We start from the raw sequence: 43,785 nt of genomic DNA on the forward strand, positions 1-43,785 counted from the left end.
GGTGACCGGGTCCGGCACTGGTCGACGCTGAACGAGCCGTGGTGCTCGGCGTTCGAGGGCCACCTCACCGGCCGGCACGCCCCGGGCGTGCGGGACGCCACCGCGGCCGTCCGCGCGACGCACCACCTGCTGCTGGCCCACGGGCTGGGCGCGGCGATGCTGCGCTCCCGCGGCGCGGGCGAGGTCGGCGTGACCCTCAACCTGATTCCCGCGGAGCCGCCCCCCGGCCTCGGCGGCCCAGCCGGCCTCGACGACTCAGCCGGCGGCGACGGCAGCGGCGCCGCCGAGGCGGTCCGGCTCGTCGACGGGCAGCAGATCCGGCTCTGGCTCGATCCGATCCTGCGCGGCGGCTACCCGTCCGACGTGGTCGCCGACTTCGCCCGGGCCGGCGCGGAGCTCCCCGTCCAGGACGGCGACCTCGAAGTCATCGCCACCCCGGTCGACTGGATCGGCGTGAACTACTACGCCCCGCACATCGTCGCCCCGGGCCCCGACCCGTCACCGAAACCGACTCCGTTCGCCGGTGCCGACAACGTCACCNGGGTGGTCACGACCCAGGACGTGACCGCGCTGGGCTGGCCGGTCCGCCCGGCGAGCTTCCTGGCCCTGCTCCGCCGGCTCGGGTCGGACTACCCCGGGGTTCCCTTCTACATCCACGAGAACGGTGCCGCCTACGACGACGTCGTCGCACCCGACGGAACCGTGCACGACCCCGAGCGGCTGCGCTATCTGGCCAGCCATCTCGACGTCGTCCGGCAGGCGGCTCAGGACGGTGTTGATGTTCGGGGATACTTCGTCTGGTCACTGCTCGACAACTTCGAATGGGCGGAGGGGTACCGGATGAGATTCGGCGTCGTGCACGTCGACTTCGAGACGCTGGCCCGGACGCCGAAATCCAGCGGACTGTGGTACTCACGGCTGATCCGCGAGCACCGTGAGGCAAGCGGGAACCCATGACCCAGGACCCCGAGGCCGCGGCGACGCGGCCGCGGCGGGCACCGACGCTGGAAGCCGTGGCCGAACTCGCCGGCGTCTCCCGGGCCACGGTCTCGCGGGTGGTGAACGGTTCCGAGCGGGTCTCCCCCGAGGCCCGCGACGCCGTCAACGCCGCGATCGCCGCCCTGGGCTACGTCCCGAACCGGGCCGCCCGCAGCCTGGTCACCNGGCGCACGGACACGATCGCGCTGATCATGCACGAGCGCGCCGACACCGTGTTCGCCGACCCGTTCTTCGCCAGCATGCTGCGGGGTGTGAACCGGGCGCTGAGCCTCACGGAGCTCCAGCTCGTGCTGCTGCAGGTCCAGGGCGACCGGCAGCGCGACCGCGCGCTGCGCTACGTCGCCAACGGGCACGTCGACGGTGTGCTGCTGATCTCGCTGCACGGCGACGACGTGCTGGCCACCTCGGTCTCGAAGGCGGGCGTCCCGCTGGTGATGGCCGGCCGGCTGCTCACCGGGGACCCGCTCGACTCGGTCGACGCCGACAACGTCGGCGGCGCGCGGCTGGCGGTGCAGCGCCTGCTGTCGACCGGGCGGCGCCGGCTGGCGACCATCGCCGGCCCGCTCGACATGAGCGTCGGTGTCGACCGGCTCCGTGGCTACACCGACGCCGTGCTGGCCGCCGGCCTGCCCGACTCGGCCGGCCGGATCGCCGCCGGCGACTTTACCGAGGCGGGTGGCCGGGCGGCGGCCGCCCGCCTGCTCGCCGAACATCCGACGCTGGACGCCCTGTTCGCCGCCTCCGACCTGATGGCCCTCGGCGCGCTGCACACGCTGCGCGCCGCCGGGCGGCGGGTCCCCGAGGACGTCGCCGTGATCGGTTTCGACGACGCGGCACCGGCCGCCTACGCGGACCCGCCGCTGACGACCGTCCGCCAGCCGGTGGAGCGGCTCGGCGAGGAGATGGTGCACCTGCTGCTGCGGCGCGTCGACGCCGGGCCCGGCGGGCCCACCGCCGTGGTACTGCCCACCGAGCTGGTGATCCGCGCCTCCGCCTGAGCCCGGCGTCAGCGCCGTCAGCCCGCCGTCAGCCCGCCGTCAGCCCGCCGTCAGCCCGGCGTCGTGACCTCGTCGCGGAACGCGCGGAGGAGGTTCGTGACGACGCTCGCCGGCAGCCCGACGACGTTGTCGAACGGGCCGTCGACGCGCTCGACCAGCGCCCCGCCGATGCCCTGGATCGCGTAGCTGCCGGCCTTGTCGAACGGCTCGCCGGAGGCGACATAGGCGGCGAGCTCGTCGTCGCTGAAGTCGCGCATGGTCACGGCGGTCGTCTCGGCATGACCGCGGGTGCGGCCGGTCGCGGCGTCGACCACGACGACGCCGGTGGTCACCCGATGCGTCCGGCCGCGCAGGTCACGCAGCATCCGGGCGGCGTCCGTCTCGTCCCGGGGCTTGCCCAGGATCCGCCCGTCGATCTCGACGATCGTGTCGCTGCCGATGACGAGCGCGTCCCGCTCGGAGCGCGCGACGGCCGCCGCCTTGCGGTGCGCGAGCTGGAGGCTGTAGTCGGCGGGGTCATCATAGGAGGTCACCGTCTCGTCGACGCCGCTGGTGACAACGGTGAAAGCGACACCTGCCCGCGAGAGGATCTCGTGCCGGCGGGGCGATGCCGAGGCGAGCACGATTCGGCGGCCGACCATGCGGCCACGCTACCGGGGGGCACCCGTCCGTCGGCGCGAAGCCGGGCGGAAACCGCGGGGAGTGGAGGGTGGTCGACATCAGGGTCAGTCCAGACGAGGCACGCGTCCTGCGAGCGGTGGCCGACGGGCAGGTGGAGTACCGGTGGCGGTGGGGACGCAGCTCGGACCTCTACACGATCGGCGGCGAGAACGTGACCATCACCGCCCGCCCGCTGGCCCGCCGGGGGCTGATCTGGCATCCGCCCGGCAGCAGCCATCCTGAGCTCTCGCCCGTCGCCGCCGCGTGGGTCGCCGCCCACCCGGTCACCGGCCCCTCAGGCCACGGGAACGACACCGGCCGGGGCCCCGCGGAACCGCGGGATGACCGGGACGGCCCGGACGGCCCGGAGTGCCAGGAGTGCCCGGACGCGGGGTGACACAGACCGAACGCTCTCCGCGATCGCGGACGGAAACTGACCGCGATCGCCCCTAAGGTTCGCTCATGACCACTTTGGGCGCGCGGGCGCTCAACCGCGCCACGCTCCAGCGGCAGCTGCTGGTGGAGCGTGCCGGCCTCAGTCCGATCGACGCGGTCGAGCACCTTGTCGGAATGCAGGCGCAGGCGCCGTTCCCGCCGTACACGGGCCTGTGGACCCGTCTGCACGGCTTCCGGCCGGAGGAGCTCGGGCAGCTGCTCGTCAACCGCGGTGTCGTACGGATCGCGCTGATGCGGGGCACCGTCCATCTCGTCTCGGCGGCCGACGCCCTGGCGCTGCGGCCGGTCCTGCAGCCGGNGCTGGAGCGGGCGACGCGCCACCAGTGGGGGGCGGGCCTCGCCGGGCTCGACCTGACGGTGCTCGCCGACCTCGCCCGCACGTGGCTGGAGGAGAAGCCGCGGAGCTGGGTCGACTGCTCGCCGAGCACGGCCGCGCGGCCGGCTGGGGTGACCGCGATCCGCTGCCGCTGGCGAACGCGGCGCGCGCCCTGCTGCCGCTCGTCCAGCTTCCGCCGCGGGCGGTCTGGGGGCGCTCCGGGCGGACTGTGCTCACGACGACGCAGGCCTGGCTCGGCCGCCCGCTCGCGACCGCGACCGCCCCGGACGAGATGGTCCTCCGTTACCTGCGCGCCTTCGGCCCGGCGACCGTCGCCGACGTCCAGAAGTGGTCCGGGCTGACCAGGCTGGGTGAGGTCGTGGACCGACTGCGGCCCCGCCTGCTGGTCCTGCGGGACGAGACCGGCGCCGAACTGTTCGACCTGCCGGACGCGCCGCGCCCCGGCCCGGACACTCCGGTGCCGGTCCGGTTCCTGCCGGAGTACGACAACGTGCTCCTCTCCTACGCGGCCGGCACCAGGGCGAGCTCCGAGGCTGATCGCCGCCGGCTGTTCCGTCCCAACGGGATCATTCCCGCGACGGTGCTCGTCGACGGGTTCGTCCGGGGTGTCTGGAAGGTCGCGCGGGTCCGAGGGGCCGCCGTCCTGGAGATCGAGCCCTTCGCCCCGCTCACGGAACCCACGGCCGCGGAGCTCCAGGCCGAGGGGGCTCGGCTGCTCGCGTTCATCGCCGCGGACGCACCGAGCCGCCAGGTGCGGCTGCTCCGCCCGGCACCCTGACCGCTCCGTCCGCCCGGACCGCCCAGCGCTCGACGAGGTGGCGGTGGCTGTGGATGAAATCGCGTCGTCCACAGCCGCGGCCCTCGCGGACCAGCGCCGCGGGAGCGCCTTCTACAGTGGCCAGGTGACCTTGCCCTCGGTTCGGCCCCAGCCAGCGGCCGCGGACGTGCTGCGCCGCGTCTTCGGCTACGAGTCCTTCCGCGACGGCCAGCGGCAGATCATCGAGCATGTCGTCGCCGGCGGAGACGCGCTGGTCCTGATGCCGACGGGTGGCGGCAAATCGCTGTGTTACCAGATTCCGGCGCTGTGTCGCCCCGGTACCGGCGTGGTCATCTCACCGCTCATCGCGCTGATGCAGGACCAGGTCGACGCGTTGCGCGCGCTCGGCGTCCGGGCCGGCTTCCTCAACTCCACCCAGAGCGACGTCGCGCGCCGCGAGATGGAGTCCGCGTTCGTCGCCGGTGAGCTCGACCTGCTCTACCTGGCCCCGGAGCGGCTTCGGCTGCGTGCCACCGCCGACCTGCTCGACCGCGGCGAGATCGCGCTGTTCGCGATCGACGAAGCGCACTGCGTGGCCCAGTGGGGCCACGACTTCCGGCCTGACTACCTGCTGCTGTCCGAGTTGCGCCAGCGCTGGCCGGAGGTGCCGCGCGTCGCGCTGACCGCGACCGCCACGCCGGCCACCCACGAGGAGATCACCACCCGGCTCGGCCTGGAGAACGCCCGCCACTTCGTCGCGGACTTCGACCGCCCGAACATCCAGTACCGCGTGGTGCCGAAGAAGGAGCCGAAGGCTCAGCTGCTGGAGTTCCTGCGCACCGAGCACGCCGGAGACGCGGGAATCGTGTACTGCCTGTCGCGGTCGTCCGTCGAGAAGATCGCGGAGTTCCTGGTCGCCAACGGGATCGCCGCCCTGCCCTACCACGCCGGTCTCGACGCGCGGGTCCGCGCCGAGAACCAGGCTCGGTTCCTGCGCGAGGACGGCCTCGTCATGGTCGCGACGATCGCCTTCGGCATGGGGATCGACAAGCCGGACGTCCGGTTCGTCGCGCATCTCGACCTGCCCAAGTCGGTGGAGGGCTACTACCAGGAGACCGGCCGGGCGGGCCGGGACGGCCTGCGTTCCACCGCCTGGCTTGCGTACGGCCTGCAGGATGTCGTCCAGCAGCGGCGGCTCATCGACACCTCGGACGGGGACGCGGCGCACCGCCGGCGGCTCGGCCAGCATCTCGACGCGATGCTCGGCCTGTGTGAGACGGTCGAGTGCCGGCGGGTCGGGTTGCTGTCGTATTTCGGGCAGCAGCGCGCTGCCCCGTGCGGGAACTGCGACACCTGCCTGCATCCGCAGCAGTCATGGGATGCGACCGTTCCCGCCCAGAAGATGCTTTCCGCGGTCCTGCGCCTGCACCGGGAACGCCGGCAGAAGTTCGGTGCCGGCCACCTCATCGACATTCTCCTGGGCCGGCGCACTCCCAAGGTCACCCAGCACGGCCATGACACCCTGACCGTCTTCGGGATCGGCGCCGAACTCAGCGAGGCCGAGTGGCGCGGCGCCGTCCGCCAACTGCTCGCGCAGGGGCTGCTGACGGTGGAGGGCGAGCACGGCACGCTGCTGCTCACCGACGCGAGCGGGGAGGTTCTGCGCGGGGATCGGACCGTGTCGATGCGCCGGGAGCCGGAGCGCGCGCCCCGGGCCGCCGCGGTGCCGAAGAACCGCCGCGCGGTGGCGGTGGAGCTGCCCGATCACGCCGTCCCGGTGTTCGAGCGACTCCGGGCCTGGCGCGGCGCCACCGCCAAGGAGCAGGGCATTCCCGCCTACATGATCTTCCACGACGCCACCCTGCGGGAGATCACCCTACGTAGGCCCTCGTCACTCAGCGAGCTCGCGACCGTCAGCGGTGTGGGCGAGAACAAGCTCGCCAAGTACGGCCAGGGCATCCTGGACACCCTCGCCGAGACGGAAGCCGCGCCCGAACCGGGCTCCGGCCAGTAGCCGGCGGCCGCCGCGCGGCCCGGCCGACAGAGGCCCGGATGCGCGGCGGTGGTTGGGCGGGCGCCGAAGCGGGCAGGTGGGTACTTGCGCGCCCCACCAACCCGAACACCACGAAACGCTCATTTACAGGATATTTGGCGAGTTGTACAGAGTTCGCCCTGGAATTTGTCGCAGTCTTGTTGGGTGATCACAATCGACACAGCAAGACCCGCCGCAGCACGATTGGATCCAAACCCGCGGTTGTTCATGGTCATCCCGACCAATCAAACGGGAAACGACCTAACGCCGCCAACACATCGGACAGATGATCGCGAAAGTCACAGTTGAACACAAACCAGTGCGTCTGGTTCCATAGCTCTCCAACGGGACTGCCGGCGTCGGAACTGGTCCCATACCCGACGAGAGCATGTGGGACGCGATGACCACGCGGGCACGAGATCTGCTCAACCGATCGCGCGCGCTCCTCGGAGCCTCCCGCGACAGCGCGCTCCACCCGCAGGACACGCGGAGCGAAGCCGCTCCGACCACGCCGCGTGAGGAACCGGCGGTCGGAGTCGAGGTCCAGCCGTCCCCGGCCAAAGCCCGGACGCGGCCCGGCATTCCCGCCGCGCCGCCGCGCCCGCCGACATCCGCCGCCGGGCCGGTAACCGCCAGCACGCCGCCGTCCGCGACCGCCGGCCCGCGGACCCGCGCCCCCCGCTCCTCCGGCCGCGGCACCGGTGCCTCAGCTGCCAAGGGATCCCCCGACCGGCACACCACCACCGCGGAAGCCCTCGCCGCGATCTGCGCCGATATCGCGCTGCGTGACCTGAACCTCGTCGACCTGCTGCTCTCCCAGCTTGAGGAGATGGAGGCGAAGGAGGAGGACGCCGACCGCCTCGCCGAGCTGTACCGCCTCGACCACCTGGCCGCGCGGCTCCGCCGCNACGCCGAGAACCTGCGGGTTCTCGCCGGCCACGACGCCAGTGAGGAAACCTCCGAGAGCACCGCCCTGGTCGACGTCGTGCGCGCGGCCATGTCCTCCATCGACCACTACTCCCGGGTCGTGATCGGCAAGGTCGTCTCACTCGGTGTGATCGGCTTCGCCGCCGAGGACCTCGGGCGGGTGCTGGCCGAACTGCTGGACAACGCGACCAGGTCGTCACCCCCGACCGCGCCGGTCCGCGTCGGCGTGCACCTCACCGAGACGGGCAACGCGCTGATGCGGGTTGAGGACGAGGGCATCGGCCTTCCGCCGGAGCGCCTCGCGCAGTTCAACGAGCGGCTGACCGCCACTCCCGTCCTGGACGATGACGCGGTGCGCCACATGGGCCTGGCGGTGGTCCACCGGCTCGCGATACGTCACGGGTTACGGGTCTGGCTGGACTCCCGGCAACCGCACGGGACAACCGCGTCGGTGTTGATTCCCTCCGGCCTCATCTGCGAGCTGCCCGAAGGCAACTGGTCGGGGGCCCAGACCGTGCGCTCCGCCACGGAGAGTGACGGCGCGGCGGGTGCGGCCGGGCCGCCCGTTCCAGCCCCGCCCGCCACGCACAACGGGGCGTTCCGGATATCCGCGTTGCGGCGGCCGGGCCCCGCCGACCACGCGCACAGCAGCGCTGGGCGCCCTGCGTCGGCGCTGTTCGCGGGCCTGGAGAAGCCCTCGGCCACAGCCGCGGGTACTTCGCCGGCCACATCGAACGGCCAGGCCGGCGGCGTCCCGGCCACCGGCGTCCAGGCCGGCGGTCCCGGTCCGGTGGCCGCGCCTGACCCGGAAGCCGCGCGCGGCGCCGCCCTGTTCACCGGGCCGCCACCGGCTGAGGCCCTGATCAGCGGGACCACCGCGACCGGCCTCCCCCGCCGGGTTTCCCGCAGTCTGCGAGGCCCGGTAGGTGATGTTCCCGGCACCACGCCGGATGCCGCCGCGCCCACCCCCGAGACCCCTGGCACGACCGGCGACAACCCGGCCGAGGCCAGCACCGAAGGCACCGCCAGCACCGCCGACACCACTGAGACAGCCGAGACAGCCGAGACAGCCGAGACAGCCGAGACCAGTGGATCGGCCGCCCCCGCAGCGGAGGAGTCGGACCACAGCGAGGCCCCGGCCCTGCCGACCCCGCTCGAACGCAGGGTCGCCGACCACGCTCGGCTGCTCGCGGATCTCGAAGCCTTCGCCCAAGGCGAGAAGACGGCCCACAAGGACCAGCGAGGAGACTAGGAAATCAGTGACGGATCAGATCCATCGGCAGGCGGAATTCGACTTCCGCTGGCTGATCAATGACTTCGTGGGCAAGGTCCATGGCGTCACCCACGCCCTGATCCTCTCCGCCGACGGGCTGTCACTCACGGCGTCCGACGGTGTCTCGTCGGCGGAACGCGACCAGCTCGCCGCGATCGCCAGTGCCATGATCAGCCTCGCGCGCAACAGCGCCCAGCTGTTCTCCAAGGGAACCTGCGAGCAGATCATCGTCCGCCTCACCGGCGGATATTTCCTGTTCATGGGCATTGACGACGGCGCTGGACTCGCGGTGCTCACCGGGCCCGACTGTGACATGCAGGTCGTCGCCTACGAGATGACCCAGTTCGTGTTGCACGCGGGTCACGCCCTCACTCCCGACCGGCGGGCGGACCTGCGCCGCGTACTGGTCGGGCGCCAACTCCCGAGCCTGTCCTAGAACAATCTGACGCGGCGGAACAATCTGACGCGGCGGCGGGACATGCGGGGCCCCTCGAACCACACCGGGTGACGAACCAGGAGGTGAGACGTGACGACCATGTCTGACGACGCCGCACAGAGCGGATCGGAGCGGCAGGGTTCCCGCAGCAGGCGGATTCGTCCGTACGCGCTTACCGGCGGCCGCACCCGAGCCCAACACCACCTGCAGGTGGAGACGATGGTCTCGGTTCCGCGCTATGACCCGGCGCTGAGCGAGAACCTCATGCCCGAGTCCCGGGCGCTCTACGAGCGTGCCCGCGGGCAGCTTTCCGTCGCGGAGCTGTCGGCGCTGCTGTCGATCCCGCTCGGTGTCGTCCGCATCCTGATCAGCGATCTCGCCGCTCAGGGCGCGGTTCTGGTCCATCCGACCGTTCACGGCGACAGCCAGGATCACGATCACTCGGTGCTGGAGAGGATTCTCAGTGGGCTGCGAGAGCTCCCGGCCTAGCCGCTCGACGGCTGCCGGCGCGGACACCCCCGCCGCGCCGGGCCCGGCCGCCGGCCGGGTGCCACCGATCCCGGCAGGTGACACGGCACCGGCCAGCCCGGTGAGCGGCGCGCTGCCGCCGGTCGCGGCGGACGACGAAGCGGTGCCGGCGATCTCGGCCAAGATCGTGATCGCCGGGGGGTTCGGGGTCGGGAAGACCACCCTGGTCCGATCCGTCTCCGAGGTCCCGCCGCTGAACACCGAGGCGTGGCTGACCGAGGCCGGCGAGCACATCGACCGGCTCTCGATGAGCGAGGCGAAGCACACCACCACCGTGGCCATGGACTTCGGCCGCATCACGCTGTATCCGGATCTGATCCTCTACTTGTTCGGCACCCCGGGGCAGCCGCGCTTCTGGTTCCTGTGGGACGACCTCTCCCGCGGCGCGCTGGGCGCCATCGTGCTCGTCGACAGCCGGCGCCTCGAGCAGTCGTTCACCGCGCTGAACTACTTCGAGCACGACTCCGCCGTGCCGTACATCGTCGCGATCAACCGGTTCGGCGGAAAGCTGTGGCACGACGTCGCGGACGTCCGCGAGGCCCTCGGGCTGCGGCCGGAGGTTCCCCTCGTGACCTGCGACGCGCGGGATTCGGCCTCGACCGCCCAGGTGCTGCGGGAGCTCGTGCTCCACACGATGTCCCGCGCCCGGCTGCAGGGCGCGGGCGCGGTGGCCGGGAGCCCCACGGCGGACGGCTGAGCCCGCACAACGGCTGAGCCCGCACAACGGCTGAGCCCGCCCCGCCGGGCGGGACGCGCGCCGCCCGGCTCGGGCGACGCCCGTCCGCGGCCGGCCGCCGATCAGAGGTTGATCATGTGGCCGGCGAGCCCGTGGATCGCCTCCTGCAGGGCCTCGCTCAGCGTCGGGTGGGTGTGGACGTTGCGCGCGAGCTCGAAGGCGGTGAGGTCCCATTTCTGGGCGAGCGTCAGCTCGGGCAGCAGCTCGGAGACATCCGGGCCGATCAGGTGCCCGCCGAGCAGTTCCCCGTACTTGGTGTCGGAGATGAGCTTGACGAATCCGCTGGCGTCACCGAGCCCGTGCGCCTTCCCGTTCGCGGTGAACGGGAACTTCGCGACCTTGATCTCGTGGCCCTCCGCCCGCGCCTGCGCCTCGGTCAGACCGAAGCTGGCGACCTGGGGCTGGCAGAAGGTGGCCCGGGGCATCATCCGGTAGTCGCCGAGCGTCTTCGTCTCGGCGCCCGCGATGGACTCCGCGGCGACCACGCCCTGGGCCTCGGCCACATGCGCCAGCATCAGCTTGGCCGTCACGTCGCCGATCGCGTAGATGTGCTCGACGTTGGTGCGCATGTGGTCGTCGATCGCGATCGCCCCGCGGTCGGTGAGCGCCACACCGGTGTTCTCCAGGCCGAAGCCCTCGACGTTCGGGGCGAAGCCGATGGACATGAGGACCTTGTCGACCTCGATCGAGCCGCGGGCGCCGTCCTTGCCGGTGTACTCGACCGTCACCGCCGAACCGTTGTCCGTCACCGCCTCGACCTTGGTGGACGTCAGGATCGGCACGCCGAGCTTCTTGTACTGGCGGAGGATCTCCTTGGAGACGTCCGCGTCCTCGTTGGGCAGCGGCCGGTCGAGGAACTCGATGATCGTGACGTCGACCCCGTAGTTGCGCAGGACGTAGGCGAACTCCATACCGATCGCCCCAGCCCCGACGATCGCCATCGAGCGCGGCAGATCCCGGGTGAGGATCTGCGTCTCGTAGGTGACGACGTTGTCGGACAGCNGGACTCCCGGCAGCAGGCGCACCCGGGAGCCGGTCGCGATGATCACGCTGTCGAAGGTCACCTGGTCGCTGCCGCCGGCCGCGAGCGCCACCTCGAGAGTGTTCGGGTCACGGAAAGTACCGCGACCGGTGTACTCGGTGATCTTGTTCTTCTTCATCAGGAAGTGCACGCCCTTGACCCGGCCGTCCGCCACCTGACGGCTGCGGTCGAAGGCCGCGCCGAAGTCGAAGCTCACCTCCCCCGAGATCCCGAAGGTCTTGGCCTCGTGCGCGAAGAGGTGGGCGAGCTCGGCGTTGCGCAGCAGCGCCTTCGAGGGGATGCAGCCGACGTTGAGACACACGCCGCCCCAGTACTTCTCCTCGACGACGGCGACCGACATCCCGAGCTGGGCCGCACGGATCGCTGCGACGTAGCCGCCAGGGCCGCCACCAAGGACAACGAGATCAAAGTGCGCTGCCATAGGTTCCACCCTACGATCGTTTCGGACGCCGGCCCGTGGCGCGGCGCGGAGACTTCAACCACGCATGGTGCCAGCGCCATTCCAGTCACCCACAGATGGGCCTGCCGGCCGCCGGGCATCATCACGCGCCCGATCACGATCACTTCGATCAGGCCGGACGGACCTTTCGCCGATCCGTGCCCGAAATCGCCCTGAGCGACCCGCGCCGCCCCTCCCGAAGGCCGTCCAGCGCGGTGGCTGTGGCCGCGTCCGCCGGCAGGTGCACGACGACGCGCAGATCGTCGTCGGCGGGGAGTTCGAGCGTCTCGAAGGCGAGGCGCAGCTCTCCCGCCGAGGGATGGGCCAGACGGGTGACGCCGTTCGCCGCGGGCAGGCCGGGCACCGAGGCGAGGCGGGCGGAAAACGCCGGGCCGGCCGTGAGGGTGAGTTCGTCGGCGAGCGCGGCCAGGTACCTGTCCGCCCGGAACGGGCCCTGCTTGAGCGTCGCCACGACGTCGTCCGCGACGCGGTTCCAGTCGGGCCAGGCAGATCGCGCCCGCCCGTCGGTGAAGACGAAGCGGGCCAGGTTCGGCACGGCGCCGGTCCGCGAGTCGTCCAGCAGGCCGATCGGACGGACCAGGCGCTCGAACGCGGGCGTCCAGGTCAGGAGGTCGCTCATCCGGTTCAGCATCACCGCGGCGGCGGGTTCCAGACTCTCCAACAGCGCCCGCAGGGCGGGGCGGACCACCGCGGCCGGCGCCGCGCCACCCTGGCAGGTGAATCCGGGCGTGGCGCCCTTGCTGAGCCGATACAGGTGGACGCGTTCCCGCGGGGTGAGGCGCAGGACGCCCGCGAGGGTCGACAGCACCGCCGGCGACGGGTGCCGGTCCCGGCCCTGTTCGAGCCGGGTCACGTACTCGACGCTGACCCCGGCGAGCGTGGCCACCTCCGAGCGGCGCAACCCGGGAGTGCGGCGACGCGCGCCGACCGGCAGCCCCACCTCGGTCGGGGACACCGCCTCCCGGCGGGTCCGCAGGAACGCGCCCAGTTCGTTGCCGTCCACGGCTCGACCGTAACCGGTCGACCGCGGGCTGATCGTGGCCCTGGCACTACCAGTCTCGGCTCGGTCTCCCTGGCCCCCGCACCCGCTGGCACCGTCGGTGGCCCCTGATCCACCCTCGTCCTGGAAGGAGCGGGTTGATGCCCGACGAGAACCTCAGCCTCACCGTGATCATCGGAAGCGTGCGGGAGGGCCGGTTCGGCCCCGTCGTCGCGCGATGGTTCGTCGAGCAGGCGGCACGACACGGCAGTTTCGACATCGACCTGATCGACCTCGCCGACACCCCGCTTCCGCTCGCGTTGCCGGCGACGCCGCCCGCGCTGGAACCGGATCTCGCCCGCCCCGACACCATGAACGATCTCAGCCGCCGCCTCGGCGCGGCGGATGCCTACGTCATCGTGACGCCGGACTACAACCGCAGCTACCCCGCGTCGATCAAGGCCGCGATCGACTGGCACTACCGGGAGTGGCAGGCCAAGGCCATCGGCTTCGTCGGATACAGCGGAGCGAGCGGCGGCCTGCTCGCGATCGAGCACCTGCGGCAGGTGCTCGGTGAGCTGGAGGCACACACCGTGCGCGACCACGTCTCGTTTCCCCGGTACTACGAGCTCTTCGACTCCACGGGCGCGCTGACCGAGCCGCGGGAGGCGGAGGCCGCGGCGAAGGCACTGCTGGACGAGCTCCTCTGGTGGGGATCAGTGCTTCGGGACGCTCGCCGGACCCGCCCGTACGGAAGCCCCGCCGCGTCCGAGCGGTAGCGCGGGCCGCGCCNGCCAGGGCCGTGGGACAGGTACCGGGCGGTCGTTCGATCCCCCGGCCCACCCATCCGGGCGATTCGCGGGAGCATTCCGGGCCGCTGTCCCGGCGATCGACCGGTCGCCGGGATGGGTGCTGGCTGTCCGCTGCCCGACACCGCCGTTCGACGCAGGTCGCGGCCCCGGGCGGACTTTGGGACCAGGCGGCGGGCGGCCGCCCGGTGACGGCGGCGCGGGCACCGGCGCGCCCGGAAGCGGAGCTACGCCACCCGCACGAACAGGCAGTCGGGCCGCTTCCCGCCCATAAGATGCGGATGACTGCCTTAAACCCATTTCTGATGGCAAGGTCATCGTTCGACGACAGGCCTGGTCGTTCTCGACGACAGGCCTGCGCGTTCTCGACGACGTGCCGTTTGATTTGGGCGCGGCCCCGGGAGNGGGACGATGAACAACACACCGCCAAGCGCGGTCGGGGTAGGTCCAGGCGAGCCGGCAGCGCCCGCCAGTCGGATCGAGCCCGTGCGCGATGCGGTGTTTACTCCGCTGACGCCGCATGATCCGCACAGTGTGAGCAGCTATCTGCTGCGGGCGCGGATAGGTGAGGGCGGCATGGGCGCCGTCTACCTGTCCTACACCCCCGGCGGACGTCCGATCGCGCTCAAAGTCGCCCGCCCGGAACTCGCGGCCGATCCCGACTTCCGCAGCCGGTTCGCGAAGGAGGTCGCGATCGCGCGCCGGGTGCAGGGGCCCTACACCGTCCCGGTCATCGACGCGGATGCCGAGGCCCTGCGCCCGTGGATCGCCACCGCCTACGTCGCCGCACCCTCGCTCGCGGTCGCCGTCGTGCGGCAGGGCGCACTGCCGTCGGCGACCGTGCTCATGTTGATCGCGGGGGTTGCCGAGGCGCTGCAGTCGATCCACCGCTCCGGTGTGATCCACCGCGATCTGAAACCCGGCAACGTCATCCTCGCCGACGACGGGCCCCGGGTCATTGATTTCGGTGTGGCCCGCGCCATCGAAACGTCAACCGCCGCGATGACCCAAACGGGTGTGCGCATAGGAACACCCGCATTCATGTCTCCGGAACAGGTTCGCGGAAAGCAGATCGACGCCGCGGGGGACGTGTTCGCACTCGGCTCGACCGCCTATTACGCGCTGACCGGGCGGCCGCCGTTCGGTTCCGACGCGGCGGTGTTCCACCGCATCGAGCACCAACAGCCCGACTGGGAACACTGCCCGGACAACGTGCGTGAAGTCCTCTCCCGGTGCCTGGCCAAGGACCCGGCGGAACGACCGACGTCCACTCAGGTCATCGAGCTGTGCCGGTCCGCGATCACCGACGACCTCTACCTCCAGACCGGCGGTGGGTGGCTGCCCCCGACGGTGGCCGCGGAGGTCACCCGCTACCGGATCTCCACCGTGCCGTCGCCGACGACCACCCTGCAGCCGGTTCCGCCGTCGACGTTCCAGTCCGCGCCGACCGGGGCACCGGACGCGATGGATGCCCTGGGCACGCCGTTCCCCAGCGAGCCGGCGCCGACCGACGCGATCCCGGGACCGCATCCGTCCTCGGCACCGGTCCCGCACGTCCCGCGCATCCCGTCCTCCTCACCGGTCCCGTTCGTGTCGGATGTCCGGCACTCGCCCCGGGCGCTCGCCGCGGCTGGCACGCCCCGGGCTCTCGGTGCCGCCCGCGTTCCCCGGGCGCTGTGCGCGCCCCGGGTGCCGCGTGCGCTGGAGGCCGCGCGGGCTGGAGGTGGTGTCGGGGCCGAGGAGACCGCGGAAGGCGCCGGGTTCCACGGAACCGCCCGCGCGCCCGGTTCATCCGGGAGCGGTGGAACCGGAAGTGGAACCGGAGGCGGCAGAAGCAGTGGGAGCCGCGGAACCGCGGGACCCGGCGGAACCGCCGGAATCCACGAGGTGACCGAACTCGATGGGGCCACCGGCGCCGCTGGGGCCCCGGGCAGCCCGGGCAGCCCGGAAGGCGGTGGACCCGCGAGCGCTGCCGCCCTCGGGCCGCCACCCGCCGCGTCACCGGGGCGCGCCCGCCCGACCGCTGACGGTTCCGACGGTCCCGGTCTCACCGGGCCCGTCGGCGCCGGCCCCAGCAGCTCCGAGGCCGACGCCAACTCCGCCGACGCCAACTCCGCCGACGCCAACTCCGCCGACGCCAACTCCGCCGACGGCGTCAACGGCGCCGCCGCCGGCGGCCTCGGTGGGGATGACGGCCTCGGCGGGGACGGCCCGCCGCGGCAGAGCAGGCGGCGGCGCCGGCGCCGGTTCATGACCGTCCTGCTGGCCGTGCTCGCCATCGCCGGCGCGGTGTGCTTCTGGCTGCTGTCGAAGCCGCTGGGCGGCGAGCCGGTGGCTCTGGTGGTCACGCCGTCGCGCGCCGGCGGAGCGGCGGCGGAAGCCGGCCCCGTGACGTCGCCGTCGGCGAGCCCGGCGACGTCCACCGGGCCGACGGGTGCCGCCGGTGCCAGGCCGGGTGCGGGAGTGACCACGAGCCCCACCGGCCTCGCCCGGGCCACCTCGCCGCCGGTACAGGGGCTGGGCTGCCCGGCCAGGCCGGTCACCCGGGCGAACAGCGACGGCGCCGGCGTTCTCACCGGGGTCGCCCAGCTCCGCGAAGGCCCGGCGGACAGCTGCGACAGCGTCGCGACCTTCGTCCGCGGCCGGAAGTTCTGGCTGTGGTGCAGCGTCGTGACGAAGTCGGACGACGTGTGGTGGTGGGCGCGGCTGGACGGAACCGAGACCTACGGCTGGATCCGCGAGAACGCGATGCGGATCGACTACGTCGATGACGACGGGGACGGCAAGGTCCACGTCTACAACTGCGACGGCAAGGCCCGCTCCTGGTAGCCCGGTGGCGCTGCCCGCTGCCGGGCGGCCAGCTCCACCGCGAGCAGGGCGACGTCGTCGGTGAGGCCGGAGCCCGTCCAGGTCCGCACCCGCCGCACCAGGTCGTCCAGGCAGGCGTCGAGCGAACGGCGCTGGCTGAGGACCTCCCCCACCACTGCCGGCAGGGGGAAGAACTCGCGGGTCGCCGCGTTCCGCGCCTCGGCGATCCCGTCCGTGTAGAGCAGCATCCGGTCGCCGGCTTCCAGGTCGAACGAGGTGACGGGGATGTCCCCGGCCAGTAGCCCGAGCGGCGCCCGCCGGCCGAGCGGGGCGAGCTCGATCACGGTCGTGCCCCGGACCAGGTAGGGGTCGGGGTGCCCGGCGTTCACCAGGTCCAGCCGCCCGTCCCGGATCTGCAGCACGACGGCGGTGACGAAGTCGTCCGTGCCGCTGACGTCGGCGACCTCCTCGTCCAGGTCGGTCAGCACGACGGCGAGATCGGCCCGGTGTTTGGCGACCAGCCGGAAGCAGCCCAGGACACGGCTCGCGATCCGCACCGCGTCCAGGCCCTTCCCCCGGACGTCGCCGACGATCAGGCGGGTGCCCCACGGGCTGTTGACGACCTCGTACAGATCGCCGCCCACCATCGCCTCGGCGCTGGCGCTCTCGTACCGGACACCCAGGCGCAGATCGCCCGCGACGGTCGGCGCCCGCGGCAGGACGGCCCGCTGCGCCGCCTCCGCCACCCTGGTCACGTTCTGCAGCTTTGTCTCGCGCCGGGTGTTGTAGCGGCTGACGAGCACGGCCATCNCCCCGCCGATCGTGATTCCGACCAGACGCACCGACTGCGCGGCCAGCCCACCCTCCTCGCTGGTGAACAGGTTGTCGTGGATGCCGATCACGACGCTGGTGGCGAGGGCCAGGACCACGTAGACGACCGTGACGACGGGGCCGGCGACCGTCGCCGCGAGCAGCGGCGCCAGCACGGTCAGCTCCAGGATGGTCCAGTGCTCGCTGACCATCTGCAACAGGATGACGACGGCCAGCAGGACCATCGGCGCCACCCGCGCCGCCCACCGGCTCGGATGCCGGCGGCTGACTCCCGACCGAGCAGCGGCCGGCGGCGCGTCGGCGCTCACCTCGGCCGGTCCACGCCATCCATCAGCGCTGCCCAGCCGGCCGGGCCTCGCTCTTCCGCTTCACATCACTGCTGTTCCCGGCCACTCCAGCCCGAACCAGCTCCCCTGCTCAGGGGCGGGCAAGCAGGAAGGCCGGGTGGAACTGGGCGAGCACCAGCGCCGCGAGCAGACCGGTGGCCGCGCGGAACTCACGGGTCGTCAGATCATGTTCACCGACGTGGTCACGGCGCCCGGTGTAGCCCGCGAAGTACCACTTCACGACGGTGGCGCCGGAACCGGCGACTGCCAGCGCGAGGGCGCCACCCAGCGGCAGGAACCAACTGCCCACCCCGTCGAGGAGCAGATCCTCCCAGACGAAGCCGACGGTCGCGGGATAGCCGACGGCCGTCAGCCCGAACAGCAGGAACGCGACCGCCAGCCGCGGGGTGCGGGCGAAGCAGCCGCCCTGGCCGGCGAGCTCCATCCGTCCACGGCGGGCTTCGGTCGCCGCGGCGATCATCGTCATGCCGGCGGTCGCGACCGCGCCGACCTGCCAGGCCAGCACCGCCCCCGCCGCCGCCAGCGCGGAGCCGGCGAGCAGGCCACAGCTCACGATCCCGCTCAGGGCCAGACCGACGCGGGCGAGCGCCGTGCGGACGTCGCGGGCGACGAGCCCCAGACCGGCTCCCAGCATCGCTGTCGCCGCGGCCGCGGCGACGAGCAGGTTCTCCCAACCGCGCCCGGGCAGCGTCCTGGTCATCTCCGGCAGCAGCAGCAGGCCCGCCGGGCCGGCGGCGAACGCGACGAGGATCCCGGGCGGAGCACCGCGGGCGAGCGGCTCATGCCACAGATGCAACGGCAGCAGACACTGGCGGACACCGACTCCGAGGGCGACCAGCAACCCGGCGGTCACCCCGGCGCCGCCGGGCAGGAGCAGGCCGAGGGCACACGCGCCGACGCCCAGCAGGTGATGCCGGCCGAAGACCCGCGCCAGCGACCGGTCGGCCTGATCGAGCAGCTCACGCCACACGACGAACGCCGCGAGCGCCCACGAGGCGAGCGCCGCGCCGGGGCCCCCGAACGAGGTCGCCGCCGTCCCGCAGGCCAGCACCAGCAGGATCCGGGCGAAGGTGCCCCGCGGGTCGGCCGCCATCGGGGTCGACGTCACCGGGGCCAGGCCCGGCACGCTCCCTGCCGGGCCTGCCGGGCCTGCCGGGCCTGCCGTCGGCGCGGGCGTCACCGGGGCCAGAGCGGTGGCCGCGACGCCGGCGAGGCAGGTGACGAAGGGCATCCACCGCCCGGCGCCGGGCGCGAACAGGGCGACACCCGCGTCGGCCCGTCCGGGTGCCAGCCGTTCGGCGACCATCGCGGTGGCGACGCCGACGGTCGCCGCGGCGGCGTACCGGGTCGCGGTGGACCGGCCGACGCGCGGGTCGGGGGCCCGCCGCACCGCCGCCCAGCCGGCGAGCAGAACCGCCCCGGCCAGGAGTGGGACCACCGCCATGGTCACCAGGGTCCGCCCGCGCGGGGGCGGACGGGACGAACGTCAGCGGGGAACCGGGGCTGGTCCTCCGGGCAGCACGCCGGGCGGCTACCGCCCGCGGACGACCCGCCGCGTGGCGTCAGCCCGCCCGGGGCCGCGCTCCCGGGCCCGGCCGGGCGACTGCCCCGCAGACCACCGCCTGTCGACGGCCGCGGCTCGCTTCCGGATGGCCGCACCGCACTGTTTCCCGCGGGCTTCGCGGTGGTGGCCGAGGGCCTCCGGTCAGTCACCGCGGGCTCCGGGTCGGGTTGCGAAGGCGTCCGATCGGCCGCCGAAGATCCCAGCGTGGGGAGATCGCCGCCGGCGGTGTCCTCCGCGGGACGCGGCACCGGGAGTCGGGGCGGGATGGAGGGCCGGGTCGCCTCCGGGACGGCCAGCGGCTCCCCCGGGCGGGAAACCGCCGCCGGACCGGCCTGGCCGGGAATCTGCCGCGACAGCGACATCCGGACGGGTTCGTCGGGGACGTACGTGTCCGCGCCGTAGGGCCCGGAACCGTCGAGCGCCCGGGGGTCGCCGGCTTTCGGCGCCGCCGGCCGGACCGGCGCCGATGCCTCGCTCGACGCCGATGCCTCGCTCGACGCCGATGCCTCGCTCGACGCCGATGCCTCGCTCGACATCGATGCCTCGCTCGACATCGGTGTCCCACTCGGCACCGAGGTCGGCAGCGTGTCCATGGTTGCCCACGGCCACCAGTCCCCGTGGACGGGCTCCGGGGGCCCACCGGCCCGCTGGCCCGCCGTCGTGGCGGTCGTCGCGCTTGTGGCCGGCGCCTCGCCGGACGCCGCGGTGCCGGCGGTCCCGGTGGCTGGGTCGGTTCTCCCGCCGACAAGGTCCGTGGCCTGCCGCTGCCAGCGGTCGATCGCCAGCAGCGCGCGCGCCGCCGCTCCTCCTACCTGGCGAAGCACCACGTCTGCGTCTCCCCTCTCGAACGCGTACCGGTAGAGCCGGGGCTTCCACCGCGCGGGTGTGATCCGTCCCGGCCGGGAAGCGGATGTGGGGGCACCACTCTGTGCCTGCTCCAGGCGCTGGCTGTCGCGCAGTGCGCTGGGTGAGCGAAGAATCTGGGCACAGCGCAGCGTCGCGTGGACGATGATGTGCGCCAGGGCGAGGGTGTGCAGTCCCAGCCCGATCTCGGTGACGATCAGTCCCACCTGGGTCATCGACCCATAGGCCAGTGCGCTCTTGACGTCGCTGCGGGCCCGGCTGACCACGGTGGCGTGCAGCGCCGTCAGCGCCCCGACGCCCACCAGCGCGAGCCGGGCGACCGGCGCCCGGTCGAACAGCGGCTCCGCCCGCAGCAGCAGGTACGGACCCAGATGGATCGACACCGCCCCGTAGAAGACCGCACTGGACGGCGTCGGCCCCTCCATCGCCCGCGGAAGCCACCCGCCTACCGGCACCAGCGCGGACTTTCCCAGCGCGGCCGTCAGCAGCAGCAGGCCCAGGACCGTCGCGTGAGCGAGGACGTCCGGCGCGCCCAGGATCTCCTCCCAGCCGTGGGCGTGCGGGTGCTGGCCGGTCGAAGTTCCGGCCAGGTGCCCGAGCCAGACCACGGCCACGAGCAGCCCGACGTCGCAGACCCGGTAAGTCAGGAAGGCCCGCAGGCCGTGACGGACCGGTGCCCGCCGTTCGGCGAAGAAGGCGATGAGCAGGGTTGAGGTGAGTCCGACCAGCTCCCAGCCGAAGTACAGCGCCGGCGGGTCACCGGCCAGGACCGTCAGTTCCACACCGCCGCCGAACAGCAGCAGGAGCAGGTGGAACCGGACGAATCCCGGTTCCCGGTGCAGGTAGCGGGCGGACACCGCGCCGGTCAGGCCGATGAGGACGGCCGCGACCAGCGCGACCGGGGCGGAAAGGCCGTCCGCGCACAGATGCCAGGTGAACGTGTGCTCGCCCGCGCCGAACCAGGGACCCCCCTCGGCCTCGACCAGCGCGCGGTCGCTGAGTGCCAGCCCACCGGCAAGCACCAGGCAGGCGAGGGTCACGACCGTGAACGAGGTGGCCACGACAGCTGTGGTCAGCCGTTCGGACCGGGCCCGACCGAACCACATCAGCGGTGCCAGGACTGCGACGGCCCCGGCCGGCGCGACGACGGCGAGCGCCAGCGCGGCGGGCAGGATGCCTCCGGCCGCGCCCGTCACGGCCCGTCCTGCCCGAGAGGGCGCGGCCCCGGCCGCTGCCCCGGCAGCCTGATCCAGGCGGTCGGCGCGCGACTTCCGCCGGCAGCGGGCTCGCACGCGGCGAGCACGTGCACCGGCGCTAGATGATCACGTTGCCCGGCGTAGTAGTGCTCGGAACGGGCGACCACGGGCAGGCGCCGGCGCTCCGGTTCGTGCGGCACGAACCGGCCGGCCTGGTAGAGCCAGGTCCGCGGCGAGTCGGGATCCCAGGCGGCGAGCTGGATCCAGCCGCCGTCGACCAGCTCGCGCAGCGTCGGGTGATCCCGCACCAGCCCCGCCAGCCGGTCGGGTTCGCATTCCACGACCACCAGCAGCCGCATCGGCTCGTGGATCTCCACCGACTGCCACGGCATGCCGGTACGCAGGTCGGAGGCGTACCCGTCCATCACCCCCACCAGGCCACTGATGTTGTGCGGCAGCTTCGAGCCGGCGCCGAAGCCGATGGGGTCGACCCGGCTGAAGTAGTACTCCAGGCTGATGCCCGCGCCGACCGGGACGGCGGACAGCAGCAGCCCGGTGAGCACCGAGCCGTCGGCATCGGTGGTGGGGTCGTAGGAGACGAGGAAGGACCGGCGGTCGAGGTACAGCCCGCGGGTCCGTGCGCGTCGGCCGATCACGCAGGCGGCGTTCGTGCTGTGCCCGTACTCGGGGCGTGACTGCGCGATGTCGCTGGAGCGCCCGCGCACATGGGCGTGCGCCGTGTCCGCCGCGACGTCGGCGTCCACCGTTTCGAACCGCCGGCAGCGCTCATGCGCGTCGAGCTGGACGGCGACCCGCAGCGCCTCGATCGCGCGGGTCAGCTCCGGGCGCAGATGCGCGGGCGCGAGGTCGGTGTCATAGCAGGTCAGGGAACCCTCGCAGGTGTCGTGGTGGCCGCCGACGAACCACGTGTCGGCGCCGATCGGACGTCCGCGCCGCGCCAGTTCGGCCCGCACCCGCGGATGGTTCGCCATGGCCGCGAAGGCCCGGGCGTTCGGTCCGCTGCGCCCACCACCGGTCGCGGTGCAGTCGTAGGCCGCCGCGTGCGGGTTGTTGACACTGGACGAACCGTGCCCGATCACGAAGACGGGCCCCGCCGGCTCGGTCATCCCGATCGTCGTCAGCAGCCCGTCGACGATCTCCACCATCTCCTCGACGGTGAATCCGGGTCGCAGCGGCGCGGCACCCACCCCGGGAACCAGCCCGGACCCACCCACTCCGGCCACTCCGGCCGCCTCGATCGCCTCGATCGCCTCGATCGCCTCGATCGCCTCGATCGCCAGCCTCGTCCGCGGGAAGGCGGCGGAGCGACGGCTGCGACCGAACTGCAGCGCTCCCTGGGCGGTGGCCCGTGGCGCGACCGCGCCGACCGCCATCGGAACCAGCCTTGCCAGGCCGGCCACCGCGTTGTGGCCCGCCGGGCGCCCCCAGCGGCCGCGGGTGACCGAGAGGACGTGGTGGCGGTGGGCGTCACGCCGCCGCGTCCGCTGGTAGTCGAGCAGCTCGTCGGGGTCAACGGCGTGCTCGACGACCAGGTTGCGCGGGGTCACGGACACCGGGCACAGGGCACGCGGGCGGATGTCGTCGAGCCCCTGATAGGCCATGGCGACACCGAAATATCCCGCGGTCCCGTAGGTGCGGATCCTCGAGTCGGTCTCCTCCAGGTGCCGCCGCAGCGACTCCTCCCGTTCGTCCATGCAGAACACCGCCTGGAAGCCGCCTCGCTGCGGCTGCGGCCAGTCGGGCACGGGGTCGATCGCTCGGTCGACACCTCCTCCGGGGTGCGGCTGGCCCGCCGCCGGGAGCGCTCCGCCGGGGAATCGGCTGTCGTGCGCGGCGAGCGCGTCGAGCAGCTCAGTGCGGTAGCGCCGCTCGTAGGCGAGATGCAGCAGCCAGCGCCGCCGCCGGGCGTCGAGACCACCGACGGCCCCAAGCCAGGCTCCCGCCCACCGTGGCTGGCCGAGGACCTCCGTCTCGACATCCATGATCTGCGCGAGGACGAACGCCTCGTAGACGAGCTCCACATCGACCGCGGGCACAGCGGGCCGCGCGGGATCGTCGCGGCCGAGCGGGCCGAGATCCTCCGGCCCGGCGGTGGGACCGGCGACCTGGCCGAGAATGTTGCGGACGGCAACCGCCTCCAGGGTGAGCTGGACCGCCAGGTAGTCCATCAGCCGGGCCGGCGACGGCTGGGACGGTGCCCGGTCGGGATGGCACTCGAACTGGCGGATCATTCCGGCCCAGCCACGCAGCGAGACCAGCGTCGCGCGGATCGCGTCCGCCCAGGCGGGCACCGGAATCCGCAGTGCCCACAACGCCCAGGCCACGGTGCGTTCCGCCGACCAGTTCCGGCGGAGCTGCCGGCGCAGCTGGGCGCCGAGCCCGGACCACTGCGGGCCGCGGGGTGCGCCCAGCGTTCCGAACAGGTGCCGGAAGGCCGTGAGCAGCCCTTCCTCGCGGTGTGGCAGGTCCCAGGCGGCCATGCCCTGGTCGAGGAAGGCCGCGCACAGCCTGATCAGCAGTGGATGGACAGCCTCGTCGACGTCCACCCCGTAGCGGTCGAGGAGCTGGTCACGGCGGCGCAGCGGGACGGCCGGGTCCGCCGCGGGCGGCGCGCAGCGCAGCAGGTCGTCCCACATTTCACCCAGCAGAGCGGCCCGGAGCGCGGCCTGCTGGGCGCGGCGGCCCCGCCGGGAACAGGCCCGCTGGGCCGGGAAACGCCGGCGGGCCTGCCTGATCAGCTCCTCCCGCCGGGCCGGGGAGACCAGCGGATGGAAGTCGTGCAGTTCCCCGCCGTCCGTGAGCCGCCACGGCACGCCGGTCGCGCTGGGGACGTCCACCCAAAGGCCGAGCCGGGCGAGCTGGAAGTCGTTCCAGCTCGGACCGCCCGGGATGATCTCCACCTCGCCGCGGGCGGGCGGGGCTCCCGGCCGCCCGCCGTGCTCCGCCACCACCGCCGCGAGATCCCCGGCGAGGATCCGGCCGGACGACCGGTGGCCGGCGAAGGCCTCCTCGGTCTGGAACGCCTCCGTCCCCAGCATCGAGTTGGCGTGCTCGACGGCGTGGGCGAACGGCAGCCTTTCGAGCGCGTGCAGCGGGTTGTGGTGGGAGAAGTATCCCAGCGGGGCCTGCGGCGGCAGGAGCTCGGCGCTTTCCTCGACGATGTGGGCGAGCAGCTCGATCTGATCCTCGACGTNGGCCATGTCCCCTCCTGTCTCCCGCTGGCCGCGGCTCGACGCGCTCATTTCCNTCGGTTCCGGCAGGTACCGCGACTGCAACCGGAAATGTGTGTCCTCCAGCACCGTGGTTACCGGGCCGCCCGGCGGTTCGCGGGACGACGAAGGTCCCCTGGCGGGTTTTCCACCGATACGGGGGTTGCGAGCCGGCCAGGCGGGGGGAATTCATCGGCGAACGCGGCCGCGCATCCCGTGGAAATGCGCGGCCGGCTCCGCCCCACCCGAGGGCCGACCAGGCTGACCGGTGAACCACCGACGCCAGACTGCCTGGCAGGTATCAGTATGAAGGACTCTGGGCCCGGTAACGGGGTGCCGATCATCGCGGTGGCGAGAATCACCGGACCCGCTTTCCGGGTGTCCGGCCCGATGGGCGCGCGAAGCCCGTTCACAGGCCGCCCGCCGCCGGCCGGAGACCGCCGACAAATGCTTCCCGACAACCACGGGGGAAGTTTCCGGGAATCCCTGGTCGGCGCGGCCTCGACCCCGGCGAGCCGAATCTCCGGGCCCCGGCGTGACCGGCGGCCGGGCCCCACAGCGACGCTGGCGGCCGTTCCTCGTTCCGGAGCCACGGGCCCGCCACAGCCACACGCAGGCACCCGAACCCGCCCGCGCCCGCGCCCGGGGCGGTGCGGCGGCCGACGGGTCGGATCCCGGCCCACGGCACGGGTCAGTCCAAGCCGGGTGGGCGCCGCCGCTCCACCGTGACCGGCCGCCGCCTGGTTCGATCCGGAAACCCGAATGTCCGACACCCGAATCAGGGGCACCCATATATTTGGCACCTTCGGGGTATTTTCGGGCCCGCAAATCAATTGCTACCTTCTGGCCGCAAGTCCTTTTACCCGACCTCGGGAGGACCCGCGTGCACAGAAAAATACTGGCCACGGTCGCGGCGGCGCTGAGCGCCGTGGCACTGGCACTGACCGCGCCGGGGCCGGCCCACGCCGCCCCGTTACCCGTGGTCTGGAACTTCCCGATCGGATTCTTACCGAATATCGCCAGCTTCCGGAACCCGCCGCCCGGCGCGCTCGAGGTGGACTGGCGGGCGGACGCACCCGCGCCGGCCTGCAGTTCGGCGATCCATCCCCAGCCGGTCCTGCTCCTGCACGGAACGTGGGAGAACCAGAGCAACAACTGGCAGGCGCTCGCGCCGTTCCTCCGGAACAACGGTTACTGCGTCTACACCACGAACTACGGCGGCGACGCCGACGCCGTTCTCCAGGGAACGTACACCGTCCCTGAATCAGCCCGGGAGATCTCGGTCGTCGTGGACCGGATCCTCGCCGCGACCGGCCAGCCGAAACTCGCGATCATCGGCCACTCGCAGGGCGGCGGCATCACACCGCGCTATTATCTGAAGTTCTTCGGCGGAAACGCCAGGGTGGACAGACTCATCGGGCTGGCGCCGTCGAACCACGGGACCACGATCTCCGGGCTGGCGACTCTGGGCGAGGCCGTCGGCATCCTCGACCCGGTCAAGCTGATCGCACCCGGGGCGATGGACCAGGCGGTCGGCTCCGCCGTCAACAGGCAGCTCGACGCCGGTGGCGACACCGTTCCCGGTGTCGCCTACACCGTCATCATCAACCACGGCGACCAGGTGATCACCCCGTACACCAACGCGTTCCTGACAGCCGGGCCGGGCGCGACGGTGGACAACATCGAACTCTCCAGGCGGTGCCCGCTCAACCTGGCCGAACACCTCTCCGTGCCCTACGACAGCTATGTGGGTGAGCTCGTACTCAACGCGCTGTCCCCGCGGACGGCGAAGGAGCCGGTCTGCCGGCTGACCCTCCCACTGATCGGCGGCTGACCCACGCGGGCGCTCGCACCGCCGGTCCCGTCCGACGGACCTGACCGGACGGGACCAGCGGCGGCGGGGGAACTAGGCGAGCGCGGTCTCCAGCTCGCCGCGGAGCTCCTCGGGCGTCACCGTCGGCTCGAAGCGCCGGACGACCTTCCCGTCCCCGTCCACGAGGAACTTCGTGAAGTTCCACTTGACCTCGTCGGTACCGATGGCCTCGGGCCGGGAGCGCTTGATGTGCTCGAAGAGGAAGCCGGAGTCCGGCCCGAAGTCACCGGGGGCCTCGGAACGCAGGTAGGTGTAAAGCGGGTCGGCGCCGGGACCGTTCACCTCGATCTTGCCGAGTACGGGGAAGGTCACGTCGAAGTTCGTCGAGCAGAACTCCTGGATCTCGTCGTTCGTGCCCGGCTCCTGGCCACCGAACTGGTTGCAGGGAAAACCGAGGATCTCCAGGCCGCGCCCCTTCAGATCCCGGTAGAGCGCCTCCAGCCCCTCGTACTGCGGGGTCAGACCGCACTTGCTCGCGACGTTGACGATCAGGAGCGTCTTGCCGGCGTAGTCGCGCAGCGGGCGGGGGGTGCCGTCCGGCGCCTCGACGGTGAAGTCATGGACAGTCATCTGCGACCTGGCTCTCGGTGTGGCGAACCCGGCGACGGCGGGTCCGGGGTGGGACGCCGCTGCGACGCACGGCCCGCACCGGGCACGACCTGCCCGGATGTGAACCGGGCCGGACGCGGCTGGGCCGCGACACGGACGGCGCGGACACCTCGGACGCTACCCGGGCACGCGCGATTCTGTCACCGCATCGGTGACAGAATCCGCGGGTCGCGGTCAGCTCGACGGGGTGCGCATCTGCACGAACGACATCTCCCGCCGGATGCNGAACCCGAGCGTCTCGTAGAGCCGGATCGCGTCCATGTTGGAGACCGCGACGTGCAGGAACGGACGGTCACCGCGCGCGAGCACCCCCACCGCCGCCGCCCTGATCAACCGGGTGGCGAGGCCCTCTCCGCGGTGGGCCGGATCGGTGCACACGGCGCTGATCTCGGTCCGCCCGGGGAACCGCATGCGCTCCCCGGCCATCGCGATGAGTCGACCACCACGCCGGATGCCCAGGTAGGCGCCGAGTTCGATGGTGCGCCGTTCGAACGGGCCCGGTCTGGTCCGCGCGACCAGGTCGAGCATCTCCGGGACGTCCTGCCGGCCGAGGCGGACGGCCTCCGCGTCCGGCCGCCCCACCAGGTCGTCGCCGAGCATCTGGACGGCGGGCACGGCCATCACCACGTCCCAGCCGGGCGGCGGCATCGACTTCAGACCGGCGAAACCGAGCAGCGCGCCCGGCCCCACGAGGTCCGCCAGATCATCCCAGGCCGCCGGATCGGTGTCGTCGCTCACCGCCGCGAACGGTGACATCTCGGGCAGATAACGCGCCGCGCCTCGGTGAGCGATGGCGAGATGAGCGTGCACGCCCGTCAGCGACGCCCAGACCGGGTTGTCGAGGGCCGCCTCAGGGGTGGTCACGGCCACCGACCCCGCGGGAGGACCCGGCAACGCGCTCGGGCTCGCGCCCGTCGGACCCATCCAACCTCCCGCCCGCGACGGGCGCGGATGACGCACGCCCAGGGTCAGACTATGCGCCGGGTCGAAAGGCCGTGAAAGGCCCACCCCGCCCGCCGGGTCGACCACACCGCGGGCGGGCGCACACCGCGGGCGGGCGCGTGGACGGCGCGGCACCCACGTGAACACCCGCGCAGCACGCCGGAGCCAACCGGGGGTCGACCGCAGGTGGCGCTCCGACCGGCGACACGCGCGACCACTGGTTCGCTCCAGACTTGACAATCACCGCGGAAGCAACCTCACCGCCGCGTCGAACGGGCCGAGCCGGGTGCGCCCGGCACCCCCGTTCGCGGGTGGCGGCCGCCCGGCCCGGGCCGCCCGCCGGCCGCGCGGCGACCGGGAGGTCGTCTGGAACAGGGAGATTCACCGCCCCCGCGGCGCGGTCCGCGCACGCACTCCGCCAACTGAGAACGAATTCAGCATATAAGCAGCCGGGCCCGGCGGGCCGCAAAAGGGTGGCCGACTTTGGCTCGAAATAGCCCGGGCGTGCCATAACGCCGCCAAGGAATGCCAGGCTGTCCAATCCGCGGACCGTCGCACCCGTTCCGTCCGGGCCACCGCGCGGGATTCCAGCAAAACAGAGTCAATCCGTAAGCACAACAGAAACACAATGGAAACACTCTGATGCCACTTTCGGCTATGCCCGCCCTCCGGTCCACAGCTCCTGCCGCACGACAGGTTTGAGCCGTCCATAACATGTGCGACGCGCATATGACCTGCACTGATGGTCCGGTTTGAGGGGGATCGACCCAGCCGCGGCAGGCGCACCGGGGCGACGGCGAGGGGGCGGAGATCGACGCGGTCAGCACAGCCGGAGAGGGGCTCGAAACCGGTGCTCCCAGGCATCGGAGAAAACCTGGAGCCGGTCAGGACGAAACTTTTTTCCGCAGCCGGTGGAGATGCCCGAAAAAAGCCGGCGGGAGCACCGCGGAAGCACGGTGCCGATATCACGGGAGGACGCATGAAAGCGGCCTCCGGGCGGGCAGCCGGATCGGGGGCAGTTCCCGGGGAAACACATTCCTGGCAGAAGTTCCCGGCCGCGGCGGACCGGCCCTGAGCCACCGATCACCGACGACGAGGACCTGATCGATGTCAGAACACGCAATCGCTCGTCATCAGGTACAGCGACCGCCGACCGCACGCGATCTGGTCGTGCCACCGGTCACCGCTGTCCTGGTCATGATGCTCACCGGCATCGCCACCGCCGCCGGATCACCCGCCGGAGCCCGCGGGCCGGTCCTGTTCTGCGCATCGGTCGCCGCCGTGCTCGTCGGACTCGCGACCATCGTGGCCGTACGCAACAGGCAGATCACCCGCGAGCTGCGCGGCCGGGTCGTCGCCCTGGAGTCGAAGGCCAAAACGGCGAACGCCCAGACAGAGCGCCTCGCCCGCGAGGTTCTTCCCCTCGTCGTCAGCCGCCTGCGTGACGGCGCCACCGCCCAGGCGGCCCTCGGCGAGGCACCCCGCGGCACGGACAGCACCCACCTGCACATCCTGCGCACGGTGGCCGAGGAGGTCAGCCGGGGCGAGCGGATGCGCTCCGCGGCAATGGCGGCCTGCGCCAGCGCCGCCGGGCGGATGCAGGCGCTGAGCACCGGCATGCTCGCCGNCCTTCGCGCGATGGAGGAGCGGCACGGTGAGGAGGTCCTCGGTGATCTCCTGCGGCTCGACCNCCTCACCGCGCAGGCCGGCCGCCTCGCGGACAGCATCGCGGTCCTCACCGGCGGGCGTTCGGGACGACGGTGGACGAAGCCGATCGTCATGGAGAGCATCCTGCGCGGCGCGATGGGACGGATCAGCGCCTACCAGCGCGTCCGACTGCACTCCACCAGCACCGTGGCGGTGGTCGGCTACGCGGCCGAGGGTGTGATGCACGCGCTCGCCGAGCTGATGGACAACGCCACCAGCTTCTCCCCTCCCTCCGAAGAGGTGCACGTCTACGTCGAGGAGGTGCAGGCCGGCGTAGTCATCACGATCGAGGACGGCGGCCTGGTGATGGGGCAGGCGGCACTCTCACGGGCGGAACGCGCCGTGTCCGCGGAGTCACTGGACCTGACAACCCTGTCGGGGACGCGGCTCGGCCTCGCGGTCGTCGGCGTTCTCGCCCGCAAGCATGGCCTGACCGTGTCCTTCCGTCCCTCCTCGCGGGGCGGTACCGGCGTCATCGTGATGATCCCCCGCCAGCTCATCACCGCGCCGCGCTCCGTCGAGCCGCCGCCCTCGGTCGCCGATGCCGCGGACGCCGCGACCACCGGCCTGCGCACCGGGCTCCACAGCGCCATCGCTACCAGGGCCCCCCGGGCGCTGCCGCCCGCGGCCAGCGGCGAACGGCCAGGCAGCGACCGGCACACTGACCCGCGACGCGGCGGGAACAGTGGCGGGCTCGACATAGGCCTGGCCCGGCCGCGGCCGGCCGCGGCCGGCGACACCGGCGTCACCAGCCTGCCGCCGCGACGGGAACTGCCGGCGACCGCCACCGCGACCGCCACCGAAACACTGCCCACCCGTGAACCCTGGTCCTTCCCGACCCGGCCCGCGGCCAGAAGCCTGCACCCGGATCCCCCGGCGCCGACGGGCGCGCCGTTCGAGACGAACCCGTTCGGCACGGTGGGCAGGCTCAGCCCTCCGGAAACCCTCAGCCCTCCGGAAACCCTCAGCCCTCCGGAAACCCTCAGTGCACCGGACAGTGCTCCCGCCACCACGCAGATCACTCTCCCCAAGCGCGCCCGCGGGCAGTCCCTGGCCGCCAGCACGCGTGGGCCGGCATCCACGGCCTCCCGCCCCCGCTCGCATCGGGCCCGCCGCAACTCCATCGCGAACTTCGCGGCGTTCCGCCGGGCGATGCGCGCCGCCGGCACGTCCAGGACCGCACCGCCCCGAACCGCGCCCGCAGCGGCGGCGGCTCCACCGACCGGCACGCCATTCGACAGCTGGGCCTCCTCCGCGCCCGCACCCGCCATGGCGGCCACGCCGACGGACGGCCTCGACACGCTCCTCGTACCGCCGGTCCCGCCCACCGCCGGTATCGCGGAGACCGGGCCCGCCGCACCCCGCGACGGCATCACCCATACCGACCCCACAGCACTCGCCGACCCCACAGCACTCGCCGACCTCACAGAGCTCACCGAGGGCCCAGCACTCACCGAAGACCCAGCGCCCGCTGACGGCCTGGTTCCCACCGACCAGACCGTGCCCACCGACCAGACCGTGCCCACCGACCAGACCGTGCCCACCGACGACACCGTGCCCACCGACGACACCGTGCCCGCCGACGACACCGTGCCCGCCGACGACACCGTGCCCGCCGTAGACACCGTGCCCGCCGTAGACACCGTGCCCGCCGAAGACCCGGCCCAGGCTGACCGGACAGCACAGGTCGAGGGCGCCGGCCAGCCCGGCGATGACGCCGACGACGTGCCCGACGACCCGGAGATCACGGCGAGGATCACCGCCGTCACGGAGACGGCGGCCGACTCCGGGCCGACCGACGCCCCGACGACCGCGCTCCGTCCCAAGCGCGCGGACGTCCCGGCGACCCGCGCCGACCGGTTCACCGGTTGACCACGACAGCCCGGTCCGCCACCAGCAGGGCATTAGCGACCGGGGCGAACCACCACGACCAGACCAGCACTGGACGACCAGATTGGAGGCAGGGGCATCCCGGGCGGGCCCACCGCGCGGAGCCCCACAATCCCGATGAATACCACTGAGAGCGATCTTGACTGGCTGCTGGAGAACCTCCTGGCGCGCACTCCGGGAACGCACCATGCCCTGGTGCTGTCCCGAGACGGGCTCAAGCTGTGCCGGTCGTCGGGTCTGAGCATCGACCAGGCCGACCAGCTCTCCGCGATCGCCTCGGGCATCCAGAGCCTCGCGCACGGAGCGTCCATCGAGTTCGGGGACGGCACCGGGGGGGTGCGGCAGTCCATGACCGAGTTCCACGGCGGTCTGCTGTTCATCGTCGACGCGGGCCAGGGCGCGCACCTCGCGGTGATCGCGACTGACGACGCGGACGCCGGCATCATCGGCCACAACATGAGTGAGCTGGTCGAGCAGATCGGCGACTACCTGAGCGCGGCGCCCCGCGACCCCGTCCAGCCCGTTCGACAGCCGTGATCCGACGGCTTGTCGACAGCGAGGACCCGGACCGGCTCTACACCGTCACCGGCGGGCGCAGCCGGGCCGGCGACGCCGCCTCGTTCGACATCGTCACGCTCGTCACGAGCAGGGCGGATGCCACCCCCGGCATGCAGTCCGAGTATGTCCGGATCCTGCGTGTGTGCCGGGCGCCGACCGCGGTGGTGGAGCTCTCGGCGGACCTCAAACTCCCCGTGAGCATCGTGAAGATCCTTCTCGCCGATCTGTTGGAGAGAGGCCTGATCTCCGCGAGCCATCCCTCCACTCCGACCGACCCTCTGCAACTTCCCGATCCCGCGTTCCTGAAGCAGGTGCTCGTTGGACTCCAGAAGCTCTGAGCTGGCCGCCCGGCCGCCGCTGAAGACCACGGCCAAGGACGGCGTCAAGATCGTGATCGTCGGCGGATTCGGCGTGGGCAAAACCACGATGGTCCGTTCCGTCAGCGAGATCCGCCCGCTGAGCACCGAGGAGGTCATGACCGAAGCCGGCGTCGGCATCGACAACACCGACGAGGTCGAGGAGAAGAACACCACCACTGTCGCGTTCGACTTCGGCCGGATCAGCCTCGACGCCCACATGGTCCTCTATCTGTTCGGCGCCCCGNGGCAGGAGCGGTTCTGGTTCCTGTGGGAGCGCCTGTTCGCCGGCACGATCGGCGCGGTGGTACTCGTCGACACCCGCCGGGTCGCCGACTCCTGGTATGCGATCGACCGGCTGGAACACCACCGGATGCCGTTCATCGTCGCGAGGAACAACTTCGGCGACCCNGAGCACTCGCTCGAGGACCTGCGCGAGGCGCTGTCCCTCTCCCCCGACGTGCCGGTCATCGACTGCGACGCGCGACACCGCTCGTCCAGCAAGGATGTGCTGATCACCCTGGTGCGTCACCTCTATGACCAGGCCTCCGCCCGTCAGGAGGCCTCGTGACCACGATGCTCGGGCCGGGTTCCGGCCGCGCCCGGCCCGAGCGGGTGGCCCGCCCCGGCCCGCACCCGATCGGGTCACCGGCCCGGGGCCACCGAGAGCAACGCCGGCGGCCCGGCCCGGTGGTTCCGGTGATGTTCGACGGCAACCGGCCCGCCTGGCTGGTCCTCGGATACCAGGAGCTGCACCACGTCCTGAACAACCCGGAGATCTTCACGAGTGACCCGCGGCACCGGTCCCGCCAGGTGAGCGTCTCACCCGACTGGGCGCCGCTGCCGGGTGTCGGGCGCCGCCAGTCGCTGCTGCGCACCGACGGCGACGAGCATCAGCGCCGCTACCAGGCCATCGATGACGTGCTGGGCGAGGTGGACGTCTTCCTCCTCCGGGCCCGGGCCGAGACCGTCACGGACAGCGTCATCGACAAGTTCGCCGGCCTCGGGGCGGCCGACCTGATCGGCGCCTTCGCCCACCAGGTGCCCGCACTCGTGCTGGCCTCGCTGTGCGGGCCGGACGACGACCCCGAGGTTGACCAGATCGCCGATGACCTCGTTGATCTGGTCGACCTCGTCGAGCCGGGCGCGGACGCCGCCGACGGCCACCACGGGCTCGTGGAACAGCTGCGGGTGCTGCTCGACGACCGGCTGGACGAGCCCGGCGATGACATCATCTCCCACCTGGTCGAACATCCCGCCGAGATCACCGACGACGAGATCGTCGAGGACCTGGCGGTGGTGCTCGGTTTCGGAATGCGCACGGTGGCCGGCTGGATCGGCAACTCGCTGCGCCTGCTGCTCACCGACGGGTCGTTCGCGCTGGAGCTGTCCGGGGGACGGCGCAGTGTCATGCAGGCGATCACCCGGGTCCTGTGGGAGGACACCCCGATGCAGGTGGTCGCCGGCCGGTGGGCCACCCGGGACGTCCAGCTCGGCGGGCAGCGCATCCGAGCCGGGGACATGGTCGCGCTCGGTGTCGCGGCCGCGAACTCCGATCCCCGGGTCGGCGCCGGCCGTTCTCCGGGCCCGGCGGGTTCCTGCCCCGCGGCCGCCGCGGCCGGCGGCGCCAACACCCACACCGCCGCCGGAGCGGCGGCCACCGGCAGCGGCGGCAGCACCGCGGCGGCCGCCGGCGCGAACAGCGCCCACCTGTCCTTCGGTCACGGCACGCACCGCTGCCCGTTCCCCGCCCAGGAGATCGCCGAGGTCATCACCCGGACCGCGGTCGAAGTGCTCCTGGACCGGCTCCCCAACGTGCAGCTCGCCGTGCCGGCCGACGCACTGGTCTGGCGACGCACCGCGTGGAACCGGGCACTGACCGCGCTGCCGGTCCGGTTCAGTCCCGTCTGACGACAGGACTGGCCGCGCCAGGCGGCACCACGCTGATCCCGAGGCCGGAGAGCACCGATGACCAGTTCGAATCCCCGTCAACCCGGCACCTGCGCAAACGGCATGCCCCGCGCTCTGGGTGCCGTGCGCCAGTACGGGGCCCTGCGCCAGTACGGAGCGTCCTGCCCACAGCCGGCCAACCGGCGGGGCGGCGATCCCGGCAGCCCCGCACCCGGCCAGCCCGCACCCGGCCGGCCCGCATCCGACACCCCCGCGCCCGGCCGGCCCGCCGCGCAGGGCCCGGCCGGCCGGTCCGGCTCGGCCACCGTGCCCACACCTACGGCCGCCAGCCCGTCAGGTGCTTCCGCCGCACCCACCCTGCCCGGCCACCCTGGCACGGTTGACCGTCCCGGGTCACCGGGAGCCCCCGAGGACCCGGGCGGCGAACCGGGTGGGTCCGCCGGCCCGGCCGACGGCCCGCCCGCGCCCCGGAGCCCGGGACCGCCGCCCGTGCCGCCCTTCGCGCCTCCCGGCGAGCAGCGGCCGGAGCCGGGGCAGTCCCGGCCGCCGGACCGGGCGGGCCTCGATGTCCGCTGGCCAGCGCACCGCACCGCGGTCCGGCTGCCCGCCGATGGTCCCGGAAACGATCGCGCCGCGTTCTACCAGCGCATCCGTGCCGACCACGGGCCGGTCGCACCTGTCCTGATCGAAGGAGACATCCCGGCCTGGCTCGTCCTCGGCTACCGCGAGGTGGTGTACGTCGGCGGGACGCCCGCCCTGTTCGGCCGGGACTGCCGGATCTGGAACGCCTGGGACCTCGTCCCGCCGGGCTGGCCGTTGCAGTCGATCGTCGGCCAGCGGCCCTCCCTGCGCAGCCTCGACGGACCGGCGCACACCCGCCGGCTGGCGGCGATCAGTGACGTGGTGGGCATGTTCGAATCGCATGACCTGCGGGCCCGAGCCACCCGCGGGGCGGACACGCTGGTCGACACCATCGCGGGCAGCGGCCGCGCCGAGCTGATGGCCCAGTACGCCGGCCCGCTGCCGGCCATGGTCGCGGCCGGCATGTGGGGCCTGCCCGACAGCGACCTGGGCGCCCTCGCCAGAGACCTGACCCTGCTCGTCAGCGGCGGCACCGGAGCGCGGGACGCCCGCCGCCGGGTGCACGCGATGCTGGTCCGGGTCGTCCGGCGCCGGCGCGCACAACCGACGGACGACGCCGTGTCCGCGCTGATCACCCATCCGGCCGAGCTCGGGGACGACGAGATCGTCGAGGATGTCATGGCGACGCTGACCGCCGGTCAGGCCCCGACCGCGGACTGGATCGGCAACACGCTGCGGCTGATGCTGACCGACAGCCGGTTCGCAGTGGATCTCTCCGGCGGCCGGCTCAGCGTCGGCAGCGCGATGGCCGAGGTGCTGTGGGCCGATCCGCCGATCCAGAACCTGGTGGCCCGGTGGGCCCGCCGCGATCTGCGGCTCGGCGGGCGCTGGATCCGCGCCGGCGACCTCGTCATCTTCAGTCTCGCCGCCGCCAACACCGACCCGCGGGCACGCCCGCAGCATTCCGGACGGGCGGCGGGCAACAACGCGCACCTGGCGTTCGGGCACGGTGAACACCGGTGTCCCTACCCGGCGCAGCTGGCGGCGGAGACCGTCGCGACGGTGGCCGTCGGGGTGCTCCTCGACCGTCTGCCCGACCTTGAGCTCGCGGTGGAGCCCGAGGCGCTGCTGTGGCGCCCTTCGGTCTGGGTGCGCGGCCTGACCGCCNTCCCGGTCCGCTTCACTCCGCTCTGAGCCGCGCCTCCGGTGTTGCGGGGAACCGAGGCCAACCAGGAACGCCTCAGGGCCCGCGGGAAACTCCCACGGGCCCTGAGGGACGGTGCTGGTCAGACCAGCCGGTGACTACTCCCGGCCGAACTGCTCCCGCAGGCGCCGCAGCGCCTCCTCATCGATAGCNGAGGCAGGCTGCTCCGACTGCGAGGTGTAGGAGGACGGCGCCGCCGCGGCCGCGTCCGCCTCCTGAGCGGCCCGGATCTGGGCCTGGTGGGCCTCATACCGGGTCTGGGCCTCGGCGTACTGCCGCTCCCACTCCGCCTGCTGCTCCTCGAAGCCCGGCAGCCATTCGCCGGTCTCGGGGTCGAAGCCCTCGGGGTAGACGTAGTTGCCCTGCTCGTCGTACTTGGCTTCCATGCCGTACTGGCTCGGGTCGAACGTGTCGCCCTCACCAGCCAGCGCGGATGCCTCGTTCGCCTGCTTCAGCGAGAGGCTGATCCGACGGCGGTCGAGGTCGATGTCGATGACCTTGACGAGGATCTCGTCGCCGACGTTCACAACCTGCTCGGGGATCTCGACGTGGCGCTCGGCCAGCTCCGAGATGTGCACCAGGCCCTCGATGCCCTCGTCCACCCGGACGAACGCGCCGAACGGCACGAGCTTGGTGACTCGGCCCGGCACGACCTGCCCGATGGCGTGGGTCCGCGCGAACTGGCGCCACGGGTCCTCCTGCGTCGCCTTCAGCGACAGCGAGACCNGCTCGCGGTCCAGGTCGACGTCGAGAACCTCGACCGTGACCTCCTGGCCGACCTCGACCACCTCGGACGGGTGGTCGATGTGCTTCCAGGAGAGCTCGGAGACGTGCACCAGACCGTCCACGCCACCCAGGTCCACGAAGGCACCGAAGTTGACGATGGAGCTGACCACGCCCTTGCGGATCTGGCCCTTGGCGAGCTGCGCGAGGAACTCCGAGCGCACCTCGCTCTGGGTCTGCTCCAGCCAGGCGCGGCGGGACAGAACCACGTTGTTGCGGTTCTTGTCCAACTCGATGATCTTGGCTTCGAGCTCACGGCCCACGTAGGGCTGGAGGTCGCGGACGCGGCGCATCTCCACGAGCGAGGCGGGGAGGAAGCCGCGCAGGCCGATGTCGAGGATGAGACCACCCTTGACGACCTCGATGACGGTGCCGGTGACGACGCCGTCCTCCTCCTTGAGCTTCTCGATCGTGCCCCAGGCGCGCTCGTACTGCGCACGCTTCTTGGACAGGATCAGACGACCTTCCTTGTCCTCCTTCTGGAGAACAAGGGCCTCGACGTGATCGCCAACCGACACGACCTCGTGCGGATCGACATCATGCTTGATCGAGAGCTCCCGCGACGGGATGACGCCCTCGGTCTTGTAGCCGATGTCGAGGAGCACCTCGTCGCGGTCCACCTTGACGATGATGCCGTCGACGATGTCNCCGTCGTTGAAAAACTTGATCGTCTTGTCGACCGCGGCGAGGAAGTCCTCTGCCGAGCCGATGTCGTTGACCGCAACCTGTGGTGTGGTCGGGCTGTGCGAGGTGGTCACGGTCTCCACGGGTCGTACGTCGGTGGTGCTCGTCAAGGGGTCGGCTCCGACTGGGAATCGTCTGTCGCGCGAGGGCCGGATCGAACCGCCGGGACGGAGGGACAGGCACCGCGCTGAGAACGACACTGTCAGAACCGATAACGACTGCTCGAGTGGATCCGCTCGGTCTGAGACCCACGAACCCTCGTGCAACTCCCAAGTCTAGGGAGCAGTGTCCCGCGTGGTCAACGGGAGATGCCACNGACTCGAGGTCGGTTGGCCCCAAGGAGGCCGACCGGCCGGTCGGAGCACTCACATTTTGACGCGCCCATAGTACGAAAAGTCACCTGGTCTCGTCCCGGCGACCACGGCGAATGTGGCCAAGTTGGCTCTTCACCGCACCCTCCGGCGCCGGCCAGCGCGCCGCGGGTCCCACCGGGACGGCCCCTCGCTCTCCTGGACGGGAGCTCGCGGCGCCGGCGCGCCCGGCACCGCGGAGGTGGGGACACGGGCTGCGGGCACATCGCCGGATCGGGTGGCTCCCGGCCGGACGCCGCGCAGCGGCACCGTCCGCGGGGAGTCGCCCGGGGAGTCGTCGGCGGCGCCACCGAGGACGGTGACGTGTCCGCCACCCGACAGCTCCCGGCCGCGGGCACCGCCGGCCGCCGCCGGCACCCCGCCGCCCCCGCCCACGCCGCCGGCACCGCCGAGCTGGGGGGCACCCTCACCCCGGCCCGCGCCCGCGCCCGCACCCCGGCGCGTGTGGACCCGGACCCACCGTGCCCACCTACGCCCCAGGGCCGTGCAGGGACGCTCCACCAGGAAGTAGGTGACCGTCGAGACCGCACAGGTCACCGCGGCCACGGTCAGGAAGAAGGGCAGGAAGTCGAACGTGCCGGGCTCCGACCCGGAGTGCTCGACCACCACATCGATCACCGTCGTGTGCCAGAGGTAGATCCCGTACGAGATCAGCCCGAGATAGGCCATCGGACGGCAGGCCAGGAAACGGCGCACCAGCCCCTGACGGGGCCGCCCGAAGACCGCGGGCAGGATCAGGAAGAACGCGAACAGGCCGTAGACGAGGTGCCGCCCCATGTCCTGGCTGCGGTCCGGCACGAACAGCGGGCTGCGGGGCAGATCGAGCTGGGTGCTCGCCACCCAGTAGAAGAACGCCGCGACCAGCCAGCAGGCCCCGCCGAACCAGCGCCACCGCGCCCAGACCGGGGTCCGCCCGTTCTGGACGTACCAGGCGGAGAGCACGGCGAGCAGCATCCCCATGGCGAACAGGTCCCACCAGACCGGCAGCCACACGGTCCAGCCGTCGGCCCACCAGATGTCCGAGCCGATCAGCGCGTAGTGGAGGACGCGGCTGGCCGCGAAGATCACGAACAGCGCCGCGAGCTCGATCCGCAGCTGCGCCCGGGCCGAGCGTCGTTGCCGGCGCCGGACCAGCAGCCAGGCGTACATCGGGAGCCAGATGTAGAAGGCGAACTCGATGTTGAGGGTCCAGGCCTGGGTCAGGCCCTGGATCGCCGTCTCCTGCCGGTAGCCCTGCATGAGGAAACCGGTCTGCAGCAGCCCGGTGAGCCCGTGGACGCCCATCCGCTCGTCCGGTATGACGTTCAGCGCGACGGCGAGGGCCAGCCAGTACAGCGGGAAGATGCGCAGCAGACGCCGGATGTAGAAGCCCGACGCCACCGGGGCCGTTCGGCCGCCCAGGTGGGCCGCGGCGAAGGGCCTGTACAGCAGGAAGCCCGAGATCAGGAAGAAGACCTCGACACCGATCTCGCCGCGGGCCACGTAGTCGCCGCCGGCACTGCCCGTGGTCAGTCCGCTGTAGAACGCGACATGGACGAACAGGACCAGCATGGCCGCGATCGCCCGCAGCCCGTCGAATGCTGGGAAAACCACCGGCTGGCTCGACTCGGCCGCGGGTCGCCCCGGCTCCGCCGCGACGGCCCCCTCCGGGGCCTCGGCGGGCGGGCCGGTGACATCGACGACAGTTACCGGCACCGCCGCGTCAGGAGTCGCTCCGGGAGCCGCGATGCCGCGGGCCGACCGGCGGATGCCCCGCTGGAAGACGGCGGTCACCGCGCCGACCCGCCACTGTCGGTGATGTCAGGCACGCTCGCAAGGTACCAGGAGGTACCCGACGGCCGACCGCTCACGACCTCACGGCGAGCCCCACAACGGCACCACATTTGAGCGGCCTCATCCCGAAATGTTCCAGTGACGCCCGCCACTGCCGGCAGGCCGGCTCTCGACCGGCGCGGCCTGCGCGCACCGGTGGGGCGAGCGGCGAACATGGAGCCGACGAACACGGATAGTGATGGCTGCCGGGATGTCAGCAGGAACCGCTCACGGTGGGCTTCCGGGCACGACGTCCGAAGTGCCCCAATCGACCGACGGGTGGATTCGGCCCGACTGCCCCCACACCGAACCCCGAAGTCACCCTGAACGACAGGACCAGCACAAACGAGCCCCCGAGCCGTTTACACCGGAAGTGGTACTGGATTCATGCCCGTAACATGCGTTCAGACCGGCCCGACGGCTGGCGCGCCCACCGCGAGGCCCGAGCTCCGGAGGCCGCGCGGCGCGCCTGACCCCACCGCCAGTGCCGACCGGACCAGGGCTGTGAGCTGCAAGGACTCTGCCGGCAGTCCCGCAGGGGACCGGCCGGCCGGTCCTGCTGCCGGCCCGTCTCGGCCCCCACCTGACAGCCCTGCACACTGCCGGCCGGCACGTCCGGCCCCTGCTCCGGGACAGCCCATCGGTGTCGCTGCCCCCTCCGTACGTCGTAGCCTCGACGGCGGGATACCGAGAGATTCGGACATACTAGATGAATCGCCCTAATCGGGATGGCTTTCAAGTCATCGGCCATGACCACCAGTGAGGTGCGGTCGGGCCCCCACGTAGGACCACGATGACGGCGAGGACACGGCTGCGGTGCCGGCCGCGATCAGGCGCCGCGACGATGTCGGGCATCGTGATCGGGTCATACGGCCGCGGGGTCCGGCCGGACCCCGCCGGCGCCGGCGCCGCGGCCGGGAAGCACACTCCGACGATCCGGTGGCCCGGTTCGAAGCGACCTCGCCAGCGATGACCTCGGGAAAAGCAACGACTTCGGGAAAGGGGACTGGGCTGAGCCGCCGAGAGATCGACACCTACCCGCTGGCCCGCCCCGGACTCGGCCAGACACACTCGGACAACCGCGCCGCCGCGCGATCCACTCCGGAAGGCGGCCAGGAGGCCGGTGCCGGGCCGGGGGCCGATGCCGGGCCGGAGATCGACCACCTGTCCGGCTTCTACCTGGACCGGTCGCACCTCGACGCCGCCTATCAGGCCGACGCGTACCCCGACCCGGACGGCCGGCTGCGCGAGTCGTACCGGGAGGCGGAGACCCGGCAGATCGCCCGCGGCACGAGCGCCCACCGGGACACCGCCCACCAGGGCACCGCTCGCCGGGAGGCCGCCGGTGGTGAAGCCGTCGGTGCGGGTGTCGGCGGTGCGGGTCTCGGCGTCGGCGGCAGGCCGGGCGGCGTTGTCCGGCGGGAGCTTCTGGGGCTCGACGCCGCCGGTCTGACCACTCCGCTCGTGACGCGCGCCCGCGCCGACCAGGCGCCCGCCGGCGCCGCGCCTCGTCCAGGGGTCGACCTGTCGGGGCTGCGGACGCCGCCGGGCCGCCGGGCCGCCGGGCCGGGAGGGTCCGAGACCTCGGCGAGGCGCGCCCCCGGCACCAGGCCGGCGCTGCCGGAGCGCGGCCGGGTCATGCCGGCGGTGGGCCGACCCGCGCGAAGCGGCATGGCCGCCACCGGACTTCCCGAGAAGGACGCGGACCTGCCCGGCGCGCCCGAGCCCCCGCGCACCGCCCCTCCCCAGACCAACTCGCCGGAGACCGGGCCGCTGGAGACCGGACCGCTGACCGCGCCGGTCCTGGCCCCGCTCGGCCACTCCCCCGCACTGGACGGCCTGCGGGCGCTGGCGGTTCTCAGCGTCATGGCGTATCACGCCGGCCTCAGCTGGATGCCGGGCGGCCTGCTCGGCGTCGACGCGTTCTTCGTGCTCTCCGGCTTCCTGATCACCGGCCTGCTGGTGACCGAGTACCGCACCACCCGGCGCATCGACCTGAAGTCGTTCTGGATCAGGCGCACCCGCCGACTGATGCCGGCGCTGCTCACGATGATGCTGGGCGTCGCGGCGTATGCCCGCTGGGTGGCCGCGCCCAGCGAGGTCAGGACACTGCGCCTGGACGCGCTGGCGACCCTGGGCTATGTCGCCAACTGGCGGTTCGCGCTGTCCGACCAGAGCTACTTCGATCACTTCTCAGCGCCGTCACCGCTGTTGCACACGTGGTCGCTGGCGGTGGAGGAGCAGTTCTACGTCCTGTGGCCGCTCTGTGTCTATCTGCTCATGTGGCACAGCGGGCGGACGGCGGCCCGCTGGCGCCAGCAGCGCCGCAAGGCCCAGACCCTGATCCTGACCGTCGCGGTCCTCGGAGCCGAGGCCTCGGCCCTGCTCGGCCTGCTGCTGGTCGTCCTGGACGTCGACCCGTCCCGGATCTACTACGGCACGGACAGCCGCGCGCAGGCGTTGCTGGCCGGCGCTGCACTCGCGGTCTGGCGGATCCAGCGGCGGACCCCGCTGACCGATCGGACGAAGAAGGGGCTGGCGGTCGTCGGCTGCCTGGCCGGCATCGCGATGCTCACGGTCTGGGCGACGGTGGACGGCGAGAGCCGGGTGCTGTACTCGGGTGGTTTCCTGGGCGTGGCCGTCGTCGTGATGCTCCTCGTCGCGTCGATCGTGGAGGTTCCCGGCGGACCGGCGGCCAGGGTGCTCTCCTTCCCCCCGCTGCCAGCCATCGGGCGGGTCTCCTACGGCCTCTACCTGTGGCACTGGCCGGTGTTTCTGACGGTGACCGCCGGGCGGACGGGGCTGAGCGGGGTGGCGCTGCTCGGGGCCCGCGTCGCCGTCACCGCGGCCATCACCATCATCTCGTNCCATCTGGTCGAGAACCCGATCCGGCGCCGGAAGATCCGTTTCCCGGTTCCCCGGGTCACCGTGCCGGCCACGATCGGTGCGATCGTCGCGGTGGTCATGGTCGCGACGATCCCCGACCCGTCCGCGGGGCGTGGCGCCGACGATCTGGAGCGCCTGGCGGCGCGCGCCGCGACGGCCACTCCACCCACCGCCCGAGCGGAGGCGGCCGCCGCCGGCCGTCCGCTGCGGGCGATCATGGCTGGCGACTCGCTCGCCCTCACCCTCGGCTTCAGCCAGTTCTCCGTCACCGCGGCGGACCACGGACTGGAGATCCACGACGCCGCCGAGCTGGGCTGCGGGGTCACCCGGGCGCAGGTGCGCTTCCTCGGCGACGGGCGAAACCTGCCGCCGGTCACCTGCGCCGACTGGCCCGGCCGTTTCCGGCAGAAGCTCGCGGAGATCAAGCCGGATCTCGCCCTGCTGCTGGTCGGCCGCTGGGAGGTCACCGACCAGATCCTGAACGGCCGGCGGGTGCACATCGGTGAGCCGGCGTTCGACGCGTACCTGGGCCGGGAGCTCGACCTGGCGATCACGACGCTGTCGGCCAACGGGGCCAAGGTGGTGCTCCTCACCGCGCCGATGTTCGAGGAGGGCGAGGCGGCCGACGGCAGCATCTACCCGGAGACCCGAGCCGATCGGGTGGTCAGGTTCAACGCGCTGCTGCGGCAGGCGGCCGCGCGGCACCCGGCGGCGACCACGGTCATCGATCTCGCGGCCATCCTGAGCCCTGGCAACCAGTACCGCGGCACGATCGACGGCGTCCAGGTGCGCGACGATGACGGCGTGCACATCAGCAACGGTGGCGGCGCACGGGCCGGCGATGTCATCGTTCCCCAGCTCCTGCGGCTGCTCCGCCCGGACGGTTCCGGTGCGGGTGCCGCCGCCGCGGCCGCGCCGAGCCCGGCACCCGAGTGACCTGGCCGCTTTACCTGGCGCTAACCTTCCGCAGCAGTACTCCACGGTCCACAGGAGGATGATCGTGCCTCGCGCGCTGATTACAGGAATCACCGGCCAGGATGGGTTGTATCTGGGTGAGTTGCTGGTGGAGCGGGGTTATGAGGTGTTCGGGCTGGTGCGCGGGCAGTCNNACCCNAAGGTNGNGNNGGTGGAGCGGCTGGTGCCCGGGGTGGTGCTGTTGGAGGGTGATCTGACGGATCTTCCGTCGTTGATCGGCGCGGTGGAGATCTCGCAGCCCGACGAGGTGTACAACCTGGGCGCGATCTCGTTTGTCGGGCTCTCCTGGAAGCAGGCGGAGCTGACGGGCGAGACGACGGGGATGGGGGTGTTGCGGGTGCTGGAGGCGCTGCGGATCGCGGGGGGTAACGAC

Annotated in this window: 29 protein-coding genes and 14 pseudogenes (1 of these 43 cut by a window edge); 29 read left to right on the top strand and 14 right to left on the bottom strand. The window is 72.3% G+C overall.

Annotated elements, in window-relative coordinates; all coding sequences use genetic code 11:
• From UG55_RS18415 to UG55_RS18420, 4 genes and pseudogenes are all read left to right on the top strand, one after another.
• Positions 1-540 carry part of the coding region annotated (locus tag UG55_RS18415; RefSeq protein WP_396230947.1) for a glycoside hydrolase family 1 protein on the top strand (this coding region is incomplete at its 3' end). 531 nt of the annotated region lie to the left of the window's left edge, so 540 of the 1,071 annotated nt are shown.
• A gap of 1 nt (position 541) precedes the next feature.
• A pseudogene (locus UG55_RS38635) lies at positions 542-957 on the top strand (family 1 glycosylhydrolase); the annotation flags it as partial.
• Positions 954-1,163, top strand: a 210-nt coding sequence (locus UG55_RS38640; RefSeq protein WP_242424719.1) for a LacI family DNA-binding transcriptional regulator, incomplete at its 3' end; no start/stop codon positions are given. The pseudogene UG55_RS38635 and the gene UG55_RS38640, both read left to right, overlap by 4 nt.
• 1 nt (position 1,164) lies before the next feature.
• Positions 1,165-1,997 (top strand): annotated as a pseudogene (locus UG55_RS18420) (LacI family DNA-binding transcriptional regulator); the annotation flags it as partial.
• Between the two features lie 50 nt (positions 1,998-2,047).
• On the opposite strand, the gene UG55_RS18425 reads toward UG55_RS18420, so the two are convergent.
• Positions 2,048-2,638: a nucleoside triphosphate pyrophosphatase gene (locus UG55_RS18425; RefSeq protein WP_066070652.1), complete on the bottom strand. Its 591-nt coding sequence runs from the start codon at positions 2,636-2,638 to the stop codon at positions 2,048-2,050.
• A 68-nt stretch (positions 2,639-2,706) separates the two neighbouring features.
• Between UG55_RS18425 and UG55_RS18430 the strand changes: the two genes are divergently transcribed.
• The 9 genes and pseudogenes from UG55_RS18430 to UG55_RS18460 all read left to right on the top strand — a co-directional run bounded on the left by UG55_RS18430 (position 2,707) and on the right by UG55_RS18460 (position 10,100).
• Positions 2,707-3,054: a hypothetical protein gene (locus tag UG55_RS18430; RefSeq protein WP_242424720.1), complete on the top strand. Its 348-nt coding sequence runs from the start codon at positions 2,707-2,709 to the stop codon at positions 3,052-3,054.
• A gap of 65 nt (positions 3,055-3,119) precedes the next feature.
• Positions 3,120-3,411, top strand: a 292-nt coding sequence (locus tag UG55_RS47615; protein ID WP_396230948.1) for a DNA glycosylase AlkZ-like family protein, incomplete at its 3' end; no start/stop codon positions are given.
• A 1-nt stretch (position 3,412) separates the two neighbouring features.
• A pseudogene (locus UG55_RS38645) lies at positions 3,413-4,228 on the top strand (winged helix DNA-binding domain-containing protein); the annotation flags it as partial.
• A gap of 124 nt (positions 4,229-4,352) precedes the next feature.
• Positions 4,353-6,221: a DNA helicase RecQ gene (gene recQ, locus UG55_RS18440; protein ID WP_066070726.1), complete on the top strand. Its 1,869-nt coding sequence runs from the start codon at positions 4,353-4,355 to the stop codon at positions 6,219-6,221.
• 418 nt (positions 6,222-6,639) lie between these two features.
• Positions 6,640-7,146: pseudogene (locus UG55_RS38650) on the top strand (hypothetical protein); the annotation flags it as partial.
• 90 nt (positions 7,147-7,236) lie between these two features.
• Entirely contained in the window at positions 7,237-8,418 is a 1,182-nt protein-coding gene (locus tag UG55_RS18445) for a sensor histidine kinase KdpD (protein WP_242424736.1), read from the top strand.
• A 7-nt stretch (positions 8,419-8,425) separates the two neighbouring features.
• Complete coding sequence (locus UG55_RS18450) at positions 8,426-8,875, top strand: roadblock/LC7 domain-containing protein (protein ID WP_066070655.1); 450 nt, start codon at positions 8,426-8,428, stop codon at positions 8,873-8,875.
• Between the two features lie 99 nt (positions 8,876-8,974).
• Positions 8,975-9,364, top strand: coding sequence for a DUF742 domain-containing protein (locus UG55_RS18455; RefSeq protein WP_066070732.1), 390 nt, complete (start codon positions 8,975-8,977; stop codon positions 9,362-9,364).
• A 100-nt stretch (positions 9,365-9,464) separates the two neighbouring features.
• Positions 9,465-10,100, top strand: coding sequence for an ATP/GTP-binding protein (locus tag UG55_RS18460; protein WP_242424722.1), 636 nt, complete (start codon positions 9,465-9,467; stop codon positions 10,098-10,100).
• Positions 10,101-10,201: 101 nt separating this feature from the next.
• On the opposite strand, the gene UG55_RS18465 is transcribed toward UG55_RS18460, so the two are convergent.
• The 3 genes and pseudogenes from UG55_RS18465 to UG55_RS18470 form a co-directional block, all read right to left on the bottom strand.
• The coding region (locus UG55_RS18465; protein ID WP_242424723.1) for an NAD(P)/FAD-dependent oxidoreductase at positions 10,202-11,141 on the bottom strand (940 nt) is incomplete at its 5' end.
• A 1-nt stretch (position 11,142) separates the two neighbouring features.
• A pseudogene (locus UG55_RS38655) lies at positions 11,143-11,602 on the bottom strand (FAD-dependent oxidoreductase); the annotation flags it as partial.
• Between the two features lie 148 nt (positions 11,603-11,750).
• Positions 11,751-12,644, bottom strand: a complete 894-nt coding sequence (locus UG55_RS18470) for a helix-turn-helix domain-containing protein (RefSeq protein WP_066070661.1) — start codon at positions 12,642-12,644, stop codon at positions 11,751-11,753.
• A 137-nt stretch (positions 12,645-12,781) separates the two neighbouring features.
• Here UG55_RS18470 and UG55_RS18475 point away from each other — a divergent pair, with 137 nt between their 5' ends.
• Together UG55_RS18475 and UG55_RS18480 are read left to right on the top strand one after the other, a co-directional pair.
• Positions 12,782-13,399: an NADPH-dependent FMN reductase gene (locus UG55_RS18475; protein ID WP_066070663.1), complete on the top strand. Its 618-nt coding sequence runs from the start codon at positions 12,782-12,784 to the stop codon at positions 13,397-13,399.
• A 441-nt stretch (positions 13,400-13,840) separates the two neighbouring features.
• Positions 13,841-16,258 carry a serine/threonine-protein kinase gene (locus UG55_RS18480; RefSeq protein ID WP_066070666.1) on the top strand — a complete coding sequence of 806 codons (2,418 nt, stop codon included), beginning with the start codon at positions 13,841-13,843 and terminating at the stop codon, positions 16,256-16,258.
• Here the strand turns inward: UG55_RS18480 and UG55_RS18485 are convergent.
• The 4 genes from UG55_RS18485 to UG55_RS18500 all read right to left on the bottom strand — a co-directional run bounded on the left by UG55_RS18485 (position 16,225) and on the right by UG55_RS18500 (position 24,239).
• Positions 16,225-17,046 carry a PP2C family protein-serine/threonine phosphatase gene (locus tag UG55_RS18485; protein WP_242424724.1) on the bottom strand — a complete coding sequence of 274 codons (822 nt, stop codon included), beginning with the start codon at positions 17,044-17,046 and terminating at the stop codon, positions 16,225-16,227. The two genes, UG55_RS18480 and UG55_RS18485, sit on opposite strands and share 34 nt — an antisense overlap.
• A 439-nt stretch (positions 17,047-17,485) precedes the next feature.
• Positions 17,486-18,859 carry a proton-conducting transporter membrane subunit gene (locus UG55_RS18490; protein ID WP_242424725.1) on the bottom strand — a complete coding sequence of 458 codons (1,374 nt, stop codon included), beginning with the start codon at positions 18,857-18,859 and terminating at the stop codon, positions 17,486-17,488.
• Positions 18,860-18,861: 2 nt separating this feature from the next.
• Entirely contained in the window at positions 18,862-21,039 is a 2,178-nt protein-coding gene (locus tag UG55_RS18495) for a proton-conducting transporter membrane subunit (protein WP_066070741.1), read from the bottom strand.
• Positions 21,036-24,239, bottom strand: coding sequence for a DUF2309 domain-containing protein (locus UG55_RS18500; protein ID WP_313954622.1), 3,204 nt, complete (start codon positions 24,237-24,239; stop codon positions 21,036-21,038). The genes UG55_RS18495 and UG55_RS18500 overlap by 4 nt, the downstream gene beginning before the upstream one ends.
• Positions 24,240-25,152: 913 nt before the next feature.
• Here UG55_RS18500 and UG55_RS29190 point away from each other — a divergent pair.
• Positions 25,153-26,103 (top strand): triacylglycerol lipase, encoded by a 951-nt coding sequence (locus UG55_RS29190; protein WP_066070675.1) that lies wholly within the window; start codon positions 25,153-25,155, stop codon positions 26,101-26,103.
• 72 nt (positions 26,104-26,175) lie between these two features.
• Here UG55_RS29190 and UG55_RS18510 read toward each other — a convergent pair whose 3' ends face one another.
• Positions 26,176-26,712, bottom strand: a complete 537-nt coding sequence (locus UG55_RS18510) for a glutathione peroxidase (RefSeq protein WP_066070678.1) — start codon at positions 26,710-26,712, stop codon at positions 26,176-26,178.
• A gap of 264 nt (positions 26,713-26,976) precedes the next feature.
• A pseudogene (locus tag UG55_RS46305) lies at positions 26,977-27,675 on the bottom strand (GNAT family N-acetyltransferase); the annotation flags it as partial.
• A gap of 1,125 nt (positions 27,676-28,800) precedes the next feature.
• Between UG55_RS46305 and UG55_RS47620 the strand changes: the two are divergent.
• The 9 genes and pseudogenes from UG55_RS47620 to UG55_RS18545 form a co-directional block, all read left to right on the top strand.
• A pseudogene (locus UG55_RS47620) lies at positions 28,801-29,320 on the top strand (ATPase); the annotation flags it as partial.
• A 64-nt stretch (positions 29,321-29,384) separates the two neighbouring features.
• Positions 29,385-29,902, top strand: a pseudogene (locus UG55_RS47625) (ATP-binding protein); the annotation flags it as partial.
• A 1,505-nt stretch (positions 29,903-31,407) separates the two neighbouring features.
• Complete coding sequence (locus UG55_RS18525) at positions 31,408-31,827, top strand: roadblock/LC7 domain-containing protein (RefSeq protein WP_066070687.1); 420 nt, start codon at positions 31,408-31,410, stop codon at positions 31,825-31,827.
• Positions 31,824-32,186: a DUF742 domain-containing protein gene (locus tag UG55_RS18530; protein ID WP_066070690.1), complete on the top strand. Its 363-nt coding sequence runs from the start codon at positions 31,824-31,826 to the stop codon at positions 32,184-32,186. The genes UG55_RS18525 and UG55_RS18530 overlap by 4 nt, the downstream gene beginning before the upstream one ends.
• On the top strand, positions 32,167-32,451 hold a 285-nt coding region (locus UG55_RS38670), incomplete at its 3' end, for an ATP/GTP-binding protein (RefSeq protein ID WP_242424726.1). The genes UG55_RS18530 and UG55_RS38670, both read left to right, overlap by 20 nt.
• Position 32,452: 1 nt before the next feature.
• Positions 32,453-32,615, top strand: a pseudogene (locus tag UG55_RS38675) (ATP/GTP-binding protein); the annotation flags it as partial.
• 1 nt (position 32,616) lies between these two features.
• Positions 32,617-32,775 (top strand): annotated as a pseudogene (locus UG55_RS38680) (ATP/GTP-binding protein); the annotation flags it as partial.
• A 5-nt stretch (positions 32,776-32,780) separates the two neighbouring features.
• A complete protein-coding gene (locus tag UG55_RS18540) occupies positions 32,781-34,115 on the top strand; it encodes a cytochrome P450 (protein ID WP_396230952.1) in 1,335 nt (444 codons plus the stop codon).
• A 57-nt stretch (positions 34,116-34,172) separates the two neighbouring features.
• A partial coding sequence (locus UG55_RS18545; protein WP_396230949.1) for a hypothetical protein occupies positions 34,173-35,864 on the top strand: 1,692 nt, incomplete at its 3' end.
• 190 nt (positions 35,865-36,054) lie between these two features.
• Here UG55_RS18545 and UG55_RS38685 read toward each other — a convergent pair.
• From UG55_RS38685 to UG55_RS18555, 4 genes and pseudogenes are all read right to left on the bottom strand, one after another.
• A pseudogene (locus UG55_RS38685) lies at positions 36,055-36,627 on the bottom strand (S1 RNA-binding domain-containing protein); the annotation flags it as partial.
• 1 nt (position 36,628) lies between these two features.
• Positions 36,629-37,331, bottom strand: a pseudogene (locus tag UG55_RS38690) (S1 RNA-binding domain-containing protein); the annotation flags it as partial.
• 1 nt (position 37,332) lies between these two features.
• Positions 37,333-37,478, bottom strand: a pseudogene (locus UG55_RS38695) (hypothetical protein); the annotation flags it as partial.
• 336 nt (positions 37,479-37,814) lie between these two features.
• Entirely contained in the window at positions 37,815-39,512 is a 1,698-nt protein-coding gene (locus UG55_RS18555) for an acyltransferase (RefSeq protein ID WP_066070698.1), read from the bottom strand.
• A 1,710-nt stretch (positions 39,513-41,222) separates the two neighbouring features.
• Here UG55_RS18555 and UG55_RS46010 point away from each other — a divergent pair.
• From UG55_RS46010 to UG55_RS38715, 4 genes and pseudogenes are all read left to right on the top strand, one after another.
• Positions 41,223-42,417 (top strand): acyltransferase (locus UG55_RS46010; RefSeq protein ID WP_304440422.1); only part of this gene is annotated, 1,195 nt, incomplete at its 3' end.
• A gap of 98 nt (positions 42,418-42,515) precedes the next feature.
• The gene (locus UG55_RS47630) at positions 42,516-43,373 is read left to right on the top strand and encodes an SGNH hydrolase domain-containing protein (RefSeq protein WP_396230953.1); all 858 of its coding nucleotides are present in this window, start codon (positions 42,516-42,518) and stop codon (positions 43,371-43,373) included.
• 64 nt (positions 43,374-43,437) lie between these two features.
• Positions 43,438-43,544, top strand: a 107-nt coding sequence (locus UG55_RS38710) for a GDP-mannose 4,6-dehydratase (protein WP_313954623.1), incomplete at its 3' end; no start/stop codon positions are given.
• Between the two features lie 18 nt (positions 43,545-43,562).
• A pseudogene (locus UG55_RS38715) lies at positions 43,563-43,785 on the top strand (GDP-mannose 4,6-dehydratase); the annotation flags it as partial.

The organism is Frankia sp. EI5c, assembly GCF_001636565.1.
Lineage (GTDB): Bacteria > Actinomycetota > Actinomycetes > Frankiales > Frankiaceae > Parafrankia.

Coding starts and splice junctions, on each gene's coding strand:
- UG55_RS18425 (WP_066070652.1), bottom strand. CDS start 2,638: ATGGTCGGCCGCCGAATCGTGCTCGCCTCGGCATCGCCCCGCCGGCAC.
- UG55_RS18445 (WP_242424736.1), top strand. CDS start 7,237: ATGTCCTCCATCGACCACTACTCCCGGGTCGTGATCGGCAAGGTCGTC.
- UG55_RS18455 (WP_066070732.1), top strand. CDS start 8,975: ATGTCTGACGACGCCGCACAGAGCGGATCGGAGCGGCAGGGTTCCCGC.
- UG55_RS18475 (WP_066070663.1), top strand. CDS start 12,782: ATGCCCGACGAGAACCTCAGCCTCACCGTGATCATCGGAAGCGTGCGG.
- UG55_RS18480 (WP_066070666.1), top strand. CDS start 13,841: ATGAACAACACACCGCCAAGCGCGGTCGGGGTAGGTCCAGGCGAGCCG.
- UG55_RS18485 (WP_242424724.1), bottom strand. CDS start 17,046: ATGGCCGTGCTCGTCAGCCGCTACAACACCCGGCGCGAGACAAAGCTG.
- UG55_RS18490 (WP_242424725.1), bottom strand. CDS start 18,859: ATGGCGGTGGTCCCACTCCTGGCCGGGGCGGTTCTGCTCGCCGGCTGG.
- UG55_RS18510 (WP_066070678.1), bottom strand. CDS start 26,712: ATGACTGTCCATGACTTCACCGTCGAGGCGCCGGACGGCACCCCCCGC.
- UG55_RS18525 (WP_066070687.1), top strand. CDS start 31,408: ATGAATACCACTGAGAGCGATCTTGACTGGCTGCTGGAGAACCTCCTG.
- UG55_RS18540 (WP_396230952.1), top strand. CDS start 32,781: ATGCTCGGGCCGGGTTCCGGCCGCGCCCGGCCCGAGCGGGTGGCCCGC.
- UG55_RS47630 (WP_396230953.1), top strand. CDS start 42,516: ATGGTCGCGACGATCCCCGACCCGTCCGCGGGGCGTGGCGCCGACGAT.